Source organism: Sphingomonas sp. EU05-FHT14C10, from assembly GCF_058790595.1.
In genome coordinates this window covers 56,879-112,936 of the sequence record NZ_JBYTEN010000001.1, presented here as the reverse complement: position 1 = coordinate 112,936, position 56,058 = coordinate 56,879, and the positions used below count along the sequence as shown (strand labels likewise).

The following is a 56,058-nucleotide window of genomic DNA, read 5'->3' as shown; positions in this document are numbered from 1 at the left end:
GCGATCTTTCTGATCTCGTTCTGGACGCGCCCGAAGATCGCGGCGGTCTCTTCGATGCGCGTGCCCACCGGCGCGCGGACGTGCATCACGATCGCGCCGGAATCGACGGCGGGGAAGAAATTGCGCCCAAGGAAGGGCACGAGGACGAGGCTCAGCACCGCGAAGATGAGAAAGCCGGTCACGAACAGCTTGCGCGCGTCGAGCGCCTTGGCGAGCAGCCCCGAATAGCCGCGCCTGATCTTCTCGAATCGCCCCTCGAACCCGCGCTGGAAGCGGACGAGAGGATTGCTGGACGGCGCGGCCTCATGGTCGTGCGGCGCATGCGGACGCAGCAGGTAGAGCGCCATGGTCGGCACCAGCGTGCGCGACAGGATGAACGAGGCGATCATGGCGAAGATGACCGACAGCGCCATTGGCACGAACAGGAAGCCCGCGACGCCCGGCAGATAGAACATCGGCACGAACACGATGCAGATGCACAACAGCGAGACGAAGGCGGGCACGACGATCTGCTGCGCGCCGTCGAGGATCGCGCTGCGCACGTCCTTGCCGTGTTCTAGGTGCCAATTGATATTCTCGATCGTCACCGTCGCGTCGTCGACGAGGATGCCTACGGCGAGCGCGAGGCCGCCAAGCGTCATGACGTTGAGCGTCTGGCCGAAGGCTGCGAGCGCCGCCACGGCCGCGAGGATCGCGAGCGGGATCGAAACGGCGATGATCACCGTCGAGCGCCATGACCCCAAGAACAGCAGGATCATCAGGCTGGTCAGCGCCGCCGCCAGCGCACCTTCGCGCACGACGCCCTCGACGGCCGCCTTCACGAAGGACGACTGATCGTTGATCGGATCGATCTTGAGTTCGGCGGGCAACCCCTTCTTGACGTCGGGGATCATCGCGCGGACGCCCTCAACGATCGAGATGGTGGAAACGGCGCCATTCTTGAACACGGTCATCAGCACCGAACGCTGACCGTTCACATGGACGATATTCTGCTGCGGCGCCGCGCCGTCGCGGACGTGCGCGACATCGCTCATGCGGACGACGGCGCCGTTGACCGTGCGGATCGGCAGCTGGTTGAGCTCGTCGACAAGGCCGGGCGCGTTGTTGAGCTTCAGATTATACTGATAGTCGCCGATCTTCACGAAGCCGGCAGGCGTGATCTGGGTCTGCGCGGCGAGCGCGTTGCCGACATCCTGCGCCGAAATCCCCTTGGACTGCAGAGCCTGCGGGTCGAGGTCGAGCTGAATCTGGCGCGTCTTGCCACCGAACGGATAGGGCACGGCGGCGCCTGGCACGGTAACGACGCGCGTGCGAATGAAATTCTGGCCGAAGTCGTAGAGCTGCTGCTCGGTCAGCCCCTGGCCGGACAGGGCGAGCTGCAGGATCGGCACCGTCGAGGCGCTGTAATTCACGACCAGCGGTGGCGTCGTGCCCGGGGGCAGCTGGCGCAGCAGCGTCTGCGAGATCGCCGTGATCTGGGCATTGGCGAGGCGGACGTCGGCACCGGGCTGGAAGAACACCTTCACCACGCCGATGCCAGTCAGCGAGTTCGCCTCGATATGCTCGATGTCGTTGACCGTCGTGGTCAGTGAGCGCTGGAACGGGGTCAATATCCGCCCCGAAAGCTCGTCGGGCGACAGGCCGTTATAGTTCCAGGCGATCGCGACGACCGGCACCTTGATGTCCGGGAAGATGTCGACCGGAGTTCGCACTGCGGAAAGAATGCCGACGATCATGATCATCGCCGCCATGACGACGAAGGTGTAGGGTCGGGACAGCGCGATCCGGACGAGTGAGATCATTCAAATTAACTCCTGGACGGCGCCGGCTACGACTTTTGGATGATCCGTCAAGTTACCGATCCGTCAAGTTTGCCTGCTGCATCCCGGGATGCAGAAAACGCAACACGACCAGACATTAAACCCTCGGCCGGCGATCATTGCGCAGGCCCGGAATCAATGCCTAGCGGCGGCGCACGACCCTGGGCCATTCGCACCAAGGTATGCGCCGCCCCCCTCGGTCAAGCCGCCGCCTTCAGCGTCGCCATGTCGATCACGAAACGATATTTGACGTCGCTCTTCAGCATCCGCTCATAGGCCGCTTCGATATCCTGCATCGCGATGGGTTCGATGTCCGCCACGATCCCATGTTCTGCGCAGAAATCCAGCATTTCCTGCGTTTCCCTGATGCCGCCGATCACCGATCCGGCAAGCGTGCGGCGATGGAGGATCAAGTTCGCAGCGTTGGGCGAAGGATGCGGATGTTCGGGCACGCCGACTAGCACCATCGCCCCGTCGCGCTTCAGCAACGTCACGAACTGATCGAGGTCATGGCTGGCCGCGACCGTGTTGATGATCAGGTCGAAGCTGCTGGCATGCGCCGCCATCTCATCGGCGTTACGCGAGACGACGACTTCGTCGGCGCCGAGCGCCAGCGCATCGGACCGCTTCGACTCGGAGGTGGTGAACGCCACGACCCGCGCGCCGAGCGCATGGGCGAGCTTCACGCCCATATGGCCGAGTCCGCCGATCCCGACGATGCCGACCTTGCTGCCCTGCCCGACATTCCAGTGGCGCAGCGGCGACCAGGTGGTGATGCCCGCGCACAGCAGCGGCGCGACGGCCGCAAGCTGCGCCTCGTCATGGCCCACCGACAGCACGAAATCCTGGTCGACGACGATGTCGGCCGAATAGCCGCCAAAGGTGTTCTCGCCCGTGTCCTGGGTCGGCCCGTTATAGGTCCCGGTGAAGCTGCGCGGCCCTTCGCAATATTGCTCCAGCCCTTCCTCGCATGATGCGCACGTACGGCAGCTGTCGACCATGCAGCCGACGCCGACCAGATCGCCGACCTTGAAGCGGCTGACTTCGCCACCGACGGCGGTCACGCGGCCGACGATCTCATGGCCGGGGACGGACGGGAACTTCACCCCGCCCCATTCGCCCCGCGCAGTGTGCAGGTCCGAATGGCAGACACCGCAATGCAGGATGTCGATCGCGACATCGCGCGGCCCGGGAGCCCGGCGTTCGATGTCGAAGGGCGCGAGCGGCGTGCTGCCGTCGATCGCCGCATAAGCCTTGGTGGTCATGACTGATCCTCCTTTGATCTGTTCTCAGTCGAAGTCGGTCGAGAGCGAGAGCTGCTCCCATTCGTTGATTTCAGCGCAGAGCTGGCCCAGCTTCTCGCGGACGAGCTGGACGGCGTCGCGGCCGAGCAGCAGGTGCGCCGGCGGATTGTCGACCTTAGCGATCTCGATCATCGCGCGCGCGGCCTTGGCGGGGTCGCCGGGCTGGTTGCCGCTGTAATTCTTGCGGCGCTCGCGGACGGGACCGAATACCTCGTCATAATCGGCTATGCTGCGCTCCTGCCGGTTGAGCGAGCGGCCCGCCCAGTCCGTGCGGAAACTGCCGGGCTCGACGGCGGTCACATGGATGCCGAAGCCTTTCACTTCCTTGCCGAGCGACTCGCTGATCCCTTCGAGCGCGAACTTGCTGCCATGATAATAGGCCAGCCCCGGCAACGTCATGATGCCGCCCATCGAGCTGATGTTGAGGATGCGGCCCGCACGGCGGCTGCGCATATGCGGCAACACGGCCTTGATCACCCCGACCGCGCCGAACAGGTTCACGTCGAACTGACGGCGCAGCTCCGACAGCGGCGATTCCTCGACCGTCCCCTCATGGCCGTAGCCGGCATTGTTGACGAGCACGTCGATCGCGCCGACCTCGCGCTCGATGGCGTCGACCACCCGCCCGACTGAGTCCTCGTCGGTCACGTCGAGCAGCCGGCCATGAGCACGGCCCGACGCCAGCGCCTCGAATGCGGCGATCTGATCGTTGTTGCGCAGCGTGCCGACCACGACATGCCCGTCGGCGAGCGCGGCTTCCGCCACCGCACGCCCGAGCCCCGCGCTTACGCCTGTGATGAAGAAGAGCATATCGGCCTCCTATGATGCGTCGCAGCATATAGGAGGCAGGGCCGCTTCGATTAGCGGCCCCTCGCCGCAAGGGCCATGAAGTTTATCTTCACAATCCCCGGCGGGCGGGAGCAAGCGCGAGAGGGGCGGCGACGACGACGAGGAGCGCGCCCAGCACGCCGCCGATCATCGCATCGCCCGAATAGGAAGCGAAGGTCCGCGCGACGAGGGTCAGCCCGCCGACCAGCGCCAGCAGCGTCAGGATCAGCGAACCCAGCTGCGCATTGCCCGCGTTGGCAACGGCGTGGCCGCCCGAAACGCTATCGCGCACCAGATCGGCATGGGCCTGCGAATAGCCGGCACCCAGCAACGCCTCGCGATAATGCGCCGGGGCATCCTCATTGTGGACGCGATGCGCGACGGCAAAGCGGCGCAGCGCCTCGAGACGCGGATCGGCATAATCGTTGGGCCGATTGAGGCCGAACAGCCAGGCGCCGAAGCGAGCCAGCGGGCTGGTCGCCCGCGCGCGCAGCGTGGCACGGCCGTCACGAGCGGAAAGGCGGATGACGCGCCATTCGGTGGCGGAAAAGCTTGCAGTCTGGGTGGCGCGGCGCAGGCCCAGCATATGCTGCCCTTCGCCCGATCCGAAATCGCTCAAGAAAGCCATGGTCAACAATCCCTGCTCGGGCGAACCACTGTCCGCCCGTTCCGTGAACCGCTTGGCCTCTCCGCCGCGCAGTTCGTGATGTCGCTCCCCAGATTCCGCGCCTGGCAACTAGCCCAACGCAGCGGCGCTCATCTGGGGATCGGTTTCGCTTTTTTGAAGGGTCGTTCCGCCGACGGCCGAATTGCTTCGACGAACGTCAGGCGCGGCCCGCACGCCGATCTAGGCTGAAAGCGCCGGCACCGAAGGCGAAGACCTGCAGCAGGCCTCCCGCCATGGCGAGGTTCTTCAGAAAATGGATCATCTGGTTCTGGTCGGCGAAGTTGTTGTGAAAGCTGAACGCCGCCGCGACCGAGAAGATTGCAAGCACCAGCGCCGCGATCCGGACGCGATACCCGAGCAGCAGCGCAAGGCCGCCGATCAGCTCGACGACAAGCGCCACGGCATAGCTAACCTCGGGCAAGGGCAACCCTGCGGCGTTGATATAGGCGATGGTCCCGGCGGGCGCGGTCAGCTTGCCGAAACCGCTCAACAGGAAGATGGCGGCGATCAGCGCGCGGCCAAGCGCTGGAACATAGGTCGTGCCTGACATCGATGTAGCTGTCTGGGTGCTCATGTCATGCTCCTTCGATCATGCGAACGGCCTGTAACCGCCGCAACGCATAGATGCCGCAATCGAAACATTCCTTCCATCCGAATAAAATTGGTCAAATCGTTCTATTTTGTCGAACATTGGCATGTCGGGAGGGCGCACGCCGTAACTGCCCGCCCTCAGGCGATCTTCGATGACGAGCTTTCTTCTCGCCGATCGCCCTCCTAGTAGGAACGGCATGACCTCTATGCTTCGCGAAATCACCCCCGGCGGCGTGGCGCGCCTCTCCGCCTCGATCGCCAATGGGCTTGCCGCCGCCATCGCCGAACGTGGCGAGGCGCTCATCGCCGTATCCGGCGGCCGTTCGCCCATTCCGCTGTTCGAGGCACTGTCGATCGCGCCGATCGAATGGGACAAGGTGACGGTGGCCCTCGTCGACGAGCGCTGGGTCTCGCCCGGAGATCCCGACAGCAACGAGGCGCTGGTGCGCAAGCGGTTGCTGGTCAATCGCGCTGCTGCCGCGCGTTTCGTGCCGATGAAAAACGATGCCTTCGATCCCTGGGCAGGCCAACCGGTCGCGGAAGAAGCCTATGCCGCCCTTCCCCGCCCTTTCGATATCATCCTGCTCGGCATGGGTGAGGACGGCCATACTGCATCGCTCTTCCCCGGCGCTGCTCAACTGTCGCACGGCCTGATCACTGAGTCGCTGACGCTTGGGGTCCGGCCGCTCGTCGCGCCGCATGACCGCCTTTCGCTCAGCCTGCGCGCGATCCTCGATGCGCGGCGGATCGTCCTGCCTTTGTCTGGTGAAAAGAAACTCGCCGTCTATCACGCGGCGCTGGGCGACGGGCCGGTTGAGCAACTGCCGATCCGCGCTGTGCTGCGACAGTCTGTCGCTCCCGTCGAGGTCTGGATCGAGGATTGATCCAAGGCGGCTTCCGGCCGCCCCACGATCCGGCTAGGCTACCGGTCCCTTGAACGGCGGGAGTGTAGCAATGGCTCACAAGTTCGAAATTTATAAGGACAAAGCCGGCGAATATCGCGTGCGCTTCAAATATAATTCGGAAGTGATGTTCGCAACCGAGGGCTATTCGAGCAAGGCCTCGGCGGTGAACGCGATCGAATCGATCAAGAAAAACGGCCCGGGCGCCGACATCGAAGATAATAGCTGAGAGCCCTTTCGCGCCGCCCGGCTCAGTCCGGGCGGCCTATCCTTCCGCCGCGTCGCGCGCCTTGGCCTTCAGGCGATAGGCATGAAGCAGCGGCTCGGTATAGCCGTTGGGCTGATCGACACCTTCGAACACCAGCGCCCGCGCCGCCTGATAGGCGATACTGCCTGCAGGGTCGCTCGCCATCGGCCGATAGAGCGCATCGCCGGCGTTCTGTGCGTCGACCTTCGCCGCCATCTTGAGCAGCGCAGCCTCGACCTGTTCCTTGGTGCAAACGCCGTGCAGCAGCCAGTTGGCGATATGCTGCGATGATATGCGCAGCGTCGCGCGATCCTCCATCAGCCCGACATCATTGATATCGGGCACCTTCGAACAGCCGACGCCCTGATCGATCCAGCGCACGACGTAGCCGAGCAGGCCCTGCGCGTTATTCTCCAGCTCGGTCGCCACCTCCGCTTCCGACCAGTTGGTCCCGCCCGCCAGCGGCACACAGAGCAGCTGGTCGATGCCGGGAACGGGCACGCCCTTCAGTTCGGCCTGGCGCTGGAACACGTCGACCTTGTGGTAATGAAGCGCGTGGAGCGTCGCCGCCGTCGGCGACGGCACCCAGGCGGTATTCGCCCCGGACTTGGGATGCGCGATCTTCTGCGTCATCATGTCGGCCATCCGGTCGGGCGCGGCCCACATGCCCTTGCCGATCTGGGCACGGCCCGAAAAGCCGCAGTTGAGCCCGATCGAGACATTGCGCGCTTCATAAGCGCTGATCCAGTCGGCCGACTTCATGTCGCCCTTTCTGATCATCGCGCCCGCGCGCATCGAGGTGTGGATCTCGTCGCCTGTGCGGTCGAGGAAGCCGGTGTTGATAAAGACGATCCGGTCCTTCACCGCGTGAATACAGGCGGCGAGATTGGCCGATGTCCGCCGCTCCTCATCCATCACGCCAACCTTCACCGTGTGGCGGGCGAGCCCCAGCAGATCCTCGACCGCATCGAACAGCCGATTGGTGAAAGCCGCTTCCTCGGGCCCGTGCATCTTGGGCTTCACGATATAGACCGACCCGGTCCGGCTGTTGCGGAAGCGCCCCTGCCCCCTCAGGTCGTGCAGCGCGATGAGCGACGTGAAGATCGCGTCGAGAATGCCTTCGGGCGCCTCCGACCCGTCGGGGAGCAGCACGGCGCTGCTCGTCATCAGATGGCCGACATTGCGGACGAAGAGCAGGCTGCGCCCCGGCAGCGAGAAGGCCGACCCGTCAGGCGCGGTCCATTCGCGATCCGCGTCGAGCGCGCGCGTCATCGTCCTGCCGCCCTTGGCGAAGTGCGCCACCAGGTCGCCGCGCATCAGGCCTAGCCAGTTGGCATAGGCTGCCACCTTGTCCTCGGCATCGACCGCCGCGATCGAATCCTCGAGGTCGACGATGGTCGTCAGCGCGGCTTCGAGGATCAGGTCGGCGATACCGGCCTTGTCGGTCTCGCCGATCGGATGTGCGCGATCGATCGGGATTTCGATGTGCAGGCCGTTATGGCGCAGCAGGATAGCGACGGGTTCCGCCGCCGATCCGCGATAGCCGACAAAGGCCGCCGGGTCGGCAAGCACCGGCGCCAATGCGCCCTGATCGACGCGAAGCCCGTCGATATCGGCCCAGCTTCCCTCGGCCAGCGGCACCGCCGCGTCGAGGAAGGCACGCGCCTTGGCGATGACTTCGGCTCCACGCGCCGCGTCATAGCCGCCGGGCGCAGGCGCGCCGGGCAGCACGTCGGTGCCGTACAAGGCGTCGTAGAGGCTGCCCCAGCGCGCATTGGCGGCGTTGAGGACGAAGCGATCGTTGAGCGCGGGGACGACAAGCTGGGGCCCGGCCATGCGGGCAATCTCGTCGTCGACATTCTCCGTTGTGATCTCGAACGCCGCGGGCGCCTGCACGAGATAGCCGATCTCGCCGAGGAAATCCCGATAGGCCGCATAGTCGATCGGCCGCCCCGCATGTTCGCCGTGCCAGATGTCGATCGCAGCCTGTATCGAGTCGCGCTTTTCGAGAAGCATGCGGTTCTCGGGGACCAGCCGGTCGAGAAGCGCCGCTAAGCCTGACCAGAAGCCGCTCGGGTCCACCCCCGTGCCGGGCAGCGCCTGCATATCGATGAACGACGCAAGCGGGGCCGCGACCTTGAGCCCGGCAATCGACACATAGTCAGTCATGCAACACCTTTCCGAACACGCGACCAGCGAATGCTTTTCCCGGGGAGGAAGAAAGGCCTGCGCCCTATGCCGCATCGGGCCGGCATAGGCAATTCGTGCCAGCGGGGTTGGTTAGCCATCGGACTTTGCTAGAAGGCCGGGATGGAGAGACTGACCAATTTGGAACGGCGCATCGCCGAGGCCGCAGCTGCGGCCCCGATGCTGGCGCAGGTCGAGCGCTGGGCGGCGGTGAACAGCGGCTCGCGCAATCTTGCAGGGCTGAAGCAGGTGGCAGGCCTCCTCGCCGACGCCTTCTCCGCGTTGCCCGGCAATATCTCGCTGATCGCCGCCGCGCCCGTCGACGCGGTCGATTCGAACGGCCGGGTCGAACCCGTGATGCATGGCGATCATCTGCGCCTGTCGGTCCGGCCCGACGCGCCGGTGCGGATGCTTTTCACCGGTCATATGGATACCGTTTTCGGGGTCGATCATCCCTTCCAGACGCTGGCCGCAATGGACGACGGGCGGATCAACGGCCCCGGCACGGCAGATATGAAGGGCGGCCTCGCCGTGATGCTCGCCGCGCTCTCGGCGCTCGAGGCATCGGGCGGCGCTGCGGGTTTCGGTTATGACGTGATGGTCAACAGCGACGAGGAGGTCGGTTCGCTGTCCTCCGCCGGGCTGATCGCGGAGCTTGCGAAGGGCAAGGTCGCGGCCTTCACCTATGAACCCGCCCTGCCCGACGGCACCCTTGCCGGGGCCCGCGCCGGAAGCGGCAATTTCTCGATCATCGTCACTGGCCGGGCGGCGCATGCCGGGCGCAATCCGGCCGAGGGACGCAATGCGATCGTCGCCGCCGCCGATCTCGCGCTTCGCCTGAAAGCGCTGACCGGCGACGATCTGTCGGTCAATCCGGCGCGCATCGATGGCGGCGGCCCCAACAATATCGTTCCCGATCACGCCGTGCTGCGCGTCAACTTCCGCCCGATGACGCCCGAGGCCGAGGCGGAGGCCGCCGCCGCGCTCGATGCGATCATCGCAGCGATCACGCGCGAGCATGACGTGTCGATCCACCGCCATGGCGGCTTCGCCCGTCCGCCCAAACCGATCGATCCCGCCGCCGAGCGCCTGTTCGGTCTCGTGCGCGAATGCGGCGACGATCTTGGCATCCCCGTCGCCTGGAAAGCGACCGGCGGCGTGTGCGACGGCAACAATATCGCGGCCTGCGGCGTGCCCGTGGTAGACACGATGGGCGTGCGCGGCGGCGCGATCCATTCGTCGGACGAGTTTATGATCCCCGAATCGCTGCCCGAACGCGCAATGCTCTCCGCACTCGCGATCACGCGCATTGCGGGGCGGGGCCGTCCATGAGCTTCTTCATGCGTCTTGCCCGCCCGAAGGATCTGGCGGCGCTCTACGAAATGGCGAAGCTCACCGGCGGCGGGTTCACCAACCTGCCTCCCGATCGCAAATCGCTGGGCGCAAAGCTCGATCGCTCGGCCGAGGCGCTGGCCCGCACCGAAAAGGGCGACGACCTGTTCGTCCTCGTCCTCGAAAATGCCGAGACGGGCGAAGTGCGCGGCACCTGCCAGATCTTCAGCGAAGTCGGGCGGCGCTGGCCCTTCTACAGCTATCGCATGGGTACGCTGACGCAGAGCTCGCAGGAACTGGGGCGCACCTTCCGCGCCGATATGCTCACGCTGTGCACCGATCTCGAAGGCGCGAGCGAAGTCGGCGGTCTTTTCCTTCACCCCGGCGAACGCGCCGGCGGACTGGGGATGCTGCTTGCGCGCAGCCGCTATCTCTTCATCCGCCAGCACCGCTCGCGCTTCGCCGATCGCGTGCTTGCCGAGCTGCGCGGCGTGATCGACGAGGCAGGCGGCTCGCCTTTCTGGGACGGCCTTGCCGGGCGCTTCTTCGGTATGAGCTTCCAGGAAGCAGACGAATTCAACGCCATCCACGGCAACCAGTTCATCGCCGATCTGATGCCCAAGCATCCGATCTACACGGCGATGCTCACCGAAGGCGCGCGCCACGTCATCGGCGTTCCGCACCCCAATGGTCGCGCCGCGATGCGCATGCTGGAGGCCGAGGGTTTCCGCCACGACAGCTATATCGACATCTTCGACGGCGGCCCGACGATGCTCGCCGATACCGACCGGATCAGGACGCTTGCCGACGCACGCGAGCTCCGGGTCGATCGCATCGCCCCGCCGGGCGATACTGCCGAACGTCATTTGCTCGCCGCCGGACGGCTTGGCGATTTTCGGTCCATTTTCGCTGATATTCTGGTCGATGATATCGGCGCGGTAACGATTTCGGCTCTAGACGCTGCGCTACTGGGCGTCGAACAGGGGGACGCGCTGGTCGGGGTTGCACGCTGATGCCGTTGGTTGAGATTAATTTCGACGGGCTCGTCGGGCCAAGCCACAACTATGCCGGCCTCAGCCTCGGCAATCTCGCTTCGGCGCGCAATGCGGGCAAGCTCTCCTATCCGCGCGTCGCCGCGCTGCAGGGCCTCGCCAAGATGCGCGGCAATATCGATCTCGGTCTCGCGCAGGGTCTGTTGCTGCCTCACCCGCGCCCCAATGCCAAATGGCTTGAGAGCGTCGGGGTGAAGCATCCGCCGGTCACCGCCTGGGCGATGTCTGCGGCGGCGATGTGGACGGCCAATGCCGCGACCGTCTCGCCGGCGCCAGACACCAGCGACGGGCGCTGCCATCTGACCGTCGCCAATCTCGTCACCATGCCGCATCGCAGCCACGAATGGCCCTACACGCTGGAACAGCTGCGCGTCGCTTTTGCCGGCCCCGAATTCGCCGTCCACGGCCCCGTCCCCGCGCCGCTGGGCGACGAAGGGGCGGCCAATCATATGCGCTTCGCGGCCACGCCCGGAGCGCCCGGCGTCGAGGTGTTCGTGTTCGGGCGCTCGGGCGGCCCCTACCCCGCCCGCCAGCATCTCGTCGCATGCGAGGCGATCGGCTTCCGCCACGGCCTCGATCCCGCGCGTTCGCTGTTTGTCGAACAGGCGCCGGAGGCGATCGCCGCCGGCGCGTTCCATAATGATGTCGTCGCCGTGTCCGACGGGCTCACGCTCTTCGCGCACGAACAGGCCTTTGCCGGTAAGGACGCCTTCTACGCCAAGCTGCGCGCCGCCGTGCCCGATCTGGCGATCGTCGAGGTTCCGGCCTCGCGCGTCAGCCTCGCCGATGCGATCGCGACCTATTTGTTCAACGCCCAGCTGGTCACGCTGCCGACCGGCGAGCAGGCGCTGATCTTGCCCAGCGAGGCGCGCGATCATGAGCGCGTCGGCCCCTATCTCGCCGATCTCGTCGCGGGGAATGGCCCGATCCGCCGACTCGTCTTCGTCGATGTCCGGCAGTCGATGGCCAACGGCGGCGGGCCAGCCTGCCTGCGCCTGCGCGTCGTTGCCGATCCCGCCACGGTCGATCCCCGCTTCATGCTCGATCGTGCCCGTATCGATACGATCGAGAAGGTCGTCGCCGTACACTGGCCCGAACAGATCGATCCGGCGGAACTGGAGAGCGAAACGCTCGTTTCAGCGGTGGAAGCCGCGCGGCTCCGCCTGCTCGATGCACTGGATCTTGCCGGCGTGCTGTGAGGCGGATTGTCGGGTTAATTTACAGGTAACCATAAGGGTCGGCGCGCGACTCGGCGGATGTCCGTCTTGGCCCGATCCTTGCGAAGTCGCTGACATGCTTGGAAAGATCGCACGCCTCTTCACGATCAAGACCCGCTTCGAGGCCTTCGTGGTCATCTACGCGCTGGCGGTGGGCGCGGTCGAACGCGGGCATGTCTATCTCGTCCAATATCCCGGCGTTGGCGGCAAGCTGCTGTTTCTGTGCTGCACGGGCGCCGTTTTCCTCGCCGGCGGCAAGGTGCTCGATGCCCTCGCCTATGCGCGGAGCCTGCGCTAGACCTGTTGCATGAGCGGCAGGATACGGATCGGGATCGGCGGCTGGACCTATGAGCCCTGGCGGGGAACCTTCTTCCCCGAAGGCTTGCCGCACGCGAAGGAGATCGACTTCGCAACGCGCGCGATGACTGCGATCGAGGTCAACGGCACTTATTATAGCAGCCAGAAGCCGGAGACCTTCGCCAAATGGGCCAGGGCCGCGCCCGACGGCTTCGTCTATGCGCTCAAGGCCTCGCGCTTCTGCACCAACCGCAAGGTGCTGGGCGAAGGCGGCGAGTCGGTCATGAAGTTCCTCGACCAGGGCATCGTCGAGCTTGGCGACAAGCTCGGCCCGATCCTCTGGCAGTTCATGGCGACCAAGAAGTTCGATCCCGACGATTTCGCCGCCTTCCTGAAACTGCTTCCCGCAAGCCATAGCGGCCTCAGGCTGCGTCACGCTGTCGAGCTGCGCCATGAGAGCTTCGTCGACCCCGCCCTCTATGCGCTCGCCCGCGCGGCAGGTGTCGCAATCGTTCACGCCGACAAGCCGGATTACCCCTCGATCGAGCAGCCGACCGCCGATTTCACCTATGTCCGTTTCCAGGCGGCACGCGAGGAGATCGCGACCGGCTATGACACAGCCGAACTCGATGCGATGGCCGATCGGGCACGCGGCTGGGCCACCGGCGGCGACGTCTTCATCTTCATGATCAATGGCGCGAAGCTGCGCGCGCCTGCGGCCGCGCAGGCGTTGATCGAACGCGTGGGGCGTTAATGCCGACTGCCCGGAACGCTGTCCTACAGCCGTGCCATTCTGATATGCAGACCGCCGGCGCAAGTCGCCTCGCTCTTTGACATCGCCCGAGCTCCGAAGTTGAGAGAAACGCTCCAGCCTCTCAACTTTGTCAACTTCCAGCGACAAAAATCGCGCTTTTCCGCCATTCCCTACAGCAACCATCGTCACGCTGCCTACACCGTCATTGCGAGCGCAGCGAAGCAATCCAGAGTGCCCGCCACCAAGCCGGATTGCCACGCTGCGCTCGCAATGAGGGAAATTAGGCCCCCCTAGGCGAACAGCGCGCGGGCCTTGGCCATCCGTTCGATGCCGCCATCGACCGTCTCGTCACGCTTGGCGAAGCAAAGGCGGACGACGCTGGTGACGGGATCGGCGTGATAGAATGCCGAAATCGGAATGGCGGCGATGCCCGCCTCGCGCACCGCGCGTTCGCAGAAGGTCACGTCGTCCGTCGCGACGCCCGAGCCGGGAAGATCGACCGAGAGGAAATAGGTGCCCGCGCTCGGCAGCACGCGCCAGCCCGATGCTTCCAGCCCCGCCGCCAGCCTGTCGCGCGATCGCGCGAAATCGGCGCGCATGCCGGTGAAATGGGCGTCGTCCTTGCCAAGGCCATAGGCGACGCCGGCCTGCAGATTGGGCGGCGTCGTGAAGGTCAGGAACTGGTGCGCCTTGGCCAGTACGCGCGTCAGTTCGGGAGCCGCGCACATCCACCCGACTTTCCATCCGGTGAGCGAGAAGATCTTGCCGCCCGATCCGATCTTGACCGTCCGTTCGCGCATGCCGGGCTGCGCCATCACCGGCAGGTGACGGGCGCCGTCGAACACCAGATGCTCCCACACTTCGTCAGAGATCAGGACCGCATCGCTGCGCACGACATGCGCGGCGAGCAGGCCAAGCTCCTCGTTGGAGAACATCGTCGCCGTCGGATTGAGCGGATTGTTGAGGATCGCGACCCGCGTCCGGGGTGTGAATGCGGCGGCCAGCGCTTCCTCGGTCAGCCGCCAATGCGGCGGCTCCAGTCGCACGAAGCGCGGCACGCCGCCGGCGCGGATGACCAGCGGCAGATAAGCGTCGTACATCGGCTCGATCAGCACCACCTCGTCGCCCGGCGTGACCAGCGCCATGATCGCAGCAGCCAGCGCCTCGGTCGCGCCCGAGGTCACCGTCACTTCGCTTGCCCAGTCGAGCGCGATCCCCTGATGGCGCGCATAATGATCGGCGACCGCCTGCCTCAGCTGCGGCAGGCCGACCATGGGCGGATATTGGTTGGAAAGCCCGGTCAGCGCGCGGGCCGCCGCATCCAGCACGTCGGGCGGCCCGTTCGAATCGGGAAAGCCCTGCCCCAGATTGATCGCGCCCAGGTCGCGCGAAAGGGCGGACATCTTCTCGAAGATGGTGGTGGGCATATCGGCGTAGAGCGGGTTCATGCAGCTGCTTCTATCGCGCGCGACGATGAAATCCATGCGTCGTCGAAACCGGTTGCGAAGCCCGGTGGCGCCTCATAGTCCTAAAGTTGCAATTTCCGTTCGATGGAGTCCCGAAATGATCGATCGCCGCGCTTTCCTCCTCACCACAGCGGCGGCGGGGGCCTCGACATTGCTCGGCACGCGGGCCTGGGCCCAGAGCGCGACGACCGGCTCGCCTGCCCTCGCCGCGCTGTTCACCGAGATCTTCAATGAGGACCTCCGCCGCCGCCCGGAGAGCGCGACCCAGTTGGGCCTCGACAAGGGCGCGAACGCCGACCTGCGCTTCAAGCTCAGCGACGACAGCCCGGCGGGCCGCGCGGCGGCGCGCGCGGCGACGCAGAGCCAGCTCAAGCGCCTCGAGGCTTTCGATCGCTCCGGCCTGTCCGCTGCCGACAAGCTCAACCTCGATGTTGTCATCTACACGCGCAAGTCGGCCGAGGCGGTGCAGCGCTTCGACTTCGGCGGATCGTCCTACGGCCCCTCGCCCTATGTCGTCAGCCAGCTTGCCGGCGCCTATCAATCGGTCCCCGATTTCCTCGACACCAAGCACAAGATCGAGACCAAGGACGATGCCGACGCCTATCTGTCGCGTCTCCGGGCCTTTGCGGACCAGCTCGCCGCCAATACCGATCGCATGCGCCACGATGCCGGCCTCGGCGTCATCGCTCCCGACTTCATTCTGGATACGACACTGACCCAGATGACCAAGACGCGCGTGCCGGCGGCCGACGCGCTGGTCGTCACCTCGATCGCGACGCGCGCGGCGGCCAAGGGGCTGGGCGACAGCTATGGCCGCGATGCCGCTACGATCTACACGCAGAGCATACTCCCCGCCCTCGATCGCCAGATCGCGCTGACGAGGGAATTGCGCACGAAGGCGACGCACGACGCGGGCGTCTGGAAAATCCCGCAGGGCGCCGAATTCTACGCGACGGCGCTGCGTAACACGACGACGGTCAATCTCAGCCCGGAAGAAGTCCACAAGTTCGGGCTCGATCAGGCGCAGGCGATCTCGTCGCGCCTCGACGGCCTCCTGAAGAAGCAGGGCATGACCAAGGGCAGCGTCGGCGAGCGGATGGCGGCGCTCTACAAGAACCCCGACCAGCTGTATCCCAACACCGACGAGGGCAAGAAGCAGGCCATCGCCTATTGCAACGAGCGCCTCGCCGCGATCCGCGTGCGCCTGCCCGAGGTGTTCGAGCGTATCCCGCCCTACACGTTCGAGGTCCGCCGCGTCCCGCCGCAGACCGAGGCCGGCGCGGCATCGGCCTTCTCGCAGGCCCCCGCGATCGACGGGTCGCGTCCCGGCCTCGTCTATTTCAACCTGCACGACAGCGCGGAATGGCCGAAATTCTGCCTGGCGACGACGGTCTATCACGAAGGACTTCCGGGCCATCAGTTCGAAAGCGGGCTGGCCCTGTCCAACACCGGGCTTCCGCTGATCCGCAAGGTCGGCGGCTTCTCGGGATATGGCGAAGGATGGGCGCTCTATGCCGAGCAGCTTGCCGACGAGATCGGCATGTATGCCGATGATCCGCTCGGCCAGCTCGGCTATCTCAAGTTCCAGCTCTTCCGCGCCAATCGTTGCGTCGTCGACACGGGCATCCACCATTATCGCTGGAGCCGCGAGCAGGCGATCAAGCATTTCGTCGATCAGGACGGCGAGGCCCCCGGCTTCGCGACGCGCGAGGTCGAGCGCTACTGCGTCACCCCGGGTCAGGCGTGCAGCTACAAGCTCGGCCATTCTGTGTTCGTCGATATCCGCGAGAAGGCGAAGGCGAAGCTCGGCGCGCGCTTTGACATCAAGAAATATCACAGCGCCGTGCTCGCGCCCGGCCGCGTGCCGCTCGAGATACTCCAGCAAGTCGGCGACGAATGGATCGCCGCCAGCCTCGCCTGAACATGAGGTGCGGGGCGCGATAGAAAATCTCGCCCCGTCCCTGCCGTCGTGCGTGGACCGAATCGTCCGCTGACGGCATAAGGCCCGCGTGCAGCCCGATGGACCCACCTTGGCCGAGGCCCGGCGCGCGATCGTCGCGCTCGGCAAGGCATTCGATGCGCGGGGCTGGGCGCCGGCGACCAGCGGCAATTATTCGATCCGGCTTGCCGACGGGACGATCGCGATCACCGTTTCGGGGCGCCATAAGGGCCGCCTGACCGAAGATGATGTGATGCTGCTCGCGCCCGACGGCACGCCGCTCGAGCCCAAGCGCCCTTCGGCGGAGACGGCGCTCCATCTGTGGCTCTATGCTCAGGATCCCGCGATCGGCTCGGTGCTGCACAGCCATTCGCATGCGGCCGTTGGGCTCGGACGCGCGCGGCGCGGCGCCAGCCACATCCGGCTCGAAGGGCATGAGATGCTGAAGGCGCTGCCCGGCATCACGACGCACGACATTTCGGTGACTCTGCCGATCGTCGACAACAGCCAGGACATGGCGGTGATCGAGGCGGCGATCGCCGGGCGGATCGATGGCGCGCCGGCTTATCTCATCCGCGATCACGGCCTCTATAGCTGGGGACGCGATATCGACGAGGCGGAGCGCGTCACCGAGGCGATCGAGTGGATGATCGCCACCGAGCTCGCCGAACTCAGCTTTGCCGGAGCCGCGCGATGAGCAGACTGACAATCTACCCCGAAGCCGATCCCTCGACGCCGCTGCTCGACACGCGCGACGCCGATGCGATCGCCACGGAGCTGGCCGCGATCGGCGTCGCTTTCGAGCGTTGGCCGACGCACGCAATCTTGCCCACCGACGCCAGCGACGAAGCCGTCCTCTCGGCCTATGCACCCGAGATCGCACGGTTGAGCGGCGCCAACGGCTATCGATCGGTCGATGTGATCCGTCTGAAGCCCGATCATCCCGATCGCGCGGCGCTGCGCAGCAAATTTCTCGACGAGCATATACATGGCGAAGACGAGGTTCGCTTCTTCGTCGAAGGCGAAGGACTGTTCACGCTGCGCAGCAATGGCCGCGTCCATGCGGTGCTCTGCGAGGCAGGCGATCTGATCTCGGTTCCCGCCGGCATCCGCCACTGGTTCGACATGGGGCCGACGCCGCGCTTCACAGCCATCCGCCTCTTCACCTCGCCAGAAGGATGGGTAGCGAAGTTCAGCGGCGATCCGATCGCGAGCCTCTTCCCGCGTCACGAACCCGCCTGATGCCAATCCGCGCCATCGTCACGGATATCGAGGGGACGACGAGCAGCATCGCGTTCGTCGCCGAAACGCTGTTCCCCTATGCGCGCGACCGCATCGACGATTTCGTCGCGGAGCATCATGATCTTGCCGCGCCGATCCTGGCCGAAGTGCGCGCGGAGGAACCGGGTGACCCGGTCGAGACGCTCAAGCGCTGGATCGACGAGGACCGCAAGGCCGCGCCGCTCAAGACGCTGCAGGGCATGATCTGGGCCGAGGGGTATCGCAGCGGCGCGCTGCGCGGTCATGTCTATCCCGATGCTGCGGAGATGCTGCGCCGCTGGCATGCGCAGGGGCTGCCGCTCTACGTCTTCTCGTCGGGGTCGATCGACGCGCAAAAACTGATCTTCGGCTACAGCATCGAAGGCGATCTGGCTCAGCTTTTCTCGGGCTGGTTCGATCTTTCGACGGGATCGAAGCGCGATCCCGAATCCTATGCGAGGATCGCGGCCGCCATCGGCGGCGATCCCGCGACGATCCTGTTCCTGTCGGATATCGCAGCGGAGATCGAGGCTGCGCGGATCGCGGGGCTGCAGACCCACCTGATCGATCGCAGCCGGGGCGACAATTTTCACGAGATACTGGTCGACGCATGAAACTCGAAGGCGTGCATCGGCGCTCGATCGAGCGCACTGCGGACGGCGCTGGCGTTCGTATCATGGACCAGCGCCGTCTGCCGTGGGAGATCGTCTGGGTTGAACTGCGCAGCGCCGAGGCTTGCGCGACGGCGATTCATGAGATGTGGACGCGCGGTGCGCCGTTGCTCGCGATGACCGGCGCCTACGGTCTCGCGATCGCGCTGGCGGTGGATGCATCGGACGAAGCGCTCGACCGGACGCATGCGATGCTGCTCGCTACGCGGCCGACCGCGATCAATCTGCGTTGGGCGCTCGATCTGATGCGCGACCATGTCGCGCCGCTGCCGGAGGATGAGCGCGCTGCGGCGGCCTTCGCGCGCGCCGATGCCCTTTGCGACGAGGATGTCGCCCTCAATCGCGCGATCGGTGAGCATGGGCTGGCGCTGTTCCGTGAGATTCATGCGCGCAATCCGGGGCGACCGCTCAATATCCTGACGCATTGCAACGCCGGTTGGCTGGCGACGGTCGACTATGGCACCGCATTGGCGCCGATCTATCTGGCGCACGACGCCGGCATCCCCGTGCACGTCTGGGTCGATGAAACCCGCCCGCGCAATCAGGGCGCGCTGCTGACCGCTTTCGAGCTGTCGGGGCACGGGGTGCCGCACCGGGTGATCGCGGATAATGTCGGCGGGCTGCTGATGCAGAAGGGCGAGGTTGATCTGGTGATCGTCGGCACCGATCGCGTCACTGCGAATGGCGATGTCTGCAACAAGATCGGCACTTACCTGAAGGCGCTTGCAGCGCATGATAATGGCGTACCCTTCTATGTCGCGCTGCCGTACACGACGATCGACCGCAGCATGGCGTCGGGCGACCTGATCCCGATCGAGGAACGTAGCGAAAGCGAAGTCGGCTGGCTTACGGGGCCTGATGCGGACGGTGTGCTGCGCAGCATTCGCGTCACCGAATCGCCCGCGCACAATCCGGCCTTCGACGTGACCCCCGCCCGTCTGGTGACGGGCTATGTCACCGAACGCGGTTTGCTCGACCGCCCCTGAACTGGACGGACGCGCGCCCGCCGGATAGACATGGGGCATGATCGCGAACGACGCGCCGGCCTATATGCCCGGCTTCGCCAACACTCATGAGACCGAGGCGGTCGCGGGCGCCTTGCCGATCGGCCGCAACTCGCCGCAACGCCCCGCCTTCGGCCTCTATGCGGAGCAATTGTCGGGAACCGCTTTTACCGCGCCGCGCCACGAGAATCGCCGCAGCTGGCTTTACCGCATCCGCCCGAGCGCGATGCATCACCCATATCGTCCCTATGACGGTGCCGAGCGCTTCGTCGCGGAAGCCGCACCCGGCAAGCTCGCGCCGAACCGCATGCGCTGGAGCCCCGCGCCGTTGCCGGAGGCTCCGGTCGATCTGATCGACGGCATGGCGACGATGCTGGTCAATCATGATGCGGCGTCGCTCGAAGGCGTCGCCTTTCATGTCTACGCGGCCAATCGCGACATGGCGACGCGCGCCTTCGTCGACGCCGACGGCGAACTGCTCTTCATTCCCCAGCAGGGGCGGCTGACGCTGCTGACCGAGTTCGGCCGGATCGAGCTTTCCCCCGGAGAGATCGCACTTGTGCCGCGCGGGGCTCGCTTTCGTGCGCTACTGCCCGACGGCATCGCACGCGGCTATGTCGCCGAAAATCAGGGCGTGCCCTTCCGCCTGCCCGAGCTTGGCCCGATCGGCGCCAACAGCCTCGCTGCGAGCCGCGACTTCCAGACGCCGGTCGCCTGGTATGAGGATCGCGACGAGAGGTTCGAGCTGATCCAGAAGTCGCTTGGCGCGCTGTGGGTCACTGAGCTCGATCATTCGCCGCTCGATGTCGTTGCCTGGCACGGCAATCTTGCACCGTGCAAATATGATCTCGCGCGCTTCAACACGATCGGCACCGTCAGCTTCGATCACCCCGATCCCTCGATCTTCACCGTGCTGACCTCGCCCAGCCATATGCCTGGCCGCGCCAACGCCGATTTCGTGATCTTCCCGCCGCGCTGGATGGTTGCCGAGGATACGTTCCGGCCGCCCTGGTTCCATCGCAATGTGATGAGCGAGGCGATGGGGCTTATCTACGGCGCTTACGATGCCAAGGCCGACGGCTTCGCGCCCGGTGCGATCAGCCTGCACAATCTGCTCGCCGGGCACGGTCCCGACGTCGCGAGCTGGAGGGGCGCGAGCGCAGTGGAACTCAAGCCGCACAAGATCGAAGGCACGATGGCCTTCATGGTCGAGACCTGCTGGCCCTATCGCCCGACGGCACATGCGCTCGACTGCGCCGAACGTCAGCGCGGCTATGACGAAGTGTGGGATGGATTCCCGAAGGCGCAGCTGCCGTGATCCGGATTCCGCTGAGCGAGAAATTCGCGGCGATCGACGAGCATTGGCGTCCGAAGATCGCGGCACAGGCCAACGGGCAGGACATCCGCCTCGTCAAGACGAAGGGCGTTTTTCCGTGGCACAGCCACCCCGACGCCGATGAGACCTTTCTTGTCTGGAAGGGGCTGTTTCGCGTCGAATATCGCGACCATGTCGTCGAGCTTGGACCGGGCGAGATGACGGTCGTGCCGCGCGGCGTCGAGCATCGCACCGCTAGCGACGAGGAAGCCGAAGTGCTGATCTTCGAGCCCTCGGAAGTGATCAACACCGGCGATGCGCCGGCTTCCGCCTTCACCGCACCTTCGGGAGTGACGATCTGATGAAACTTGCAAGCCTGAAGGCCGGCCGTGACGGCCGTCTCGTCGTCGTCTCGAACGATCTCGCCTGGTATGCGGAGGCGGGCCATATCGTCCCCACGCTGCAAGCCGCGCTCGACGACTGGGATCATTTCGAACCGCTGCTCCGCAACCTCGCGACCGATCTGGAACATGAAGCGATCCCGCAGGAGCGCTTTCATGAGCGGCTGGCTGCGGCGCCCCTGCCCCGCGCCTATCAGTGGGCGGACGGATCGGCTTATGTGAACCATGTCGCGCTGGTCAGGCAGGCGCGTGGCGCCGAGATGCCCGAGAGTTTCTGGAGCGACCCGCTGATGTATCAGGGCGGATCGGACGATTTTCTCGGCGCGCGCGATCCCATCCCGCTCGCCGACGAAGCCTGGGGCTGCGACATGGAGGCGGAGGTCGTCGTCGTCACTGGCGACGTGCCGCTCGGCGCGAGCCGCGAGGATGCGCTCGCGGCGGTCAGGCTGGTGGGGCTGACCAACGATGTTTCGCTGCGCAACCTGATCCCGGGCGAGCTGGCCAAGGGTTTCGGCTTCTTCCAGTCCAAGCCGGCAAGCGCCTTCTCGCCGGTGTTCGTCACGCCCGATGCGTTGGGAGACTGGTGGCGCGACGGCAAGCTGCACCGCAAGCTGATGGTCGACCTCAACGGCAAACCGCTCGGCCGCGCCGAGGCTGGCGAAGACATGACCTTTGATTTCGGCACGCTGATCGCCCACGCCGCGAAGACGCGCAACCTGCGCGCGGGGACGATCATCGGATCGGGCACAGTGTCCAACCGCGGCGCGGATGGAGGGCCGGGCATGCCTGTGGATGAGGGCGGGGTTGGCTATAGCTGCCTGGCCGAAGTGCGGACGGTCGAGACGATCCGTGACGGAAAGCCGAGCACGCCGTTCCTGAAGAATGGCGATGCGGTGAAGATCTGGATGGAGGATGACCACCACCATCCGATCTTCGGGGTTATCGACCAGGTTGTCGGCTAGGTTGTCAGGGGGAAATAGCGCTTTTCGGCGCGATCCTACATTTCGGTTCCGAAACTATCCCAGCAGATGATCGACGATCAGGTCGGCGGCCTGTTCGGGGGTGAGGCGCGTCGTATCGATGCGAATCTCTGGACTTTCGGGCTTTTCATAGGGGCTGTCGATGCCCGTGAAGTTCCTGAGCTTGCCCGCGCGCGCCTTGGCGTAGAGGCCCTTCACGTCGCGCTTTTCGGCGTCAGCAAGCGGCGTATCGACGAAAATTTCGACGAATTCGCCGACCGGGAGCATCTCGCGCACCATCTGCCGTTCGGCGCGGAAGGGCGAGATGAAGGCGGTGATGACGATCAGCCCGGCATCGGCCATCAGCTTCGCGACTTCGCCGAGACGGCGGATATTCTCGACACGGTCGGCATCGGTGAAGCCGAGATCGCGGTTGAGCCCGTGACGCACATTGTCGCCGTCGAGCAGGAAGCTGTGCCGGTTCATGCGGTGCAGCTTCTTTTCGACGAGATTGGCGATGGTCGACTTGCCCGCGCCCGAAAGCCCGGTGAACCAGAGCACGGCGGGCTTCTGGTTCTTGAGGCCGGCCCGCGCCTCGCGCGTCACGTCCTGCGACTGCCAGTGGACATTCTGGCTCCGGCGCAGCGCGAAATGGATCATCCCCGCCGCGACGGTCGCGTTGCTGATCTTGTCGATCAGGATGAAGCCGCCGAGCGACCGGCTGTCGGCATAGGGCTCGAACACGATCGGGCTGTCGGTCGAGAAGGTGACGACGCCGATCGCGTTGAGATCGAGCGAACGCGCCGCGACATGCTCCAGCGTGTTGACGTTGACCTGATATTTGGGCGCCCTCATCGTGGCGGAGACGGTGCGGGTGCCCAGTTTCAGCCAATAGGCGCGGCCCGGCAGCATCGCCTCGTCGGCCATCCAGACGACCGTCGCCTCGAACTGGTCGGCCGCCTCGGGCGGGTCGCCGGCGGCGGCGATGACGTCGCCGCGCGAGCAATCGACCTCGTCGGCGAGGGTCAGCGTCACGGACTGCCCTGCCCGCGTCGCCGGCAGATCGCCGTCGGCCGAAACGATGCGCGCGACGCTGCTCGTCCGCCCCGACGGCAGGATACGCACCGGATCGCCGGGCTGCACCGTCCCGGCATCGACCAGCCCGGCAAAGCCGCGGAAATCGAGATCGGGCCGGTTGACCCACTGCACCGCCATGCGGAAAGGCCGCGCGGCATCGGCATCCTGATCGACCGGCACGGTTTCCAGATGCTCGACGAGCGTCGGCCCGTCATACCAGGGCATGTTTGCGGACGCCGCCGCGATATTGTCTCCGCCCAGGCCCGAGACCGGAATGGCGCGGAAATCGGTGATGCCGATCTCGTTCGCGAAGGCGCGATATTGCAGGCGGATGCGATCGAAGACGGCGCGGTCATAATCGACCAGATCCATCTTGTTCACCGCGAGCACGATGTGGCGGATGCCGATCAGATGCGCGAGGAAACTGTGCCGGCGCGTCTGGGTGAGCACGCCCTTGCGCGCGTCGATCAGGATCACGGCGAGATCGGCGGTCGACGCGCCCGTCACCATGTTGCGCGTATATTGTTCGTGCCCCGGCGTGTCGGCGACGATGAACTTGCGCTTCTCGGTCGCGAAGAAGCGATAGGCGACGTCGATGGTGATGCCCTGCTCGCGCTCCGCCGCGAGACCGTCGACGAGAAGCGCGAAATCGATCTCGCCGCCCTGCGTGCCGACGCGCTTGCTGTCGCTTTCGAGCGTCGAAAGCTGATCCTCGAAAATCTGCTTCGAATCGTAGAGCAGCCGGCCGATCAGCGTCGACTTGCCATCGTCCACCGAGCCGCAGGTGATGAAGCGGAGCAGCGATTTATGCTCATGCTGCGCAAGATAGGCCGCGATATCGTCGGCGATCAGCGCGTCGGGGCGATAGGAACCGCTCATCAGAAATAGCCCTCGCGCTTCTTCTTCTCCATGCTCGCGCTCTGGTCATGGTCGATGGCGCGGCCCTGCCGCTCCGAGGTGGTGGTGAGCAGCATCTCGCGGATCACGGCTTCGAGCGTGTCGGCGGTGCTTTCGACCGCACCAGTGAGCGGATAGCAGCCGAGGGTGCGGAAGCGGATCGAGCGCTCGACGGGCACCTCGCCTTCGCCGAGCGGAAAGCGATCGTCGTCGACCATCAGCAGCAGGCCGTCGCGTTCGACCGTGGGGCGCGGCGCGGCGAAATAGAGCGGGACGATCTCGATCGATTCGCGGCGGATATATTGCCAGATATCGAGCTCGGTCCAGTTGGAGAGCGGGAAGGCGCGGATGCTTTCGCCCTTCGCCTTGCGGGCATTGTAGAGCCGCCACAGCTCGGGCCGCTGCTGCTTGGGATCCCATTGGTGGCTGGCGGTGCGGAAGGAGAAGACGCGTTCCTTGGCGCGGCTTTTCTCCTCGTCGCGCCGCGCGCCGCCGAAGGCCGCGTCGAAGCCGTGGAGATCGAGCGCCTGCTTGAGCCCCTCGGTCTTCCACATGTCGGTATGGAGCGCGCCATGATCGAAGGGGTTGATCCCGCGTTCGAGCGCATCGGGATTGCGGTGGACGAGCAACTCCATCCCCGCCTCCGCCGCCGCGCGATCGCGCAGATCGTACATGGCGCGGAACTTCCATGTCGTATCGACGTGGAGGAGCGGAAATGGCGGCGGCGCGGGGAAGAAGGCCTTCTTCGCCAGATGGAGCATGACGGCGGAATCCTTGCCCACCGAATAGAGCATGACCGGCCGCTCGGCCTCGGCCACGACCTCACGCATGATGTGGATGCTCTCGGCCTCGAGCCGATCGAGATGGGTCAACGTCATTGCCGCCCAGCTAATTGCCAATGCCGGGCCATGCCAACAAGCTTTTCTGCAGAGGGGTGAAGGCGGGGCGAGCGGAAGTTTGCGCTGATCGAGCTTGCGAACCCGGATTGGCGTGATCTGAGTGCGCGATATGTCTGACTGAGCTGCGGACGCGGGACCCCGGGGCAAGCCCGGGGTGACGATATCGTGGGATCAGGCCGCGCGGATTTCGGCGACGAAGCCATCGATGCGGGTGCCGAGGCGGCCGGCGTGCGTTGCGAGCGAGCGCGCTTCGTCGCGCAGGTCGGCGGCGCGGTGCGCGGCTTCGGAAGCTGCCTGGCCGATCTCTGCGATGTTGCTGTGGATATGGCCGCTGGCGCCCACGGCTTCGTCGACATTGGCGGCGATCGCCTGCGTCGCGCCGCTCTGTTCGGCGACCGAGCGATCGATGAGGCTCGACATCTGTTCGATCCGCGCGATCACGCTTGCCATGCCGGCATGGCCGCGTGCGACATCGCCGATCGCGTCGCGGACGCGGCCGATGAGCTTGCCCACCTCGCCCGCCGCAGCGCGCGTCTGCCCGGCAAGCGACTTCACCTCGGCGGCGACGACGCCGAAGCCCCTGCCCGCCTCGCCGGCGTGGACCGCCTCGATCGAGGCATTGAGCGCGAGCAGGTTCACCTTGCTGGCGATCGAATCGATCAGGCCGATGACCCCGGTGATCTCGTCGGCGACGCTCGACAGCGCGCGGAGGCGGATATCGCCGTCGGCGACGAGCGAGACGGCGCGGCCGGTCGACTCGCGCGCGCCGCCGACCTCGGCCTGGACCTGCGCCAGCGCCTCGACCAGCCAGCGGCCGCGCGCGGCGATCTCACCCATATTGTCGGCGGCCTGCGAGGCTGCGGTGGCGGCGGCGCTGCTGGCATGGCCGGTCTGCACCGCGCGCTCGGCCATGCCAGCGGCGGCTGCACGGATCGCGTCGGCGGTGCGCGCGAGGTGGGCGGCGAGATCGGCCGCTTCCTGCTGGAAGCGCGCGCTGAGGCGGCCAACCGATTCGGCGCGCGCGATCCGCGCGGTGCCGCGATCGCGCTCGCGATTGGCGGCAAGCTCGAGCAAGCGGGCATTGGGAATGACGTCGCGGAAGCGCCCACGATCGGTGCGGATGATGCCTTCACCCGCCCCGCCCGCCGCGAAGGCATCGAGCATCGCGCCGACGCCGTCGTCCGCCTCGACGATCGGGCACGCACTGACATGGGCCGACAGCGCGCCGCCGAAGCTGGGGTTCTGCATCAGCGCATGGCCGAAAGGATTGAAGAGGATGCGGCGCACGTCGATCTCGCGGATCGCGCCGACCGGGCGCGCATCGGCATCGACGACGGCAAGCAGCCGCAGGCCGGGCTCGGCGCGGAAAATGTCGATCGCCTCGGCAAGCGTCGCATCGCGGCGCAGCGAGAGACTCGATCCACTGATTGCTTCACGTCCGCCCTGCACTCGCGCCCCGTTTCGTCGTTGTTGCGTGGCTTAGTGGCAGCAGATGGTAAATGCGGCGTAAGCCGGATGTGACAGTGTCGTGAAAATGCTGGATATTTTCGGGTGTATCGGCATGGGCTGGCATTTTTCGCGGCTTGGGCTATCGCGCGGCGACAATTTCAGGAGTGAAGCACCTTGTCATCGGATCGGCAGCGGCCCGCCGTCCTCGTCACCGGCGGCGCGGGCTATATCGGCAGCCATGCCGTGCTGGCGCTGCGCGATGCGGGGTGGCCGGTCGTCGTCATCGACAATCTGGTGACGGGATTTCGCTGGGCGGTGCCCGCCGACGCGCCTTTCGTGCAAGGCGATATCGCCGATGCGGGCGTGGTGCGGCCGCTGATCGCCGGGCACGGCATCGGTGCGATCATGCATTTCGCGGGATCGGTGGTGGTGCCCGAATCGGTCGTCGATCCGCTCAAATATTATCGCAACAATACGGGGGCGACGCGCACGCTGATCGAAAGCGCGGTCAGCGAGGGCGTGCGCCACTTTATCTTCTCCTCCACCGCCGCGACCTATGGCATCCCCGAGGCAAGCCCGATCAGCGAGAGCGCGGCGCAGCGGCCGATCAATCCCTATGGCATGTCCAAGCTGATGAGCGAGGCGATGCTGGCCGATGTCGCGGCGGCGCACCCGATCAACTATGCGGCGCTGCGCTATTTCAACGTCGCGGGCGCGGACCCGCAGGGACGCAGCGGGCAATCGACGGCGGGAGCGACGCACCTGATCAAGGTCGCGGTCGAGGCGGCGACGGGCAAGCGCGGGCATGTCTCGGTCTTCGGCACCGATTATGCGACGCCCGACGGCACCGGGGTGCGCGACTATATCCATGTCAGCGATCTCGCCGCCGCGCATGTCGACGCGCTGGAGGCGCTGATCGCGAGCCCGGCGGAAAACCTGCTGCTCAACTGCGGCTATGGTCGCGGCTTCTCGGTGCTCGAAGTGCTCGACGCCGTCGACCGCGTGACCAACATGACGATCGAGCGGCGGATCGAGCCGCGCCGCGCGGGCGACCCCGACGCGCTGATCGCCGACAATCGCGCGATCCTCGCCCGCCTGCCCTGGCGGCCGCGCCGCGACGATCTCGACGGGATCGTGCGCGACGCGCTCGCCTGGGAACGCGCGCTTGGCGAACGCGCCGGGGGCTAGTTCAGCCGACGCCTTCGATCAGGAAGACGCGATAGTCGCCCGCCGCCTTGCGGTGGATCAGCGCATCCTGATAGGCCGGGCTGTCATACCAGGCGCGGGCATCGGCCATGGTCGGGAATTCGAGGATCACCGCGCCTTCGACATTCAGGCCCTCGAGCGTCTCGACCGCGCCATAATAGGCGCGCGGCGTGACCGGGTGGCCGGCGGTCGAGGCGCCGGCCTTGGGGGCGTAGATGTCGAACTCGGCCTGATCGTGCAGGCTGTCGCGGATGAAGACGGCGTAGGCGGGCATGTTTCTCTCTCCGTTCAGCGGCGAAGATCGCGCGCGATGGCCTTCTTCGTCGCATCGCCATAGGGCGGCTTGAAGCCTGCGAGCCTGGCGACGTCGATCTTCGGCTGCTTGTAGACCGCCTTGGCGTGGCTGAAGGCGCGGAAGCCGTCAAAGCCATGATAGCTGCCCATGCCCGAAGGGCCGATGCCGCCGAAGGGCAGATCCTCCATCGCGGTGTGGAAGACGACATCGTTGAGCGTCACGCCGCCCGAGATGGTGCGTTCGAGCACGCGATCCTGCTCGCGTTCGTCATTGCCGAAATAATAGAGGCCGAGCGGGCGATCGCGGCCGTTGACCTCGGCAATGGCGTCGTCGATCGCCTTGTAGCGGCGGACGGGGAGGATCGGGCCGAAAATCTCCTGCTGCATCACCAGCATGTCGTCGGTCGCGTCGCGGACGATATGAAGCGGCATCTTGGTGCCGTTCGAGGCCGAGAAATCCTCGCCGCCGGGATTGACGGTGACGACGTCGGCGCCCTTGGCGCGGGCATCGTCGAGCCAGGCATTGAGCCGGTCGAAATGGCGGCCGTTGACCACCGCCGTATAGTCCGGGTTCGACAGGAGGGTGGGATAGAGCCGGCCCGCCGCGGCCTTAACGCCCTCGACCACTTCGCTTTCCTTTTCGTCGGGGACGAGGAGGTAATCGGGCGCGAGGCAGATCTGGCCGGCGTTGAGCATCTTGCCGAGCGCGATGCGCTCGCTGGCCTGCGCAATGTCGGCGGTGCGGCCGATGATCGCGGGCGATTTGCCGCCCAGTTCGAGCGTGACCGGCGTGAGATTGTCAGCGGCGGCGTGGAGGATGTGGCGGCCGATGCCCGTCGCGCCGGTGAAGATGAGATGATCGAAGGGCAGCGAGGCGAAGGCCTGCCCGACATCCGGCCCGCCGCTGAAGAAGGCGAGTTCGCTTTCGTCGAAATAGCCGGGGACGATCTCCTCGAACAATGTCGCGGTCGCGGGGACATATTCGGAGGATTTGACCATCACGCGGTTGCCCGCGGCGAACGCGCCCGCGATCGGCGCGAGCGCGAGCTGGACCGGGAAGTTCCACGGCGCGATCACGCCGACGACGCCCTTGGGCTGATAATCGACCCAGGCCCGCGCGCCGAGCAGGCCGAGCGGAAATTCGAGGCCGCGCTTTTCACGCTTCGACCAGCGATCGATGTGGCTGCGGGCATGCTTGAGCGCCTTGATCGGGCCGACCACGTCGGTAATCAGGCTCTGGTCGCGGCTGCGGTGGCCGAAATCCTCGGCGAGTGCGTCGGCGATCGCATCGGCCTTGTCGACCAGCATCGCGATGGCGCGATCGATCCTTTCCTTGCGGATGCCGATCCTGACCGGAAGCTCGTTATGAAATGCATTGCGCTGCTTCTCGAGCACCGCCATCATCCTGTCCGACATTCGCCCTCCCCTTCGTTATTTGCGATTCACTATCGCCGATCGCGAAGCCGTTGTCGAACAGGGCGGATGCCCCTAGGGCTTCCTTGGGAGAAGCCGAATCCGAAGGGCGAGGAAAGCTATAGTGGCCGAGACCTATCACACGATCATCCTGTTTGGCGCGACGGGCGACCTTGCCCATCGCATGCTGTTTCCGTCGCTCTACAACCTCTTCGTCGACCGGCTGCTTCCCGACGACATCGCGATCATCGCATCGGGCCGCACCCAGATGGACGACGACGCATTCCGCGCCGACATCGGCGAGGCGCTGAAGAAATTCCTGCCCGCCGACCGCTATGAGGAAGAGAGCGCGAGCGCGATCCTGTCGCGCATCCGCTATTGCCCGGTCAGCGTCGGCGAGAGCACCGATTTCGAGAAGCTGGCCGGGATGGTCGGCGAAGCGCGCGACAAGGGCGTCGCCGTCTATCTCTCGACCCCGCCGTCGCTGTTCGCGCCCGTTGCCGAGGGACTGGGCAAGGCCGGGCTTTCAGGCCCCAATGTCCGCATCGCGATGGAAAAGCCGATCGGCCAGGACCTCGCCTCCTCACGCGCGGTCAATGACGGGGTGAACGCGGTCTTCGCCGAGGATCAGGTGTTCCGCGTCGACCATTATCTGGGCAAGGAGACGGTGCAGAATTTGCTCGTCCTGCGCTTCGGCAACATATTGTTCGAGCCGCTCTGGACCTCGCGCGCGATCGAGCATGTGCAGATCACCGTCGCCGAGACCGTCGGACTGGAAGGCCGGGTTTCCTATTATGACGGCGTCGGCGCGCTGAAGGACATGGTGCAGAACCATATGCTCCAGCTGCTCGCGCTGGTGGCGATGGAGCCGCCCGCATCGATGGATTCGGCGTCGGTGCGCGACGAGAAGGTCAAGGTGCTCCGCTCGCTGCGCCACATGGACGCGACCAGCGCGCCGCAGAACAGCGTGCGCGGCCAGTATCGATCGGGCGCGGTCGATGGCCAGCCGGTGAAGGGCTATGAGGAAGAGCTGGGCCAGAAATCCGACACCGAGACCTTCGTCGCGGTGAAGGCCTTCATCGACAATTGGCGCTGGGCCAACGTCCCCTTCTACCTGCGCACCGGCAAGCGCATGCCGAGCCGCCAGTCGGAGATCCTGATCCAGTTCCGGCCGGTGCCGCACTCGATCTTCACGGGCAACGGCAAGCCGCTGCAGCCCAATGCGATGGTCATCAAGATCCAGCCCGAGGAGAATATCCAGCTTCTCGTCATGGCCAAGCAGCCCGGGCTCGACCGCCACGGCGTCGAGACGCGCGAAGTGGCGCTCGACGTGTCGCTGTCGATCGGCGCGACGGGCCAGCGGCGGCGCATCGCCTATGAGCGGCTGCTGCTCGACCTGCTCGAAGGCGATCCGACGCTGTTCGTCCGCCGCGACGAGGTGGAAGCGGCATGGGGCTGGATCGATTCGATCCACGATGCCTGGGCGCAGGCCGGCGTCGAGACCAAGCCCTATACGTCGGGCACCTGGGGGCCGAGCGCGGCGATCGCGCTGACCGAGCGCGACGGGGCGACGTGGCATGACTAATCTTCATGCCGCCGTTGCGCGCGTCACCGACCGGGTGATCGAGCGCAGCCGCGAGACGCGGGCGGCCTATCTCGACCTGATCGAGGCCGAGCGCGACCATGGTGCGCGGCGCGGCAATATGGGGTGCGGCAACCTTGCCCATGCCTTTGCCGCCGCCGAGGAGGACAAGGCCGCGATCCGCGCCGGGCGGGCGATGAACATCGGCATCGTCACCTCCTACAACGACATGCTTTCGGCGCACGCGCCCTATGCCCGCTATCCCGAGCAGATAAAGATCTTCGCGCGCGAAAAGGGCGCGACGGCGCAGGTGGCGGGCGGCGTTCCCGCCATGTGCGACGGCGTGACGCAGGGGCAGGCCGGCATGGAACTGTCGCTGTTCAGTCGCGACACGATCGCGCTGGGCACCGCCGTTGGCCTCAGCCATGCGATGTTCGAGGGGATGCTGCTGCTCGGCATCTGCGACAAGATCGTGCCGGGCATGCTGATGGGCGCGCTGCGCTTCGGCCATCTGCCGGCGATCCTCGTCCCCGGCGGGCCGATGCCATCGGGGCTCGCCAACAAGGAGAAGGCGCGCGTCCGCCAGCTTTATGCCGAGGGCAAGGCGAGCCGCGACGAACTGCTTGCCGCCGAATCCGCGAGCTATCACGGGCTGGGCACCTGCACCTTCTACGGCACCGCCAACAGCAACCAGATGATGATGGAAGTGATGGGGCTGCACGTTCCCAACGCCGCCTTCGTCAACCCCGGCACCAAGCTGCGCCAGGAACTGACGCGCGCTGCGACGCACCGGATCACCGAGATCGGCTGGGACGGCAATGACTATCGCCCGCTGGGCCGGGTGATCGACGAGAAGGCGATCGTCAACGCCGCCGTGGGCCTGATGGCGACGGGCGGATCGACCAACCATGCCATCCACCTGCCCGCCATCGCGCGCGCGGCGGGGATCGTGATCGACTGGGAGGATTTCGAGACGTTGTCGGAGAATGTGCCGTTGCTGGCGCGCGTCTATCCCAACGGCCAGGGCGACGTGAACGATTTCCAGCGCGCCGGCGGCATGGCCTATGTCATCCGCGAACTGCTCGACGCCGGGCTGCTCCATGGCGACATCATGACGGTTTGGCCGGGCGGGCTCGACGCCTGGCGCGCCGAGCCGGCATGGGAAGACGAGATGCTGAGCTGGCCGCCCGCGCCCGCGGCGTCGCGCGACGAAAGCATGTTGCGCCCCGCCGCCGCGCCTTTCCAGGCGACGGGCGGGATGAAGCTGCTGTCGGGCAATCTGGGGCGCGCGATCATCAAGACCAGCGCCGTCGACCCCGAACGCCATGTGATCGAGGCGCCGGCGGCGGTCTTTTCGGACCAGGACGACGTGATCGCGGCGTTCAAGGCCGGCGAGCTGGAGCGCGACGTGATCGTCGTCGTCCGTTTCCAGGGACCGGCGGCGAACGGCATGCCCGAGCTCCACAAGCTGACTCCGCCGCTGGGCGTGCTGCAGGATCGCGGCTTCCGCGTTGCGCTCGTCACCGACGGGCGCATGTCGGGCGCATCGGGCAAGGTGCCGGCGGCGATCCATCTCTGCCCCGAAGCGCTGCACGGCGGCCCGATCGCGCGCGTGCGCGACGGCGACATCGTGCGCGTCGATGCGGTGGCGGGGACGATCGAGGTGATCGATCCCGATTTCGCCGCGCGCGAGCCTGCCCCTGCCCCGCGCCCCGCAATGGGCACCGGGCGCGAGCTTTTCGCGCTGTTCCGCCATGGCTGCGACGACGCAGAGCATGGCGCATCCCCCCTTCTTCACGCAATGGAACGATAAGATGCAGCCAGTCGAAACCGTGATGCGTACCGCGCCCGTCATCCCCGTGCTGGTGATCGACAAGGTCGAGGATGCGCGGCCGATCGCCGAGGCGCTGGTCGAAGGCGGGCTCAATGTGCTGGAAGTGACGCTGCGCACGCCCGCCGCCCTCGAGGTGATTGCCGAAATGGCGAAGGTACCGGGCGCGATCGTCGGTGCGGGGACGGTGCTCAATGCCCGCGACCTCGACCGCGCGCTTCAGGTGGGCGCGCAGTTCATCGTCAGCCCGGGGCTTACCGACACGCTGGCGCGCGCGGCGATCGACCAGAACGTCGCTTTCCTGCCCGGCGTCGCCAATGCCGGCGACATCATGCGCGGGCTCGATCTGGGGCTGGACCGCTTCAAATTCTTCCCGGCGGAAGCATCGGGCGGGCTGAAGGCGCTGAAGGCGCTTGCCGCGCCGTTCGGCAATGTCCGCTTCTGCCCGACGGGCGGGATCACCGTCGAGAGCGCGGCGAGCTGGCTTGCCGAGCCGGCGGTGCTGTGCGTCGGCGGAAGCTGGGTGGTGAAGCCCGGTCCGGTCGACCGGGCGGCGATCACAGCGGCGGCGCGAGCGGCGGCGTCGCTCCCGCGCTGAGCGCGATCCAGCAGGCAAAGGCGCCGGCGGCGAGCAGCGCCCCGAAGGGAAGCTGCGTGCTGCCGCCGACCTGCTTGCCGCGCGCCGCCATCGTCAGCGCATAGCCGAGCCCGCCGGCGCAGGCGATGAGCAGGACGAAGGGCAGAAGCTGCCACCCCAGCCACGCGCCGATCGCGCCGAACAGCTTGGGATCGCCACCGCCGAGGCCGACGCGGCCGCGCAGCAGGCGATAACCCTCGGCCACGACGAACAATGTGCCGAAGCCGACGACGAGGCCGGCGATGCGATCGAGCGGCGCGGGATCGAGGGCGACGAAGCCGCCCGCAATGCCAAGCGCGGCAAGCGGCAGGGTGAGGCGATCGGGCAGCCAGAGGTGGAACAGGTCGAGCGCTGCGAGCGTCAGCAGCCACCAGCCAAAGAGCGCCCCCGCGACGCCGGCGAGCCCCGGCGCAAGGCCGAAGGCGACCGCGCCGATCAGCGCGGCGAGAAGTTCGACGATCAGGTGTGTCGGATCGATGCGCGCGTGGCAGGTGGCGCAGCGCCCACGCGGGATCAGGAAACCGAGAATCGGGATCAGCTCGACGGGCGTCAGCGTGCGGTGGCAATTGTCGCATTCGGAGCGGCCATGCGCGACCGAGCGCGCCTGCGGCCAGCGCAGGACGATCGTCGCGGCGAAGCTGCCCGCGATCGCGCCGAGACCGAACCCCGCCAATGCCCATGAAGGGTTCATCGCCCCGCTCGCTTCATCGTCCGCTTTTTCCGCGTCATTGTCTTGCCGCCGCCCTAGCAGCACGCGCGCGTTTGAAAAACCGGCGCGGCGCGCGTAAGCGGCAGCCATTCATTCAAACAGATGAGAGCGCTCGTCATGGCTTCCGATCCGATCGTCATCCTCTCCTATGCCCGCACGCCGATGGGCAGCTTCCAGGGCAGCCTTTCGGGCGCCGGTGCGACCGATCTCGGCGCAGCGGCGGTCGGCGCGGCCGTCGAACGCGCGGGCGTGGCGGGCGATGCGATCGAGCGCATCTACATGGGCTGCGTGCTTCCCGCCGGGCTGGGCCAGGCGCCGGCGCGTCAGGCGGCGCTCAAGGCCGGGCTGCCTCAGTCGGTCGAGGCGACGACGGTCAACAAGATGTGCGGCTCGGGGATGCAGGCGACGATCCTCGCCGCCGACGCGCTGGCTGCCGGATCGGTCGACCTGCTGATCGCGGGCGGGATGGAGAGCATGACCAACGCGCCCTATCTGCTCACCAAGCATCGCGGCGGCGCGCGCATCGGCCATGATCGCGTGCTCGACCATATGTATCTCGACGGGCTCGAGGATGCCTATGAGCCGGGCCGGCTGATGGGCAGCTTCGCCGAGGAGACGGCGGCCGAATATCAGTTCACGCGCGCGCAGCAGGACGATTTTGCGATCGCTTCGCTCGAACGCGCGCAAAAAGCGCAGACGTCGGGCGCGTTCGAGCGCGAGATCGTCGCGGTCGAGGTGGCCGGGCGCAAGGGATCGACCACCGTCGCGCAGGACGAACAGCCGCTGAAGGGCGATCCGGCCAAGATCCCCACGCTGAAGCCCGCCTTCGCCAAGGACGGGACGATCACCGCCGCTAACGCCTCATCGATTTCCGACGGCGCGGCGGCGCTGGTGCTGACGCGCCAGAGCATTGCCGACAGGCTGGGCGTGAAGCCCGTGGCGCGGATCGTGAGCCATGCGGCGCACGCCCATGCCCCGGCGCGCTTCACCACCGCGCCCGTCGACGCGATGCGCAAGGCGCTGGCCAAGGCAGGCTGGGACAAGGGCGATGTCGACCTGTTCGAAGTGAACGAGGCGTTCGCCGTGGTCGCGATGATCGCGATGCGCGACCTTGGCCTCGCTCATTCGGTGGTCAATGTGAACGGCGGCGCCTGCGCGCTTGGCCACCCGATCGGCGCGAGCGGCGCGCGCATCCTTGCCACGCTGCTGAGCGCGCTGGAGACGCGCGGCGGCAAGCGCGGGCTCGCCTCGCTGTGCATCGGCGGCGGCGAAGCGACGGCGGTTGCCGTCGAGCTGATGAATTAAGCGGGATTTGGGACTCACCCCGTTCGCTTCGAGCGTCGTCGAGAAGCCTCGGCGCAGGCGTGTCTCGACTGCGCTCGACACGAACGGGACCCCTGAAAGCGCGGCTAGCGCACGTCCTCGCCCGGTCCCACGCCCCAGATGTGGGCGATCTCGATATAGCCGCGGCGGCCGCCGGCATCGAACAGGCACCAGCCATTCGCGCAGTCGCTGATCCGGCCGACCACGCCCGGTTCGACGCGCCAGACGATCTTCGACGACGGATCGGGCAGCGCGCGCATCGGGCGGACCTCGCCCGTCACGATCGCGGTGCGTTCGTCGCTGAGCAGGGCGGCGAGCATCCAGCCGGTAGCGCCGTCTGGATCCTGGACCTTGCGCCAGCTGGGATAGACCTCGATCACCTTCACCGGCAGGTTGCGGCGCGTATAGACCCAGTTCGACGGGAAGTTGCGGCCCGGCCCGGTGCGCATCCGCGCTTCGCCCGCCGCGATCGACGCCCAGTAGGGCGGCGCTTTCTGCGCCTCCGCCTGCTGAGCGCAGAAGATCGCGATCGCAATCGCGGCGGCCCCTGCCCGCTTGAACGTCATCATCATTCCTTCCCTGTCGCGCATCCCTGTTGCCAAAGGCGGCGTGCGGCATCAAGCCGCCGCTTGACGCGGCAAGACGCGCGTCCGATAGCCGCGCCATGGCCGAAGCCGACCGCCCCGCCCGCCCGAAAGTCGTCGTAACCCGATCATTGCCTTCGGCGATCGAAGCGCGGATGAGCGATCTGTTCGACGTCACGCTCAACTATTGCGACGACGCGATGAGCGAGGCGGCGCTCGCCAAGGCGATGGCCGAGGCCGACGTGCTCGTCCCCACCGTCACCGACGACATCGACGCCAGGCTGATCAAGCATGCCGGCCCCAGGCTGAAGCTGATCGCGAGCTTCGGCGTCGGCACCGATCATATCGACCTGAAGGCGGCGCGCGCCCACGGGATCATCGTCACCAATACGCCGGGCGTGCTGACCGACGACACCGCCGACATGGCGATGGCGCTGATCCTGTCCGCCCCGCGCCGGCTGGCCGAGGGCGAAGCGCTGGCGCGATCGGGCGCCTGGCTGGGCTGGAGCCCGACATCGATGCTCGGCCACCGCGTGACGGGCAAGAAGCTGGGCATATTGGGCATGGGCCGGATCGGGCAGGCCGTCGCCATGCGCGCGCGCGGCTTCGGCATGCCCATCCACTATCACAACCGCCACCGTCTGCCCGAGGTGGTCGAGAAGGCCGTGGGGGCGACTTGGTGGGGCGACCTCGACGAGATGCTGACAGAGATCGACATACTGTCGATCAACTGCCCGCATACGCCCGAGACGCATCATATCATCGACGCCGAGCGGCTCGCCCTGCTCGGCCCCCGCGCCTATCTGATCAACGTCGCGCGCGGCGAGATCGTCGACGAGGAGGCGCTGGTCGACGCGCTGCGCGAGCGCACGATCGCGGGCGCCGGGCTCGACGTCTATGCGGACGAACCGCATATCTCGCCGGCGCTGGTCTCGCTCGAGAATGTCGTGCTGCTGCCGCACATGGGATCGGCGACGATCGAGGGACGCGAGGCGGCGGGCGCCAAGGTGATCGCGAACATCAAGGCGTGGGCCGACGGGCATCGCCCGCCCGATCAGGTGCTCGAAGGCTGGGCCTGAACCCCGGCGCCGCTCAAACGGCGAGCGCGGCGCGATCGGGCTTCAGCCGGCCCGCCAGAATCCGGGCCTTCATCGCGTCCCAGTCCGCCAGACCCCATGTCGCGGGATCCGCGGGCGCCAATATCTGATCGCCGTCGAGGCTGTCCTTGATGCTGACGATCTCGGGCTCGCAGAAGCGATTGTCGCGCGTTGAATAGAAGGCGCAGGCACGCAGCCGGGCATTGCGCCTCGTCGTGCCGAGCACGACGCCGAGCCGGTTGCTCCGCAGTTTCACGAGCATGCCCACGGGGAAAATGCCGATGCTGCGCATGAAAGCGAACAGCAGCTCGGGGTCGAAATGCCCTTCCCAGCTCCACATCGCGCCAACGGCCTCAGCAGGAGACCAGGCCCCCTTATAGGGCCGATCCGAGGTCAGCGCATCATAGACGTCGCAGATCGCGCCCAATCGCGCGGCCAGGCTGATCTCGCCGTGCGTGAGGCCGTGAGGATAACCACGACCATCGATCTTCTCGTGGTGATGAAGGCAGACATCCAGCGCCATCGGGGCCATGTCGGCCACGCGCGCGAGCAGCTCGTGACCCTGCCTCGGGTGGTTTTTCACGATCTCGAACTCTGCGGCGGTCAGCTGACCTTCCTTGTTCAGCACCGGTTCGGGCACGCTCATCTTGCCGATATCGTGCAACAGGCCCGCCAGCCCGAGATCGCGCGCGGTCTCCGCATCGAGGCCGAGCTGGCGCGCGACATTGACCATCAGCGTGCAGACGGCGACCGAATGGAGATAGGTATATTCGTCCTTGTTCTTCAGCCGGATCACGTTGAGCAGGGCATTGAGGTTGTTGGCGACCGACTGGCTGATGTCGTCGACGATCGAGGCGACCTCGGCCACATGGGGGGCACGCCCGAGGCGCGCGGCGTTGAATACGCCGATCATCGCGCGCTTCGAGCGGTCGACAAGATGCTGCGCCTGCCTGCGTTCCTGGGCGCGTTTCGAGCGCTGCAGATCATCACGCGCGTTGTTCCAGCCCGGGGCGAGCGCCCGACGCATGAGCGCGGGCGCGCGCGGCGCGGCGATTTCGCCCGCGTCCGCGCGCCTTGCGGGCGCGCTCCCCAGCTTGTCGTTTATGAGGACGTAGGGCACGCCGGAGTCGCGCATCTTCGCGACGTCCTTCTCCGTCTCGACCAGGAACCGCGCGCGCCAATAAGGGTGCTGAAGCCACGAACCGCCGAAGCCGCAAACATACATGCCGACCTCAACCTGATCGCGCTGAATACGACGAATCATCGGCCGCCAATCCCATGCCCCGTACCGCCGCGCCTTCAGTCCGACGCGACACGTCGTCTCCGAGCACTAGTGCGCAGGCGTTAAGCTATGCTTAGGGCAGGAGCGGGAAATGCGCCGACCGGTCCGGCCGTTCAGGCCAGCCGCGCGACGAGGCTGGCAAGTCCCGCCACGATCACCGCAGCTCCCACCGCCAGCTGCGCGGGGCGGACAAGGCGTTCGATGCCGATGAGGGTCCGATCGTCGATAAAGGTGATGAGCTTTGCCATAGGCTGAAAATAGGAAAGGATGTTAAATCACACAATCGATTGATCTGATTAAGTCTGGGCGATTTTATCGATCAATAACGACCCCCGCTTGCTCGCTGCGGCACGACGGCCTAACGGGGCCGCGTCATCTGGGGAGTAGCCGACCGCGGTTTCCGCGGCATCCCGTCGTCAACATGCTCGGTCGAGAGACCGTGGTGGCGGGGAACGGATCACCGTTCGGGCAAGACCACTGGCGCCTGACTTCCGCCTCGCCGGGCGGGAGGTCCGGTGCTTTTGGTTCGCAATGCCGCCCGGCCGGAGATCGACATGGACGCCCTGATTACCTCTACCGCAGTCGTCGCGCTGGCCGAGATCGGCGACAAGACGCAGCTGCTCGCCATCCTGCTCGCCACGCGCTTCAAGCGGCCATGGCCTATCGTTGCGGGCATCTTCGTCGCGACGCTGGCCAATCACTTCCTTGCGGCGCTGGTCGGCGCGGAAGCGGCTTCGCTGTTCAGCGGCACATGGTTTCGCTATCTCGTCGCCATCTCCTTCATCGCCATGGCGATCTGGACGCTGATCCCCGACAAGATCGACGATCTCGAGCAGAAGCCGGCGCGTTTCGGGGCCTTCGTCACGACGATCATCGCCTTCTTCCTCGTCGAGATGGGCGACAAGACGCAGATCGCGACCGTCGCGCTGGCCGCGCGCTATCATGAAGTGCTGCCAGTGATGGCTGGCACGACGATCGGCATGATGATCGCCAACGTGCCGGCGGTGTTCATGGGCGATGCGCTGATCAAGCGCGTGCCGCTGGCCGTGGTGCGCTATATCGCGGCGGCGCTGATGCTGGCGATCGGCCTGTGGCTGCTGGCGGCGACGGCGGGCTGGATCGGGTAGGATGCCTTCTCGTTCAGCCCGAACGATGCCATTTTCGGGGGTCAGCGCAGCTTCGCGAGCCATTCCGCGATCATAAGGCGACCGGCAGCGACCGCGCCGGGGCCGTGGCGCTCATGCCTGTCGTGCATGTCCTCGGGCGTCTTGCCGGCCATCGCGATATAGTCGCGGCCATTTTCGACCCAGGCGGCGAAGCGTTCGTCCTCGCCCATTTCGGCATGACACTGGAGCGCCAGGATGCGGTTGCCGCGCCGGAAGGCCTGGTGGGGGTAGAGTTGCGACGAGGCGAGCAGCTCCGCGCCTTCGGGGAGATCGAAGGTGTCGCCATGCCAGTGGAGCACGGGCACGTCGCGCAGGTGGCGGAGCGGCGATCCCGCGCCTGCGTTCGACAGCGAAACCGGGCCGAAGCCGACTTCCTTGACCGGGCCGGGATAGACGCGCGCGCCCATCGCCGCCGCGATCATCTGGCTGCCGAGGCAGACGCCGAGCGTCGGCCCGTCGGCATCGATGCGGGCGCGGACCTTTTCGACCTGATCGAGTATCCAGGGATGCTCGTCGGTCTCGTACACGCCCATCGGGCCGCCCATCATGACGAGCAGATCGGGCGTGCGCAGATCGATATGCGCGAAGATCGGATCGGAAACATCGACCCGGTCTATGGCGTAGCCCGCCGCCTCGATCGGCTGGCGAAAGCCCGCCACGCCTTCATAGGGAACGTGGCGGACGATCAGCGCGCGCTTCAAATCGATCAGTCCCCGGTCAGGATGCGGTCCACAAGCTGCTTCACCGACGGAACGAAGCCGTTGGAATAAAAGGGATCGCGCTTGAAATTATAGGCGCCATGGCCGGCGAACATCAGATTGTCCTCCGTCGGGCCGCCATGGGCGATGTCCTGCAGCGTCTTCTGGATGCAGAAGCTGCGCGGGTCGGCGAGACGGCCTGTCGAGTTGGTCTCGTTATCCGCCCAGGACGAGAAAGCGCATTGGCTGAGGCAGCCCATGCAATCCGCCTGATCCTTGCGGATCACGTCGCGCTCATCGGGCGTGACGAAGACCAGCGTGTTGTCGGGCGTCTTGAGCGCGGTGGTGAAGCCATGGGCATCCCATTCACGGGCGCGCAGCAGATCGTTCCGCGTCACCCAGAAGTTGCGGCCCTTGACGCCGACGTCGAGCTGGAACTGGTGATCGCCCGCAGCCTCGCCCGAAAAGGCAATCTGGCGATCCGAGCGCGCTTCCAGATTGCGGAGGAAGGGATTGCGGACGGCCGACGAATAGAAGCCGGTCGGCGAGAAGCGGTGGAGGAGGACTTCGCCTTCCTCGATCTCCATCAGCCTGGTCTTCCATGCCTCGGGGATGGGGCTTTCCCGCGTCAGCAACGGACGGGTGCCGAACTGGAAGGCGATCTGGCCCAGCTCGGGATTGTCGATCCAGTCGTTCCAGTCGCGCAGATACCAGACGCCGCCGGCCATCACGATCGGCACACTATCGGGAATCCCGCCTTCGCGCATCGTATCGCGCAGCGCCTTGACGCGGGGATAGGGATCCTCGGGCTTCAGCGGATCCTCGGCATTGCTGAGGCCGTTATGGCCGCCGGCCAGCCAGGGATCCTCATAGACCACCGCTGCCAGCCATTCCGACGCCTTGGAATAGGCACGCTTCCACAGCGCGCGGAAGGCCCGGCCCGAGCTGACGATCGGCAGGTAATTGACGTTGTACGAAGCCGCGATCTCGCTGAGCTTGTACGGCATGCCCGCGCCGCAGGTGACGCCCGCGACGAGGCCCTTGGTGCGTTCGAGCACGCCGTGGAGCACGCGCTGCGCGCCGCCCATTTCCCACAGCACGTTGATGTTGATCGCGCCCTTGCCGCCGGCGAGATCGAAGGCACGCTTCACCTGCTCGACCGCGCCATCGATCGCATATTGGATCAACTCTTCATGGCGTTCGCGCCGGGTGCGCGCGTTATAGACCTGCGGGATGATCTTGCCGGTCGGATCATAGCTGTCGGCGTTGACCGCCGAAACCGTCCCGATGCCGCCTGCCGCCGCCCATGCGCCCGAACTCATATGGTTCGAGACTGCGACGCCCTTGCCTCCCTCGATCAACGGCCAGACTTCACGGCCGCCATAAAGGATCGGCTTCAAACCCTTGAACATTCCTGCTCCCGACATGCGCCCGCACCCCCGCGCGGGCAAAATCCCGCCCGATATAGCAGGGCCGCGCGCGAAATGGCGTAAAATATTCTCGCCCTACCCCAGGATGCCGCGCCGGCCCGCAGCGTCGGCATAGAGCGCGGCATAGGCGGCGATCATCCCGCGCTCGTCGAAGCGCGCCACGGCAGCCGCGCGATTGGCGGCACCGATCTCAAGGCGTGATGCGGGGTTGTCCATCAGCGCGGCAAGCGCGCGCGCCAGGGCTGCCTCGTCACCGGGTTCAACGACGTAGGGGCGATTGGATGGCGCGAGCATGGCCGCGACGTCGCCGACATCGGTCGCCGCAACGGGCAGCCCGGCCGCCATCGCCTCGGCCAGCGCGATCGGCGCCTGTTCGCTGAGCGAGGAGAGCGCGAAGAGATCGAAGTGGCCGAAGTGGCGCGCGGGATCGGCGATGAAGCCCGTGAGATGGACGCGGTCGGCAACGCCGAGCCTGCGGGCTTCGGCCTCGATCGCGGCGCGATCGGGGCCTTCGCCGATGATGACGAGATCGGCATCGCGCGCAGAGGCGGCGAAGGCGCGGACGAGGCCAGTGAGGTTCTTGACCGGGCGGAGGCCGGCGACGGTGCCGATGACGGGGACGCCCGGCCGGCGCGTGAAGCCGGGGATCGGCTCGGCGGCGGCGCGACCGAGCGGCACGCCATTGTCGATCCGCGCGATGCGGGCTTCGGGCTGGCGCCATATGTCGCGGGCGATGTGTTCGAGCCGACGCGAAGGCACGACCAGCTTTTGCGCACCCGGCAAGGCGATGCGGCGGTAGAGATTGCGGCGGGTCTTGAGCGCCGTTGCCTCGTCGGCGTTGAAACCGTCTTCATGGTGGATGAGCGGCGGGCCGCCGAACAGTCGACGCGCCATCACGCCGTCGATCGCGCCCCAATTGTAGCTGAGGACGAGGTCGAACCCGGCCATGAAGCGTGCGAGCGCCCCGAGACGGCGGATCGAGGGCGAGCCGGTGAGCGGCGGCGCATCTTCGGGGAAGGAAACGGCGACGCCCGGCGCGATGGCCTCGCGCGCGCCAAGCTGCTCCGGGACGCCGCTGACGATGCCGTGGACGGCGCGATCGCCGAAGGCGTTCATCAGCCGCACGGCGCGCGCTTCCTTGCCGCCGAGCGCGAAGCTGGAATGGAGATGGAGGATTCGGAGCGGCTCCACGAGCGCGAGGCTAGAGGCCGAAGCGCGCCTTGGGAATATGAGTGATCCGGCAGGCGAGATCGGCTTCGCCCGAAGCGACGATGAAATGATCGCCGGCGTCGACGATCCCCGTCGTGAACACGACATCCTCGAGATAGACGAGGTCGCGCATCGGCTGGGTCAGCGCCGGGTCGGGCTCGAGCAGAGGCCCCTCGCCCGCCGCGATGACGATCGAGGGATCGTCGCGGTCGAGCAGCGTCCAGTAGGTGCGGTAGATGCCGACGATGCCCCTGGGCTCGACGCCGTGCCAGAGGGTGAGCCAGCCCTTTTCGGTCAGGACAGGCGGCGCGCCGCCACCCATGCGCGCGGTCGCGACCGTGCCCGAATGAGGGCGGAGGCCCGGTCGCTCGTCGGGCTTCCAGTGGAGCGCATCAGGCGAGGTCGCGAGATTGATCGAGGGGCCGGCGCGCCATTCACTGCCCGGGGGATAGGCGAAGTAGAGATCGCCGAGCGGGCGCGTCTGGGCCGTGTAGGCGCTGCCGACCAGCCCCTCGAAGATCAGCATGTCCTTGTTCTGGTGATCGAGGACGATGCCTTCGAGCTTCCAGTCCCGCGCGTCGGCAGAGCTGTAGAGGATGGTCGAATGGCGTTCGGGGCTGACGGCGCAGGCGGTCATCAGCCAGCGGTCGCCGACGCGGCTGATCCGCGCGTCCTCGATCCCGTAGCATTGCCATGAAGCCGCGGGCGTGATCGCGCGGTCATAATGGACTGCCTCGACATGGCGGCCGTCGGGCGAAAGTTCGACGGGAAGCAGCCAGGAGAGCGAGGTGAGTGCCATCACCTTCCAGCCGCCGCCCGAGAGCATGAACTTGCGCGGGTCGCTGGTGTCGGCTTGTTCGAGTGGCCAGGCGTCGAGATGATAGTCGCCGCCATCCCAGCGGATCGCATGGACATGATCGTCTTGGATCGGGTGGCGCAACGCCTCGGCAACGCGGACCATGAGGAGGAGGTTGCCGCCGGGCAGCCGGGTCAGCCCCGGATTGAAGGCGCCGAGCACATAGGTCTCGGCATCGATGCGCCCGGCGAGCGGCGAGCGGGCGAGATCGACGTCGCGCGGATCGAAGATGATGCGGTCGTGGGGAAAGCGGCTCATGACCGGATCAATCCTGCTGGGTTGTCAGGGTTCCATCGCGATTCTGGTGAGGAGACGATCGATCGCGGCGACGGATTCGGGCTCGTCGAGGGTCGGCGGATGACCGACATCGGGGATCGTTACGGACTCGGCACGCGGGAGGCGCGCGGCCATCCTGACGAGGGTCGCGGCGCCCAGCACGTCGGACAGCGCGCCACGGAGCAACAGCCCCGGCACATCGGCAAGGCGATCGAGCGTCGGCCACAGGTCGATCGCGCCCTCGCCGCCCGGCGCGCGCAGCGGATCGGCGATCTTCTGGTCATAATCGAGGACGATGCGCCCGGCGCTGTTCACGCGGTAGAGGCGCTTGGCCATGCGCAGCCAGTCCTCAAGCCCATAGCGGGGATAGATGCCGGCATTGGCCTCGGCCACCGCCCGCGCGGCGTGGAGCCAGGTCGGGAAGCTGCCGCCGCGCCCGACGCTGGTCCTGATCCGCGCGAGGCCGGCGGATTCGAGTTCGGGACCGACATCGTTGAGCAGGAAGCCGGCGATACGCTCGCGCGCGGTGCCGGCAAGCATCATCGTCACCAGTCCGCCGAGCGACGTGCCGAAGGCGACGAAGCTGTCGATCGCCAGCTCCGCGAGCAAAGCCTCGACATCCTGCACGTAGACGAGCGGGGCATAGGTCATCGGATCCTTGGCATAGGCGCTGTCGCCGCGCCCGCGCAGATCGAGCGCGAGCACGCGCCATTCGCCCGAAATCCGTTCGGCCAGCGCCTCATGATCGCGCGCGTTGCGCGTGAGGCCGGCCATGCAGATCACCGGAGGCTTGTCGCTGCGCCCCGGATAGTCGCGATAGTGCAGGCGCAGCCCGTCCTTCGACCACCAGTAACCGTCGACGAAATCGGCCATGCTTGCGTCCCTTGCCAAGGCACCCCCATATCACCGCATGCCCCCCGCCCCGCAAGCATATCGCCCCGATACCGCAATCCTTTCACTCGGCGAGACGATCGCGACGCCGGTCGAGCCCGCGCGCTTCCCCGCGCCGACGCTGCGCTATCGCAACGACCGCGCGGCCGCCGAAGTGGGTCTGGACGGGCTGAGCGACGCCGAATGGATTGCGCATTTCGCCCGTTTCGAGCCGCTCGACGGCAATCTCGCGCAGCCGCTCGCGCTCAAATATCACGGCCACCAGTTCCGATCCTACAATCCCGAGATCGGCGACGGGCGCGGCTTCCTGTTCGCGCAACTGCGCGACCGGCGGGGCCGGCTGATGGACCTTGGCACCAAGGGATCGGGGCGGACGCCCTACAGCCGCTTCGGCGACGGGCGGCTGACGCTGAAAGGCGGCGTGCGCGAGATACTCGCGACCGAGATGCTCGAGGCGCTGGGCGTCGAGACATCGCGCAGCTTCTCGCTGATCGAGACGGGCGAGCAGCTCGAGCGCAACGACGAGCCCTCGCCGACGCGCGCTGCGGTGCTGGTGCGCTTCAGCCACGGCCATATCCGCATCGGCAGCTTCCAGCGGCTTGCCTATGAGCGCGACGAGGAAGGGCTGAAGCGGCTGACCGATTATGCGCTCGCCACCTATTTCAGCGAGGAGCCGGGCGACGACGCCCCTGCCCGGCTGCTCGGCCATGTCGTGCAGCGCACGGCGCGGCTGGCGGCAAGCTACATGGCTGCGGGCTTCGTTCACGGCGTGCTCAACAGCGACAATATCAACATCACGGGCGAGAGTTTCGACTACGGACCGTGGCGGTTCGCGCCGAGCTTCGATCCCGGTTTCACCGCCGCCTATTTCGACCAGCAGGGCCTCTATGCCTTCGGGCGGCAGGCCGAGGCGATCCAGTGGGACGTGATGCAGCTTGCCATATCGCTGCGCCTGATCAGCGAAAGCGATCCGCTGGTCGCGGCGCTGGAGGCCTTTCCCGCCGCCTATCGCGCGGCGCTGGCCGAGCGCTTCTGCTGGCGCCTTGGCGTCAGACAGCGCGGCGCGGACGAGGATATCGCACTGATCCAGGCGATGGAGCAGGCATTGATCGACAGCCAGGTGGAGCTGGATCGCTTCTTCTTCGACTGGTCGGGCGGATCGCCGCGTCCGTCGCCAGCCAGCGAAACCTATGCCTCGACTGCCTTCGCGCCCTTCCGTCAGGCGATCGCAGCCTATGAGCCGGCGCGCACGATCGACCATGGCTATTGGTCGGGCGAGCCCTGCTCGATGCTGATCGACGAAGTCGAAGCGATCTGGGACAGGATCGCGCAAGAGGATGACTGGTCGCCGCTCCACGCCAAGGTTAAGGCAATACGCGCGATGGGTGAGGCGTTGACCCCGAAACATTGACCCCGACCGGCAAATGATGCTGGGAACGGGACGAGAGGCAAATTGGTAAACCGGATGTCCACCGAAATCATTTCGACCGAGCCCGCGACCGGCGCAGAATTGTGGCGCGGCGCGATCAGCGACGTCGATGCCGAGGTCGCGATCGCGCGCGACGCCTGGGCAGGCTGGGCCTCTCGCCCTTTGTCCTTCCGCACCGAGACGCTGCGCCGCTTCGCCAATGTCGTGCGCGGACGGCAGGAAGCGCTGGCCGACCTGATCGCGCGCGAGACGGGCAAGCCGTTGTGGGAAGCGCGGACCGAAGTCGATGCGGTGATCAACAAGGTCGATATCTCGGTGAGCGCCTATGCCGAGCGGACCGCGCAGCGCAGGCTGGAAGGCGCGATGGGCGCGCGCAACGCGCTGCGCCACAAGCCGCACGGCGTGCTGGGCGTGCTCGGCCCCTATAATTTCCCCGCGCACCTGCCTAACGGGCATATCATCCCCGCGCTGCTGGCCGGCAATGCCGTGGTGTTCAAGCCTTCGGAAAAGACGCCGGCGACGGGCGCGATGCTGGTCGACTGCTATCATGCCGCAGGCGTGCCGGCAGAGGTGGTGCGCCTCGTCATCGGCGGCGCGGACGAAGGCAAGGCGCTGGCCGCGCATGACGGGATCGACGGACTGCTGTTCACCGGATCGGCGCGCACGGGGATCGCGCTCAACCGCCTCTATGCCGATACGCCGGGCAAGATGCTCGCGCTCGAAATGGGCGGCAACAACCCGCTGGTTGTCTGGGACGCGCCCGACATCGCGTCCGCAGCCGTAATCGCCGTCCAGTCGGCCTTCATGACCGCCGGGCAGCGCTGCACCGCCGCGCGCCGGCTGATCGTGCAGGAGGGAAGACATGAAGCGCTGGTCGACGAGATCATCCGCCTCGTCGATCGCCTGATCGTCGGCGAGCCGCACAGCGACCCGGCGCCGTTCCTTGGCCCGGTGATCGACAACCAGGCCGCCGACCATCTCTCCGAAGCCTTTCTCGACCTGATGATGAAGGGCGGCAAGCCGATCAAGCATCTCGAACGCCCCGTCGAGGGCCGGCCCTTCGTCAAGCCGGCGATCATCGACGTCACGGGCGTCGCCGACCGGCCCGACGAGGAGATGTTCGGCCCGATCCTGCAGATCATCCGCGTCCCCGACTTCGAGGCCGCGATCGCCGAGGCGAACGATACGCGCTATGGGCTGAGCGCCGCACTGGTCGGCGGGACGCCGCAGCTTTACGACCAGTTCTGGGCCAATATCCGCGCCGGCATCGTCAACTGGAACAAGCCGACCAACGGCGCATCGTCCGCCGCGCCCTTCGGCGGGATCGGGCTGAGCGGCAATCATCGGCCGAGCGCCTATTATGCTGCGGATTATTGCGCCTACCCCGTCGCATCGGCCGAAGCCGAGCAGCCGCGCGCGACGCTGGGGATCGGATTGCGCGACGCCTGATCGGTCATTGCGATAGTCCGTCATTGCGAGCGTAGCGAAGCAATCCAGAACGATGTTCAACGCCGGACTGGATTGCTTCGCTACGCTCGCAATGACGGAGAATGTTTTCCGTTCGGGTTGAGCCTGTCGAAGCCCGAACGGCGGGAGGGTGACGCCGGTGGCGGTGCATAAATCTCTTCTTATCTGGTCGAGAAAAGCAGAACTAGCCGCCCGTCAAACAAATCGCTTTTGTGCTTTGCCGCGAGGCGTATCATCTGCCGCGCCATGACTGGTCATGTTTTTCTTGTCGGCGCCGGCCCCGGCGACCCCGATCTGTTGACGCTTCGCGCTGCCCGGCTGCTCGCCGAGGCCGATCTCGTCGTGCATGACGGGCTTGTCGATCCGCGTATCCTTGCGCTGACCGACGCCCGGCTGGTTTCCTGCGCCAAGGCGCGCAGCCGCCACACGATGAAGCAGGAAGCGATCAACGACCTGATCGTGGCCGAGGCGCTGGCGGGCAAGCGCGTGGTTCGCCTGAAGGGCGGCGATCCCTTCATCTTCGGGCGCGGCGGCGAGGAAGTCGACGCATGCCGGGAGGCCGGCGTGCCCGTCGACGTCGTGCCGGGTATTTCAGCCGCGATCGGCTGCGCGGCGCAAGCGCTGCTCCCCCTCACCCACCGCGAGGCGGCGAGCGCGGTGAGCTTCGTCGCCGGCCAGTGCAAGGGGCTGAGCGAGCAGGACTGGTCCGGCCTTGCCGGGCGCGGGCGCACCCTCGTCATCTACATGGGCGTGACCAATGCCGGCGCGATCGCCGACAAGCTGATGATGGAGGGCGTTTCGCCCGACATGCCGGTGGCGGTGCTGGAGAAGGGCGGCCGCCCCGATTTCCGCGCGATCCGGACGCTGCTTGCCGATCTGGGCGGGATGGTGGCGCGCGAAGGCGTGGCGAGCCCGGCGGTGATCGTCGTCGGCGAAGTCGCCGCACGCGCGGAGGCCGAGGACAGGCTGCAGGGCTTTGCCGCGCAGGCGGAGGCGCTGGCATGAAGCTGCTGACCGGAAACGACCTGAAGACGGGCGCGGTGACCTGGTGGACCGGCTATGACTGGTCCGCGCATGTCGAGGATGCGATCGACGTCGGCGATCAGGGCGAGCCCATCCTCGCGCGCGAAGTCGCTCTGCGCCGGGTCAACGTCCCCTACATCATCGACGCCGAGGCGACGCCCGAAGGCCCCCGCCCCGCGCATATCAAGGACCGCATCCGCGCGCTCGGCCCCACCGTGCGCCCGGACCTGACTCTCAAGCCCGCCGACCCCAAGGCCGGCGACTGGGTGATCTGATGTCCGGGGTCTCCACCTATCCGTTCGTGTCGAGCCTAGTCGAGACACGCCGCGCGGGCACCAAGCGTCCCTCGACCGCCTCGACTCGCTCGGGACGGGCTTCGCTCGGGACAAACGGGACATCAAAAATTGTATAAGTACGACAATTACGACCAGGCGATCGTCGACGCGCGCGTCGAGGAATTTCGCGATCAGGCGCGCCGGCGCATCGCGGGCGAGCTGACCGAGGACCAGTTCAAGCCGCTCAGGCTGATGAACGGCCTCTATCTGCAGCTGCACGCCTATATGCTGCGCGTCGCTGTGCCCTATGGCACGCTCGACGGGCGGCAGATGCGGATGCTGGCGCATATCGCGCGCAAATATGATCGCGGCTACGGCCATTTCACCACGCGCCAGAACATCCAGTATAACTGGATCAAGCTGGAGGACGCGGCCGACATCCTCGCCGAGCTGGCGACCGTCGAGATGCACGCCATCCAGACGAGCGGCAACTGCATCCGCAACATCAGTTCGGACCAGTTTGCGGGCGCCGCGGCCGACGAAGTCACCGACCCGCGCCCCTGGGCCGAATTGCTGCGGCAATGGTCGACCTTCCACCCCGAGTTCAGCTACCTGCCGCGCAAGTTCAAGATCGCGGTGATCGCGAGCGACACCGACCGCGCGGCGATGCGGCTGCACGACATCGGCATCCAGATCGTGCGCAATGCCGAGGGAGTGCTGGGCGGCCGCATCTTCGTCGGCGGCGGCATGGGGCGGACCCCGATGATCGCGCCCGAGATCAAGCCGTTCGTGCCCGCCGAGGACCTGCTCAGCTATCTCGAGGCGTGCCTGCGCGTCTATAACCGCTACGGGCGGCGCGACAATATCTACAAGGCGCGGATCAAGATCCTGATCCACGAGATCGGCGCGGACGACTATCGCCGCCAGGTCGAGGAAGAGTTCGCGCATGTGAAGACGCTGGGGCTCGATCCGCCGGCGGCCGAGCTGGAGCGCATCAAGGCCTTCTTCGCGCCTCCTGCCTTCGAGCAGGGGCTGAGCGACGCGATCGACCGCAGCGATCCCGATTTCGCGCTGTGGGTAGACCAGAATGTCTCGGCGCACCAGCAGCCGGGCTATGCGGTGGTGACGATCAGCCTGAAGCCGGTGGGCGGCATCCCCGGCGACGCATCGGCCGACCAGATCGACCTGATGGCGGAGCTGGCCGAGCGTTATGGCTTCGACGAGCTGCGCGTCACCCATGCGCAGAACATCGTGCTGCCGCATGTCGCGAAGCGCGATCTCCATGCACTGTGGGTGGCGCTCGACGGCGCGGGGCTGGCGACCGCCAATCTCGACCTGATCAGCGACATCATCGCCTGCCCGGGGCTGGATTATTGCAGCCTCGCCAATGCACGGTCCATCCCCGTCGCGCAGAAGATCGCCGAGCGCTTCGCCGATCCCGACCGCCAGCGCGATCTGGGCGAGCTCAAGCTGAAGATCAGCGGCTGCATCAACGCGTGCGGCCACCACCATGCCGGGCATATCGGCATCCTCGGCGTCGACCGCAAAGGCACCGAGAATTACCAGCTGCTGCTCGGCGGATCGGGCGCGGAGGATGTGAGCCTGGGCAAGATCACCGGGCCGGGCTTCGACGAGGACGGCGTGGTCGACGCGATCGAGCGCGTCACCGATCGCTACAAGGCGCTGCGCGAGGATGGCGAGCGCTTCGTCGATACCTATCGCCGCGTCGGCATGGAGCCGTTCAAGGAGGCGATCTATGGCTGAGCGCGCCTTCAACCTGTCCGGTCGTGTCGAGCGCAGTCGAGACATGTTTGTGCTGGCGCCAATGTCCCTCGACTGCGCTCGGGACGAACGGGGAGCGCGTCACCATGGCTGATCCGCTGCGTTTCCGCGACGACGAGGCGCTGGAGGAAGTGACCGTCACGCTCGACGCGTTTCTCGGCCAGTCGAACGCGACTGCGGTGCGCATCGAGCCGGGCGACGACGCCCGCGCGCTGCTGCCCCATCTCGAGCGGCTGCGGCTGATCGAGGTCGCCTTCCCCAGCTTCCGCGACGGGCGCGGCTATTCCTCGGCGCAGATATTGCGCGAGGCGGGCTATGAAGGCGAACTGCGCGCGCAGGGCGATGTGCTGGTCGACCAGCTTGCCTATATGCGGCGCTGCGGCTTCGACAGCTTCGCACCCGAAGCGCCGATCGACGTGAAGGTCGCCGAGGCTTCGCTCGCGCGCTACGACGCCGTCTATCAGGGCGCGGCCGACGGGCGCGTGCCGGTGTGGAAGCTGCGCCATGGCTGAGGCCGCGCGCAAGCTGGACATGATCGACGTCGCGCCGGCTTTCGAGCAGGCCGATGCCGACCGGCTCAACGCGCGTTTCGCCGGCGTCGATACGGCGAAGATGCTGGACGAGCTGCTGACCGGCGAGCTCAGGGGGCGGATCGCGCTCGTCTCGTCCTTCGGCGCGGAATCGGCGGTGCTGCTCCACCTCGTCGCGCAGGTGGACAAGGCAGTGCCGCTGATCTTCGTCAACACGCAGAAGATCTTCGGCGAGACGCTGGCCTATCGCGACGAGCTGGCCGAGCGGCTGGGCTATATCGACCTGCGCGTCTATCGCCCCGATCCCCGCATCCTGGCGGCGCGCGACGAGACCGGGCTGCGCTGGTCCTACGACCCCGATGGTTGCTGCGACATCCGCAAGGTCGAGCCGCTGCGCCGCGCGCTTTCGCCCTTCGATGCCTGGATTTCGGGGCGCAAGGGCTTTCAGGGCAAGACGCGCACCGCGCTGTCGCGCTTCGAGATCGACGAGGGACGGCTGAAGCTCAACCCGCTCGCCGACTGGTCGAAGCCCGAGCTCGACGCCTATTTCGAGGCGCACAAGCTGCCGCGCCATCCGCTGGAGGCCGAGGGCTATCCGTCGATCGGCTGCGCGCCCTGCACGAGCAAGGTGCGCCCGGGCGAGGACCCGCGCGCGGGCCGCTGGCGCGGGTGGGACAAGGTGGAATGCGGCATCCACACCCCCGGAAGCGAGCCGGACGAGCCGGTTTTCTAAGGGCACGCATAGCCCCGTCATTGCGAGTGGAGCGACGCGATCCAGCCCGGCGCCCGGCATCGTCTGGATTGCTTCGTCGCTGCGCTCCTCGCAATGACGAGGAGGGGGGTAGGACGAGAGTCAGCGCGTCTGCGCGGGCAGGTAAGTCTCGTCGATATAGTCGCTGAAGCGCGTGATCTTGGCGTCGAAGCGCAGCTTGACTTTGCCGGTCGCGCCGTGGCGCTGCTTGGCGACGATCATCTCGGCGACGCCGAAGACGCGCTCCATATCCTGCGCCCAGCGCGCGTGATCGTCGAAAATCTTGGCGTCGTCGCCTTCGATCGGGCGCTTGGGTTCGTGCGCGGCGACATAATATTCCTCGCGATAGACGAAGAAGACCATGTCGGCGTCCTGCTCGATCGAGCCCGATTCGCGAAGGTCGGAAAGCTGGGGACGCTTATCCTCGCGCTGCTCGACCTGACGGCTGAGCTGCGAGAGCGCGATCACGGGGACGTGGAGCTCCTTCGCCAGCGTCTTGAGGCCGCGGCTGATCTCCGAGATTTCCTGCACGCGATTGTCGCCGCCGCCACGCCCCGAGCCCTGCAGGAGCTGAAGATAGTCGACGATGATCAGGCCGATGCCGTGGCGGCGCTTGAGCCGGCGCGCGCGCGTGCGCAGCGCCGCGATCGTCAGGCCCGGCGTATCGTCGATGAACAGCGGCAGGTTCTGCAGCTCGGCCGAGGCGCGGGCGAGGTTGCGGAAATCCTGCTGGCTGATCTTGCCCATGCGCAGCGCTTCGCCGCTGATCCCGCTGCTTTCGGCGAGCACGCGCGTGGCGAGCTGATCGGCCGACATTTCGAGGCTGAAGAAGGCGACCTTGGCGCCGATCGACTTCGCTTCGTCGATCCCGTCCTCGATATCGCGGACGAAGCGCTGGGCGGCATTGTAGGCGATATTGGTGGCGAGCGAGGTCTTGCCCATGCCCGGACGCCCGGCGAGGATGATGAGGTCCGAATTGTGGAGGCCACCGATCTTGGCGTTGATGCCGTCGATGCCGGTGGTGATGCCCGACAGGCCGCCGCCGGCGTTGAGCGCCTTTTCCGCGACCGAGACCGCAGCCGTCGCCGCCTGCGCGAAGCTCTTCACCCCGCCGCCCTCGCCCACACCGCCTTCGGCGACCTTGTAGAGCTCGACCTCTGCCTGCTCGATCTGGCTTTTGGGATCGACCGATTCGGATGTGTCCAGCGCGCTTTCGACCATCGTGCGGCCGACGCCGACGAGCGCACGGAGCAGCGCCAGATCATAGACCTGATCGGCGAAATCGCGCGCGCCGATGAGCGCGGCGCCGCTGCCCGTCAGCTGCGCGAGATAGGCGGGGCCGCCCAGTTCGCGCATCGCATCGTCGCCCTCGAACATCGGCTTCAGCGTCACGGGGTTCGCGACCATGTTGCGATCGAGCAGCTTGAGGATCGCTTCGTAGATGCGGCCGTGAACGGCCTCGAAGAAATGCTCGGGCTTCAGCTTGAGCTGGACGTCTTCCGCGAGGCGATTGTCGATCATCAAGGCGCCGAGAAGCGCGGCTTCCGCCTCGATATTCTGGGGCAGGCTGCGGCTTTCGCCCTCCGCGGGCGGCACGATCGACAGGATATTTGACATGATTCGCCTTGTCCTCCTTCCGCAGGCACCCGGCAAGAGCGAGTAATATCAGGAACAGACGCTTGGTCATCTGTGGATAAGCTGTGAACCCTTTGCAGCGCGCCGCTTTCCCGATTAAGGCCGGCCCATGGGCGATCCGCGCATCATCGACGTCGAGCTGGACGAGCGCACGATCCTGTGGCGCAGCGCCGATATCGAGCAGGAACGGCGGATCGCGATCTTCGACCTGATCGAAGGCAATCATTTCCGCCCCCTGCGCGAGCATCCCGATGCCTATGCCGGCCCCTACCGGCTGAAGCTGAGCGTCGAGGAAGGGCGGCTGGTGATCGCGCTGGCGCGCGAGGACGGATCGCCCCTGGAGATGCTGATCCTCTCGCTCGGGCGCTTCCGCCGCCCGATCAAGGATTATTTCGCGATCTGCGATTCCTATTACCAGGCGATCCGCCAGGCGACGGCGCAGCAGATCGAGACGATCGACATGGCGCGGCGCGGCATCCACAATGACGCGGCGCAGCTGCTGATCGAGCGGCTCGACGGCAAGATCGAGGTCGATTTCGACACGGCGCGGCGGCTGTTCACGCTGATCTGCGTGCTGCATATCAAGAGCTGAGGATTGGCTGCGCAAGGCCGTTGGTGTCGAGCGCAGTCGCGACACGCCCTTCGACTTCGTGCGGGGCGAACGGAGACCCGATGGACGCCAAGGACCTGATCGCCGCCGCGCGCGACGCCGCGCGCAACGCGCACGCCCCCTATTCGCGCTTCGGCGTGGGCGCCGCGCTGCTGCTGAGCGACGGCAGCATCGTGACCGGCACCAATTTCGAGAATGCGAGCTATGGCCTGTCGCTGTGCGCCGAGACGGTGGCGCTGGCCGCCGCCAACGTGCAGGGCCGGCTGCGCGACGTGGTGGCGGTAGGCGTGACCGGCGGGATGATCGGCCCCGACGGCGCGATCGCGGGATCGACCATGGTCAGCCCGTGCGGGCGGTGCCGCCAGGTGCTGAACGAGGCGGCGCAGATGGGCGGGCGCGACATCCTCGTCCACTGCGCGGGGGCCGAGGGCGACGCGATCGCGACCTATCGCCTGTCCGACCTTTTGCCCCATGCTTTCGGCCCGGCCGATCTTGGCCTTGCCCCCGCCCCGCACTCTGGGGAATAGCTCTTCCATGGCCATACTTTCCGACCGCTGGATTCGCGAGCAGGCGCTCAACACCGGCATGATCGAGCCCTTCGTCGAAAGCCAGAAGCGCGACGGCTGCATCAGCTACGGCCTCAGCTCCTACGGCTATGACGCGCGCGTCTCCGACGAGTTCAAGATCTTCACCAATGTCGACAGCGCGGTGGTAGACCCCAAGGATTTCGCCGCGAACAGCCTCGTCGACCGCAAGACCGACGTGTGCGTGATCCCGCCGAACAGCTTCGCGCTGGCCCGCACGGTCGAATATTTCCGCGTGCCGCGCGACGTGCTGGTGATCTGCCTCGGCAAATCGACCTATGCGCGTTGCGGGATCATCGTGAACGTAACCCCGCTGGAACCCGGCTGGGAAGGCCATGTGACGCTGGAATTCTCCAACACCACGCCGCTGCCCGCCAAAATCTATGCCAATGAAGGCGCCTGCCAGTTCCTGTTCCTGCAGGGCAACGAGCCGTGCGAGGTCAGCTATGCCGACCGCGCGGGCAAATATATGGGGCAAAAGGGCGTCACCCTCCCCCGCCTGTAAAAGCGCTGGACGATAGCCGCAGAGGCGACCATCCTTCCACGGTCAGTGACCTGGAAGGAGACCGGGCGTGAAAGCTGTCATTCCCCTTATCGCCGCATTCGGACTCGTTGGCTGCATGGACGCCGGCGGGCCGCCGCCCCGCCCCTTTCCCGGGCAGGGATTCCTGTCGGGCACCGTGACCTATCGCGAGCGCATGGCCCTGCCGCGCGGCGCGACCGTCGAGGTCAGCATCATCGACGCCGCGCGCGCCGATGCGCGGGCGCGGACCGTGGCCGTCACGCGTTTCCCGACGCACGGCCAGCAGGTGCCGATCGCCTACAGCCTGCGCTATCGCGGCTTCAGCCCCGACTGGCAGGTGCGCGCGACGATCAAGGATCGCGGGCGGCTGATCTTCACCACCGACACGGTCCAGCGCATTCCGCCGGGCGGCAAGCTGGACCTGTGGCTG

The 56,058-nt window shown here is 66.5% G+C and carries 54 protein-coding genes and 1 pseudogene (2 of these 55 only partly in view); 33 read left to right on the top strand and 22 right to left on the bottom strand.

Going from position 1 to position 56,058, the window contains the following annotated elements:
* The 5 genes from AC3WT0_RS00515 to AC3WT0_RS00495 all read right to left on the bottom strand — a co-directional run.
* Positions 1 to 1,802, bottom strand: partial view of an efflux RND transporter permease subunit gene (locus AC3WT0_RS00515; protein ID WP_492750572.1) — the 5' portion only. 1,384 nt of this gene lie to the left of the window's left edge; the window shows 1,802 of its 3,186 coding nt (coding positions 1–1,802); its start codon is at positions 1,800 to 1,802; its stop codon lies beyond the left edge, outside the window.
* 218 nt (positions 1,803 to 2,020) lie between these two features.
* Positions 2,021 to 3,085: an NAD(P)-dependent alcohol dehydrogenase gene (locus AC3WT0_RS00510; protein WP_492750570.1), complete on the bottom strand. Its 1,065-nt coding sequence runs from the start codon at positions 3,083 to 3,085 to the stop codon at positions 2,021 to 2,023.
* A gap of 24 nt (positions 3,086 to 3,109) precedes the next feature.
* Positions 3,110 to 3,934 (bottom strand): oxidoreductase, encoded by an 825-nt coding sequence (locus tag AC3WT0_RS00505; RefSeq protein ID WP_492750568.1) that lies wholly within the window; start codon positions 3,932 to 3,934, stop codon positions 3,110 to 3,112.
* Positions 3,935 to 4,022: 88 nt separating this feature from the next.
* A complete protein-coding gene (locus AC3WT0_RS00500; protein WP_492750567.1) occupies positions 4,023 to 4,580 on the bottom strand; it encodes a hypothetical protein in 558 nt (185 codons plus the stop codon).
* 196 nt (positions 4,581 to 4,776) lie between these two features.
* Entirely contained in the window at positions 4,777 to 5,193 is a 417-nt protein-coding gene (locus tag AC3WT0_RS00495; RefSeq protein WP_492750566.1) for a DoxX family protein, read from the bottom strand.
* 214 nt (positions 5,194 to 5,407) lie between these two features.
* On the opposite strand from AC3WT0_RS00495, the gene pgl reads away from it, so the two are divergent.
* Together pgl and AC3WT0_RS00485 are read left to right on the top strand one after the other, a co-directional pair.
* The gene (pgl, locus tag AC3WT0_RS00490) at positions 5,408 to 6,094 is read left to right on the top strand and encodes a 6-phosphogluconolactonase (RefSeq protein WP_492750564.1); all 687 of its coding nucleotides are present in this window, start codon (positions 5,408 to 5,410) and stop codon (positions 6,092 to 6,094) included.
* Positions 6,095 to 6,164: 70 nt separating this feature from the next.
* Entirely contained in the window at positions 6,165 to 6,341 is a 177-nt protein-coding gene (locus AC3WT0_RS00485; protein ID WP_492750563.1) for a YegP family protein, read from the top strand.
* A 36-nt stretch (positions 6,342 to 6,377) separates the two neighbouring features.
* Here the strand turns inward: AC3WT0_RS00485 and AC3WT0_RS00480 are convergent, their stop codons facing one another.
* Positions 6,378 to 8,528, bottom strand: coding sequence for a malate synthase G (locus AC3WT0_RS00480; protein ID WP_492750562.1), 2,151 nt, complete (start codon positions 8,526 to 8,528; stop codon positions 6,378 to 6,380).
* Positions 8,529 to 8,669: 141 nt separating this feature from the next.
* Here AC3WT0_RS00480 and AC3WT0_RS00475 point away from each other — a divergent pair, with 141 nt between their 5' ends.
* The 5 genes from AC3WT0_RS00475 to AC3WT0_RS00455 all read left to right on the top strand — a co-directional run bounded on the left by AC3WT0_RS00475 (position 8,670) and on the right by AC3WT0_RS00455 (position 13,198).
* Complete coding sequence (locus AC3WT0_RS00475) at positions 8,670 to 9,878, top strand: hydrolase (protein WP_492750561.1); 1,209 nt, start codon at positions 8,670 to 8,672, stop codon at positions 9,876 to 9,878.
* Positions 9,875 to 10,891, top strand: coding sequence for an arginine N-succinyltransferase (locus tag AC3WT0_RS00470; protein ID WP_492750560.1), 1,017 nt, complete (start codon positions 9,875 to 9,877; stop codon positions 10,889 to 10,891). Before AC3WT0_RS00475 ends, AC3WT0_RS00470 begins: the two co-directional genes overlap by 4 nt.
* Complete coding sequence (locus AC3WT0_RS00465) at positions 10,891 to 12,129, top strand: N-succinylarginine dihydrolase (RefSeq protein WP_492750559.1); 1,239 nt, start codon at positions 10,891 to 10,893, stop codon at positions 12,127 to 12,129. Before AC3WT0_RS00470 ends, AC3WT0_RS00465 begins: the two co-directional genes overlap by 1 nt.
* A gap of 94 nt (positions 12,130 to 12,223) precedes the next feature.
* Positions 12,224 to 12,445, top strand: a complete 222-nt coding sequence (locus AC3WT0_RS00460) for a hypothetical protein (RefSeq protein ID WP_492750558.1) — start codon at positions 12,224 to 12,226, stop codon at positions 12,443 to 12,445.
* Positions 12,446 to 12,454: 9 nt separating this feature from the next.
* Positions 12,455 to 13,198 (top strand): DUF72 domain-containing protein, encoded by a 744-nt coding sequence (locus tag AC3WT0_RS00455; protein WP_492750557.1) that lies wholly within the window; start codon positions 12,455 to 12,457, stop codon positions 13,196 to 13,198.
* Positions 13,199 to 13,488: 290 nt separating this feature from the next.
* Here AC3WT0_RS00455 and AC3WT0_RS00450 read toward each other — a convergent pair whose 3' ends face one another.
* On the bottom strand, positions 13,489 to 14,646 hold the full coding sequence (locus AC3WT0_RS00450; RefSeq protein ID WP_492750556.1) for an aminotransferase: 1,158 nt from the start codon (positions 14,644 to 14,646) through the stop codon (positions 13,489 to 13,491).
* A gap of 115 nt (positions 14,647 to 14,761) precedes the next feature.
* Here AC3WT0_RS00450 and AC3WT0_RS00445 point away from each other — a divergent pair, with 115 nt between their 5' ends.
* The 8 genes from AC3WT0_RS00445 (at position 14,762) to AC3WT0_RS00410 (ending at position 22,216) form a co-directional block, all read left to right on the top strand.
* Positions 14,762 to 16,585 carry a DUF885 domain-containing protein gene (locus tag AC3WT0_RS00445; RefSeq protein ID WP_492750555.1) on the top strand — a complete coding sequence of 608 codons (1,824 nt, stop codon included), beginning with the start codon at positions 14,762 to 14,764 and terminating at the stop codon, positions 16,583 to 16,585.
* 109 nt (positions 16,586 to 16,694) lie between these two features.
* Positions 16,695 to 17,300 (top strand): methylthioribulose 1-phosphate dehydratase, encoded by a 606-nt coding sequence (gene mtnB, locus AC3WT0_RS00440; protein ID WP_492750554.1) that lies wholly within the window; start codon positions 16,695 to 16,697, stop codon positions 17,298 to 17,300.
* Entirely contained in the window at positions 17,297 to 17,845 is a 549-nt protein-coding gene (locus AC3WT0_RS00435; RefSeq protein ID WP_492750553.1) for a 1,2-dihydroxy-3-keto-5-methylthiopentene dioxygenase, read from the top strand. Before mtnB ends, AC3WT0_RS00435 begins: the two co-directional genes overlap by 4 nt.
* Entirely contained in the window at positions 17,845 to 18,477 is a 633-nt protein-coding gene (mtnC, locus tag AC3WT0_RS00430; RefSeq protein ID WP_492750552.1) for an acireductone synthase, read from the top strand. Before AC3WT0_RS00435 ends, mtnC begins: the two co-directional genes overlap by 1 nt.
* Positions 18,474 to 19,520: an S-methyl-5-thioribose-1-phosphate isomerase gene (gene mtnA / locus AC3WT0_RS00425; RefSeq protein WP_492750551.1), complete on the top strand. Its 1,047-nt coding sequence runs from the start codon at positions 18,474 to 18,476 to the stop codon at positions 19,518 to 19,520. Before mtnC ends, mtnA begins: the two co-directional genes overlap by 4 nt.
* Before the next feature lie 37 nt (positions 19,521 to 19,557).
* On the top strand, positions 19,558 to 20,856 hold the full coding sequence (gene hmgA, locus AC3WT0_RS00420; protein WP_492750550.1) for a homogentisate 1,2-dioxygenase: 1,299 nt from the start codon (positions 19,558 to 19,560) through the stop codon (positions 20,854 to 20,856).
* Positions 20,853 to 21,215 carry a cupin domain-containing protein gene (locus AC3WT0_RS00415; protein ID WP_492750549.1) on the top strand — a complete coding sequence of 121 codons (363 nt, stop codon included), beginning with the start codon at positions 20,853 to 20,855 and terminating at the stop codon, positions 21,213 to 21,215. The genes hmgA and AC3WT0_RS00415 overlap by 4 nt, the downstream gene beginning before the upstream one ends.
* A complete protein-coding gene (locus AC3WT0_RS00410; protein WP_492750548.1) occupies positions 21,215 to 22,216 on the top strand; it encodes a fumarylacetoacetate hydrolase family protein in 1,002 nt (333 codons plus the stop codon). Before AC3WT0_RS00415 ends, AC3WT0_RS00410 begins: the two co-directional genes overlap by 1 nt.
* Positions 22,217 to 22,270: 54 nt before the next feature.
* Here the strand turns inward: AC3WT0_RS00410 and cysN are convergent, their stop codons facing one another.
* From cysN to AC3WT0_RS00395, 3 genes are all read right to left on the bottom strand, one after another.
* Positions 22,271 to 24,169: a sulfate adenylyltransferase subunit CysN gene (gene cysN, locus AC3WT0_RS00405; RefSeq protein WP_492750547.1), complete on the bottom strand. Its 1,899-nt coding sequence runs from the start codon at positions 24,167 to 24,169 to the stop codon at positions 22,271 to 22,273.
* Positions 24,169 to 25,065: a sulfate adenylyltransferase subunit CysD gene (cysD, locus tag AC3WT0_RS00400; protein ID WP_492750546.1), complete on the bottom strand. Its 897-nt coding sequence runs from the start codon at positions 25,063 to 25,065 to the stop codon at positions 24,169 to 24,171. Before cysD ends, cysN begins: the two co-directional genes overlap by 1 nt.
* A gap of 192 nt (positions 25,066 to 25,257) precedes the next feature.
* Positions 25,258 to 26,535 carry a methyl-accepting chemotaxis protein gene (locus AC3WT0_RS00395; RefSeq protein ID WP_492750545.1) on the bottom strand — a complete coding sequence of 426 codons (1,278 nt, stop codon included), beginning with the start codon at positions 26,533 to 26,535 and terminating at the stop codon, positions 25,258 to 25,260.
* Between the two features lie 174 nt (positions 26,536 to 26,709).
* Here AC3WT0_RS00395 and galE point away from each other — a divergent pair, with 174 nt between their 5' ends.
* Positions 26,710 to 27,723 carry a UDP-glucose 4-epimerase GalE gene (gene galE, locus AC3WT0_RS00390; protein ID WP_492750544.1) on the top strand — a complete coding sequence of 338 codons (1,014 nt, stop codon included), beginning with the start codon at positions 26,710 to 26,712 and terminating at the stop codon, positions 27,721 to 27,723.
* A gap of 1 nt (position 27,724) precedes the next feature.
* Here the strand turns inward: galE and AC3WT0_RS00385 are convergent, their stop codons facing one another.
* Both AC3WT0_RS00385 and AC3WT0_RS00380 read right to left on the bottom strand, forming a co-directional pair.
* Positions 27,725 to 28,015, bottom strand: a complete 291-nt coding sequence (locus AC3WT0_RS00385; RefSeq protein WP_492750543.1) for a DUF1330 domain-containing protein — start codon at positions 28,013 to 28,015, stop codon at positions 27,725 to 27,727.
* Between the two features lie 14 nt (positions 28,016 to 28,029).
* Positions 28,030 to 29,451: a coniferyl aldehyde dehydrogenase gene (locus AC3WT0_RS00380; protein WP_492750542.1), complete on the bottom strand. Its 1,422-nt coding sequence runs from the start codon at positions 29,449 to 29,451 to the stop codon at positions 28,030 to 28,032.
* A 121-nt stretch (positions 29,452 to 29,572) separates the two neighbouring features.
* Here AC3WT0_RS00380 and zwf point away from each other — a divergent pair, with 121 nt between their 5' ends.
* Genes zwf through eda form a run of 3 tightly spaced genes read left to right on the top strand, consistent with a single transcriptional unit; the run spans position 29,573 to position 33,459 of the window.
* A complete protein-coding gene (gene zwf, locus AC3WT0_RS00375; RefSeq protein ID WP_492750541.1) occupies positions 29,573 to 31,033 on the top strand; it encodes a glucose-6-phosphate dehydrogenase in 1,461 nt (486 codons plus the stop codon).
* Complete coding sequence (gene edd / locus AC3WT0_RS00370; protein WP_492750540.1) at positions 31,026 to 32,843, top strand: phosphogluconate dehydratase; 1,818 nt, start codon at positions 31,026 to 31,028, stop codon at positions 32,841 to 32,843. The genes zwf and edd overlap by 8 nt, the downstream gene beginning before the upstream one ends.
* 1 nt (position 32,844) lies before the next feature.
* Positions 32,845 to 33,459 carry a bifunctional 4-hydroxy-2-oxoglutarate aldolase/2-dehydro-3-deoxy-phosphogluconate aldolase gene (gene eda / locus AC3WT0_RS00365; protein WP_492750538.1) on the top strand — a complete coding sequence of 205 codons (615 nt, stop codon included), beginning with the start codon at positions 32,845 to 32,847 and terminating at the stop codon, positions 33,457 to 33,459.
* Here the strand turns inward: eda and AC3WT0_RS00360 are convergent.
* Positions 33,419 to 34,189: a prepilin peptidase gene (locus AC3WT0_RS00360; protein WP_492750536.1), complete on the bottom strand. Its 771-nt coding sequence runs from the start codon at positions 34,187 to 34,189 to the stop codon at positions 33,419 to 33,421. The genes eda and AC3WT0_RS00360 overlap by 41 nt on opposite strands.
* Before the next feature lie 135 nt (positions 34,190 to 34,324).
* Here AC3WT0_RS00360 and AC3WT0_RS00355 point away from each other — a divergent pair, with 135 nt between their 5' ends.
* On the top strand, positions 34,325 to 35,512 hold the full coding sequence (locus AC3WT0_RS00355; protein ID WP_492750534.1) for an acetyl-CoA C-acyltransferase: 1,188 nt from the start codon (positions 34,325 to 34,327) through the stop codon (positions 35,510 to 35,512).
* Between the two features lie 104 nt (positions 35,513 to 35,616).
* Here AC3WT0_RS00355 and AC3WT0_RS00350 read toward each other — a convergent pair whose 3' ends face one another.
* Positions 35,617 to 36,099 (bottom strand): SH3 domain-containing protein, encoded by a 483-nt coding sequence (locus AC3WT0_RS00350; RefSeq protein WP_492750533.1) that lies wholly within the window; start codon positions 36,097 to 36,099, stop codon positions 35,617 to 35,619.
* A 95-nt stretch (positions 36,100 to 36,194) separates the two neighbouring features.
* Here AC3WT0_RS00350 and AC3WT0_RS00345 point away from each other — a divergent pair, with 95 nt between their 5' ends.
* Positions 36,195 to 37,193, top strand: a complete 999-nt coding sequence (locus AC3WT0_RS00345) for a 2-hydroxyacid dehydrogenase (RefSeq protein WP_492750530.1) — start codon at positions 36,195 to 36,197, stop codon at positions 37,191 to 37,193.
* A 13-nt stretch (positions 37,194 to 37,206) separates the two neighbouring features.
* On the opposite strand, the gene AC3WT0_RS00340 is transcribed toward AC3WT0_RS00345, so the two are convergent.
* Together AC3WT0_RS00340 and AC3WT0_RS00335 are read right to left on the bottom strand one after the other, a co-directional pair.
* Entirely contained in the window at positions 37,207 to 38,475 is a 1,269-nt protein-coding gene (locus AC3WT0_RS00340) for an HD-GYP domain-containing protein (protein ID WP_492750528.1), read from the bottom strand.
* Between the two features lie 131 nt (positions 38,476 to 38,606).
* Positions 38,607 to 38,741, bottom strand: a complete 135-nt coding sequence (locus AC3WT0_RS00335) for a hypothetical protein (protein ID WP_492750527.1) — start codon at positions 38,739 to 38,741, stop codon at positions 38,607 to 38,609.
* Between the two features lie 306 nt (positions 38,742 to 39,047).
* On the opposite strand from AC3WT0_RS00335, the gene AC3WT0_RS00330 reads away from it, so the two are divergent.
* Entirely contained in the window at positions 39,048 to 39,620 is a 573-nt protein-coding gene (locus AC3WT0_RS00330; protein WP_492750526.1) for a TMEM165/GDT1 family protein, read from the top strand.
* Positions 39,621 to 39,661: 41 nt separating this feature from the next.
* On the opposite strand, the gene AC3WT0_RS00325 is transcribed toward AC3WT0_RS00330, so the two are convergent.
* The 5 genes from AC3WT0_RS00325 to AC3WT0_RS00305 form a co-directional block, all read right to left on the bottom strand.
* On the bottom strand, positions 39,662 to 40,360 hold the full coding sequence (locus tag AC3WT0_RS00325; protein ID WP_492750524.1) for a glutamine amidotransferase: 699 nt from the start codon (positions 40,358 to 40,360) through the stop codon (positions 39,662 to 39,664).
* A gap of 5 nt (positions 40,361 to 40,365) precedes the next feature.
* Positions 40,366 to 41,769, bottom strand: a complete 1,404-nt coding sequence (locus tag AC3WT0_RS00320) for an NAD(P)H-dependent flavin oxidoreductase (RefSeq protein WP_492750523.1) — start codon at positions 41,767 to 41,769, stop codon at positions 40,366 to 40,368.
* A 93-nt stretch (positions 41,770 to 41,862) separates the two neighbouring features.
* The gene (locus AC3WT0_RS00315; RefSeq protein WP_492750522.1) at positions 41,863 to 42,978 is read right to left on the bottom strand and encodes a glycosyltransferase; all 1,116 of its coding nucleotides are present in this window, start codon (positions 42,976 to 42,978) and stop codon (positions 41,863 to 41,865) included.
* Between the two features lie 10 nt (positions 42,979 to 42,988).
* Positions 42,989 to 44,110 (bottom strand): glycoside hydrolase family 130 protein, encoded by a 1,122-nt coding sequence (locus AC3WT0_RS00310; protein ID WP_492750521.1) that lies wholly within the window; start codon positions 44,108 to 44,110, stop codon positions 42,989 to 42,991.
* Between the two features lie 24 nt (positions 44,111 to 44,134).
* Positions 44,135 to 45,001 (bottom strand): alpha/beta fold hydrolase, encoded by an 867-nt coding sequence (locus AC3WT0_RS00305; RefSeq protein WP_492750519.1) that lies wholly within the window; start codon positions 44,999 to 45,001, stop codon positions 44,135 to 44,137.
* Between the two features lie 37 nt (positions 45,002 to 45,038).
* On the opposite strand from AC3WT0_RS00305, the gene AC3WT0_RS00300 reads away from it, so the two are divergent.
* The 7 genes and pseudogenes from AC3WT0_RS00300 to AC3WT0_RS00270 all read left to right on the top strand — a co-directional run bounded on the left by AC3WT0_RS00300 (position 45,039) and on the right by AC3WT0_RS00270 (position 52,258).
* Complete coding sequence (locus AC3WT0_RS00300) at positions 45,039 to 46,430, top strand: protein adenylyltransferase SelO (protein WP_492751173.1); 1,392 nt, start codon at positions 45,039 to 45,041, stop codon at positions 46,428 to 46,430.
* A pseudogene (gene astD, locus AC3WT0_RS00295) lies at positions 46,431 to 47,897 on the top strand (succinylglutamate-semialdehyde dehydrogenase); the annotation flags it as partial. It abuts the gene before it with no gap.
* Positions 47,898 to 48,161: 264 nt separating this feature from the next.
* On the top strand, positions 48,162 to 48,920 hold the full coding sequence (gene cobA, locus AC3WT0_RS00290) for a uroporphyrinogen-III C-methyltransferase (protein ID WP_492750517.1): 759 nt from the start codon (positions 48,162 to 48,164) through the stop codon (positions 48,918 to 48,920).
* Positions 48,917 to 49,213 carry a DUF2849 domain-containing protein gene (locus AC3WT0_RS00285; protein WP_492750516.1) on the top strand — a complete coding sequence of 99 codons (297 nt, stop codon included), beginning with the start codon at positions 48,917 to 48,919 and terminating at the stop codon, positions 49,211 to 49,213. The genes cobA and AC3WT0_RS00285 overlap by 4 nt, the downstream gene beginning before the upstream one ends.
* Positions 49,214 to 49,342: 129 nt before the next feature.
* Positions 49,343 to 50,977, top strand: coding sequence for a nitrite/sulfite reductase (locus AC3WT0_RS00280; RefSeq protein ID WP_492750514.1), 1,635 nt, complete (start codon positions 49,343 to 49,345; stop codon positions 50,975 to 50,977).
* 104 nt (positions 50,978 to 51,081) lie between these two features.
* On the top strand, positions 51,082 to 51,507 hold the full coding sequence (locus AC3WT0_RS00275; RefSeq protein WP_492750512.1) for a DUF934 domain-containing protein: 426 nt from the start codon (positions 51,082 to 51,084) through the stop codon (positions 51,505 to 51,507).
* Entirely contained in the window at positions 51,500 to 52,258 is a 759-nt protein-coding gene (locus AC3WT0_RS00270) for a phosphoadenylyl-sulfate reductase (RefSeq protein ID WP_492750510.1), read from the top strand. Before AC3WT0_RS00275 ends, AC3WT0_RS00270 begins: the two co-directional genes overlap by 8 nt.
* Positions 52,259 to 52,378: 120 nt before the next feature.
* On the opposite strand, the gene AC3WT0_RS00265 is transcribed toward AC3WT0_RS00270, so the two are convergent.
* Positions 52,379 to 53,893, bottom strand: a complete 1,515-nt coding sequence (locus AC3WT0_RS00265; RefSeq protein WP_492750508.1) for a replicative DNA helicase — start codon at positions 53,891 to 53,893, stop codon at positions 52,379 to 52,381.
* Positions 53,894 to 54,020: 127 nt separating this feature from the next.
* Between AC3WT0_RS00265 and AC3WT0_RS00260 the strand changes: the two genes are divergently transcribed.
* From AC3WT0_RS00260 to AC3WT0_RS00245, 4 genes are all read left to right on the top strand, one after another.
* Entirely contained in the window at positions 54,021 to 54,503 is a 483-nt protein-coding gene (locus AC3WT0_RS00260; RefSeq protein WP_492750506.1) for a UPF0262 family protein, read from the top strand.
* 80 nt (positions 54,504 to 54,583) lie between these two features.
* Positions 54,584 to 55,048, top strand: a complete 465-nt coding sequence (locus AC3WT0_RS00255; RefSeq protein WP_492750505.1) for a cytidine deaminase — start codon at positions 54,584 to 54,586, stop codon at positions 55,046 to 55,048.
* A gap of 7 nt (positions 55,049 to 55,055) precedes the next feature.
* The gene (gene dcd / locus AC3WT0_RS00250; RefSeq protein WP_492750504.1) at positions 55,056 to 55,610 is read left to right on the top strand and encodes a dCTP deaminase; all 555 of its coding nucleotides are present in this window, start codon (positions 55,056 to 55,058) and stop codon (positions 55,608 to 55,610) included.
* A 67-nt stretch (positions 55,611 to 55,677) separates the two neighbouring features.
* On the top strand, positions 55,678 to 56,058 hold the 5' portion of the coding sequence (locus AC3WT0_RS00245; protein ID WP_492750502.1) for a YbaY family lipoprotein. Its footprint extends 18 nt past the window's final position; the window shows 381 of its 399 coding nt (coding positions 1–381); the start codon lies at positions 55,678 to 55,680; its stop codon lies off the right edge, out of view.

Coding starts and splice junctions, on each gene's coding strand:
- AC3WT0_RS00510 (WP_492750570.1), bottom strand. CDS start 3,085: ATGACCACCAAGGCTTATGCGGCGATCGACGGCAGCACGCCGCTCGCG.
- AC3WT0_RS00505 (WP_492750568.1), bottom strand. CDS start 3,934: ATGCTCTTCTTCATCACAGGCGTAAGCGCGGGGCTCGGGCGTGCGGTG.
- AC3WT0_RS00500 (WP_492750567.1), bottom strand. CDS start 4,580: ATGGCTTTCTTGAGCGATTTCGGATCGGGCGAAGGGCAGCATATGCTG.
- AC3WT0_RS00495 (WP_492750566.1), bottom strand. CDS start 5,193: ATGAGCACCCAGACAGCTACATCGATGTCAGGCACGACCTATGTTCCA.
- pgl (WP_492750564.1), top strand. CDS start 5,408: ATGACCTCTATGCTTCGCGAAATCACCCCCGGCGGCGTGGCGCGCCTC.
- AC3WT0_RS00485 (WP_492750563.1), top strand. CDS start 6,165: ATGGCTCACAAGTTCGAAATTTATAAGGACAAAGCCGGCGAATATCGC.
- AC3WT0_RS00480 (WP_492750562.1), bottom strand. CDS start 8,528: ATGACTGACTATGTGTCGATTGCCGGGCTCAAGGTCGCGGCCCCGCTT.
- AC3WT0_RS00475 (WP_492750561.1), top strand. CDS start 8,670: ATGGAGAGACTGACCAATTTGGAACGGCGCATCGCCGAGGCCGCAGCT.
- AC3WT0_RS00470 (WP_492750560.1), top strand. CDS start 9,875: ATGAGCTTCTTCATGCGTCTTGCCCGCCCGAAGGATCTGGCGGCGCTC.
- AC3WT0_RS00465 (WP_492750559.1), top strand. CDS start 10,891: ATGCCGTTGGTTGAGATTAATTTCGACGGGCTCGTCGGGCCAAGCCAC.
- AC3WT0_RS00460 (WP_492750558.1), top strand. CDS start 12,224: ATGCTTGGAAAGATCGCACGCCTCTTCACGATCAAGACCCGCTTCGAG.
- AC3WT0_RS00455 (WP_492750557.1), top strand. CDS start 12,455: ATGAGCGGCAGGATACGGATCGGGATCGGCGGCTGGACCTATGAGCCC.
- AC3WT0_RS00450 (WP_492750556.1), bottom strand. CDS start 14,646: ATGAACCCGCTCTACGCCGATATGCCCACCACCATCTTCGAGAAGATG.
- AC3WT0_RS00445 (WP_492750555.1), top strand. CDS start 14,762: ATGATCGATCGCCGCGCTTTCCTCCTCACCACAGCGGCGGCGGGGGCC.
- AC3WT0_RS00435 (WP_492750553.1), top strand. CDS start 17,297: ATGAGCAGACTGACAATCTACCCCGAAGCCGATCCCTCGACGCCGCTG.
- mtnC (WP_492750552.1), top strand. CDS start 17,845: ATGCCAATCCGCGCCATCGTCACGGATATCGAGGGGACGACGAGCAGC.
- mtnA (WP_492750551.1), top strand. CDS start 18,474: ATGAAACTCGAAGGCGTGCATCGGCGCTCGATCGAGCGCACTGCGGAC.
- hmgA (WP_492750550.1), top strand. CDS start 19,558: ATGATCGCGAACGACGCGCCGGCCTATATGCCCGGCTTCGCCAACACT.
- AC3WT0_RS00410 (WP_492750548.1), top strand. CDS start 21,215: ATGAAACTTGCAAGCCTGAAGGCCGGCCGTGACGGCCGTCTCGTCGTC.
- cysN (WP_492750547.1), bottom strand. CDS start 24,169: ATGAGCGGTTCCTATCGCCCCGACGCGCTGATCGCCGACGATATCGCG.
- cysD (WP_492750546.1), bottom strand. CDS start 25,065: ATGACGTTGACCCATCTCGATCGGCTCGAGGCCGAGAGCATCCACATC.
- AC3WT0_RS00385 (WP_492750543.1), bottom strand. CDS start 28,015: ATGCCCGCCTACGCCGTCTTCATCCGCGACAGCCTGCACGATCAGGCC.
- AC3WT0_RS00380 (WP_492750542.1), bottom strand. CDS start 29,451: ATGTCGGACAGGATGATGGCGGTGCTCGAGAAGCAGCGCAATGCATTT.
- edd (WP_492750540.1), top strand. CDS start 31,026: ATGACTAATCTTCATGCCGCCGTTGCGCGCGTCACCGACCGGGTGATC.
- eda (WP_492750538.1), top strand. CDS start 32,845: ATGCAGCCAGTCGAAACCGTGATGCGTACCGCGCCCGTCATCCCCGTG.
- AC3WT0_RS00360 (WP_492750536.1), bottom strand. CDS start 34,189: ATGAACCCTTCATGGGCATTGGCGGGGTTCGGTCTCGGCGCGATCGCG.
- AC3WT0_RS00355 (WP_492750534.1), top strand. CDS start 34,325: ATGGCTTCCGATCCGATCGTCATCCTCTCCTATGCCCGCACGCCGATG.
- AC3WT0_RS00350 (WP_492750533.1), bottom strand. CDS start 36,099: ATGATGACGTTCAAGCGGGCAGGGGCCGCCGCGATTGCGATCGCGATC.
- AC3WT0_RS00345 (WP_492750530.1), top strand. CDS start 36,195: ATGGCCGAAGCCGACCGCCCCGCCCGCCCGAAAGTCGTCGTAACCCGA.
- AC3WT0_RS00340 (WP_492750528.1), bottom strand. CDS start 38,475: ATGATTCGTCGTATTCAGCGCGATCAGGTTGAGGTCGGCATGTATGTT.
- AC3WT0_RS00335 (WP_492750527.1), bottom strand. CDS start 38,741: ATGGCAAAGCTCATCACCTTTATCGACGATCGGACCCTCATCGGCATC.
- AC3WT0_RS00330 (WP_492750526.1), top strand. CDS start 39,048: ATGGACGCCCTGATTACCTCTACCGCAGTCGTCGCGCTGGCCGAGATC.
- AC3WT0_RS00320 (WP_492750523.1), bottom strand. CDS start 41,769: ATGTTCAAGGGTTTGAAGCCGATCCTTTATGGCGGCCGTGAAGTCTGG.
- AC3WT0_RS00310 (WP_492750521.1), bottom strand. CDS start 44,110: ATGAGCCGCTTTCCCCACGACCGCATCATCTTCGATCCGCGCGACGTC.
- AC3WT0_RS00305 (WP_492750519.1), bottom strand. CDS start 45,001: ATGGCCGATTTCGTCGACGGTTACTGGTGGTCGAAGGACGGGCTGCGC.
- AC3WT0_RS00300 (WP_492751173.1), top strand. CDS start 45,039: ATGCCCCCCGCCCCGCAAGCATATCGCCCCGATACCGCAATCCTTTCA.
- cobA (WP_492750517.1), top strand. CDS start 48,162: ATGACTGGTCATGTTTTTCTTGTCGGCGCCGGCCCCGGCGACCCCGAT.
- AC3WT0_RS00285 (WP_492750516.1), top strand. CDS start 48,917: ATGAAGCTGCTGACCGGAAACGACCTGAAGACGGGCGCGGTGACCTGG.
- AC3WT0_RS00275 (WP_492750512.1), top strand. CDS start 51,082: ATGGCTGATCCGCTGCGTTTCCGCGACGACGAGGCGCTGGAGGAAGTG.
- AC3WT0_RS00270 (WP_492750510.1), top strand. CDS start 51,500: ATGGCTGAGGCCGCGCGCAAGCTGGACATGATCGACGTCGCGCCGGCT.
- AC3WT0_RS00265 (WP_492750508.1), bottom strand. CDS start 53,893: ATGTCAAATATCCTGTCGATCGTGCCGCCCGCGGAGGGCGAAAGCCGC.
- AC3WT0_RS00260 (WP_492750506.1), top strand. CDS start 54,021: ATGGGCGATCCGCGCATCATCGACGTCGAGCTGGACGAGCGCACGATC.
- AC3WT0_RS00255 (WP_492750505.1), top strand. CDS start 54,584: ATGGACGCCAAGGACCTGATCGCCGCCGCGCGCGACGCCGCGCGCAAC.
- dcd (WP_492750504.1), top strand. CDS start 55,056: ATGGCCATACTTTCCGACCGCTGGATTCGCGAGCAGGCGCTCAACACC.